The 46,701-nt window shown below is 74.2% G+C and carries 40 protein-coding genes and 1 tRNA gene; 26 read left to right on the top strand and 15 right to left on the bottom strand.

The window, feature by feature from the left end; all coding sequences use genetic code 11:
• The 4 genes from CCN42_RS06160 to CCN42_RS06145 form a co-directional block, all read left to right on the top strand.
• Positions 1-497: SDR family oxidoreductase (locus CCN42_RS06160; protein ID WP_143661858.1), on the top strand; the 497-nt coding region annotated here is incomplete at its 5' end.
• A gap of 25 nt (positions 498-522) precedes the next feature.
• Entirely contained in the window at positions 523-1,371 is an 849-nt protein-coding gene (locus CCN42_RS06155) for a tryptophan 2,3-dioxygenase (RefSeq protein ID WP_086733555.1), read from the top strand.
• Complete coding sequence (locus CCN42_RS06150; protein ID WP_086733553.1) at positions 1,361-2,209, top strand: alpha/beta hydrolase family protein; 849 nt, start codon at positions 1,361-1,363, stop codon at positions 2,207-2,209. The genes CCN42_RS06155 and CCN42_RS06150 overlap by 11 nt, the downstream gene beginning before the upstream one ends.
• A complete protein-coding gene (locus CCN42_RS06145) occupies positions 2,206-3,483 on the top strand; it encodes a kynureninase (protein ID WP_086733551.1) in 1,278 nt (425 codons plus the stop codon). Before CCN42_RS06150 ends, CCN42_RS06145 begins: the two co-directional genes overlap by 4 nt.
• Positions 3,484-3,508: 25 nt before the next feature.
• On the opposite strand, the gene CCN42_RS06140 is transcribed toward CCN42_RS06145, so the two are convergent.
• Positions 3,509-4,888 (bottom strand): MFS transporter, encoded by a 1,380-nt coding sequence (locus CCN42_RS06140; protein ID WP_211294640.1) that lies wholly within the window; start codon positions 4,886-4,888, stop codon positions 3,509-3,511.
• A 219-nt stretch (positions 4,889-5,107) separates the two neighbouring features.
• On the opposite strand from CCN42_RS06140, the gene CCN42_RS06135 reads away from it, so the two are divergent.
• Positions 5,108-5,749: a TetR/AcrR family transcriptional regulator gene (locus CCN42_RS06135; RefSeq protein ID WP_086733547.1), complete on the top strand. Its 642-nt coding sequence runs from the start codon at positions 5,108-5,110 to the stop codon at positions 5,747-5,749.
• A gap of 135 nt (positions 5,750-5,884) precedes the next feature.
• Positions 5,885-6,871, top strand: coding sequence for an aldo/keto reductase (locus CCN42_RS06130; RefSeq protein ID WP_086733545.1), 987 nt, complete (start codon positions 5,885-5,887; stop codon positions 6,869-6,871).
• 37 nt (positions 6,872-6,908) lie between these two features.
• Here the strand turns inward: CCN42_RS06130 and CCN42_RS06125 are convergent, their stop codons facing one another.
• Positions 6,909-7,670 carry a GntR family transcriptional regulator gene (locus CCN42_RS06125; RefSeq protein ID WP_211294639.1) on the bottom strand — a complete coding sequence of 254 codons (762 nt, stop codon included), beginning with the start codon at positions 7,668-7,670 and terminating at the stop codon, positions 6,909-6,911.
• 242 nt (positions 7,671-7,912) lie between these two features.
• Between CCN42_RS06125 and CCN42_RS06120 the strand changes: the two genes are divergently transcribed.
• Genes CCN42_RS06120 through CCN42_RS06105 form a run of 4 tightly spaced genes read left to right on the top strand, consistent with a single transcriptional unit; the run spans position 7,913 to position 11,840 of the window.
• The gene (locus tag CCN42_RS06120; protein WP_086733543.1) at positions 7,913-8,941 is read left to right on the top strand and encodes a substrate-binding domain-containing protein; all 1,029 of its coding nucleotides are present in this window, start codon (positions 7,913-7,915) and stop codon (positions 8,939-8,941) included.
• The gene (locus CCN42_RS06115) at positions 8,941-10,017 is read left to right on the top strand and encodes an ABC transporter permease (protein ID WP_086733541.1); all 1,077 of its coding nucleotides are present in this window, start codon (positions 8,941-8,943) and stop codon (positions 10,015-10,017) included. Before CCN42_RS06120 ends, CCN42_RS06115 begins: the two co-directional genes overlap by 1 nt.
• A 7-nt stretch (positions 10,018-10,024) precedes the next feature.
• Complete coding sequence (locus tag CCN42_RS06110; protein WP_086733539.1) at positions 10,025-10,936, top strand: ATP-binding cassette domain-containing protein; 912 nt, start codon at positions 10,025-10,027, stop codon at positions 10,934-10,936.
• Between the two features lies 1 nt (position 10,937).
• Positions 10,938-11,840, top strand: coding sequence for a sugar phosphate isomerase/epimerase family protein (locus tag CCN42_RS06105; RefSeq protein WP_086733537.1), 903 nt, complete (start codon positions 10,938-10,940; stop codon positions 11,838-11,840).
• A gap of 482 nt (positions 11,841-12,322) precedes the next feature.
• Here the strand turns inward: CCN42_RS06105 and CCN42_RS06100 are convergent, their stop codons facing one another.
• Entirely contained in the window at positions 12,323-12,895 is a 573-nt protein-coding gene (locus CCN42_RS06100) for a CGNR zinc finger domain-containing protein (protein ID WP_086733535.1), read from the bottom strand.
• Positions 12,896-12,955: 60 nt separating this feature from the next.
• Here CCN42_RS06100 and CCN42_RS06095 point away from each other — a divergent pair, with 60 nt between their 5' ends.
• Together CCN42_RS06095 and CCN42_RS06090 are read left to right on the top strand one after the other, a co-directional pair.
• Positions 12,956-13,873, top strand: a complete 918-nt coding sequence (locus CCN42_RS06095; RefSeq protein WP_086733533.1) for an alpha/beta fold hydrolase — start codon at positions 12,956-12,958, stop codon at positions 13,871-13,873.
• Complete coding sequence (locus tag CCN42_RS06090) at positions 13,870-14,826, top strand: GNAT family N-acetyltransferase (RefSeq protein ID WP_086733531.1); 957 nt, start codon at positions 13,870-13,872, stop codon at positions 14,824-14,826. The genes CCN42_RS06095 and CCN42_RS06090 overlap by 4 nt, the downstream gene beginning before the upstream one ends.
• A gap of 238 nt (positions 14,827-15,064) precedes the next feature.
• On the opposite strand, the gene CCN42_RS06085 is transcribed toward CCN42_RS06090, so the two are convergent.
• Positions 15,065-16,069, bottom strand: a complete 1,005-nt coding sequence (locus CCN42_RS06085; protein ID WP_086733529.1) for a Gfo/Idh/MocA family protein — start codon at positions 16,067-16,069, stop codon at positions 15,065-15,067.
• Between the two features lie 123 nt (positions 16,070-16,192).
• Between CCN42_RS06085 and CCN42_RS06080 the strand changes: the two genes are divergently transcribed.
• Both CCN42_RS06080 and CCN42_RS06075 read left to right on the top strand, forming a co-directional pair.
• A complete protein-coding gene (locus tag CCN42_RS06080; protein ID WP_086733527.1) occupies positions 16,193-17,221 on the top strand; it encodes a LacI family DNA-binding transcriptional regulator in 1,029 nt (342 codons plus the stop codon).
• Between the two features lie 66 nt (positions 17,222-17,287).
• Positions 17,288-17,899, top strand: coding sequence for a TMEM175 family protein (locus CCN42_RS06075; RefSeq protein WP_211294638.1), 612 nt, complete (start codon positions 17,288-17,290; stop codon positions 17,897-17,899).
• 3 nt (positions 17,900-17,902) lie between these two features.
• On the opposite strand, the gene CCN42_RS06070 is transcribed toward CCN42_RS06075, so the two are convergent.
• Complete coding sequence (locus tag CCN42_RS06070) at positions 17,903-19,066, bottom strand: Gfo/Idh/MocA family protein (RefSeq protein ID WP_086733525.1); 1,164 nt, start codon at positions 19,064-19,066, stop codon at positions 17,903-17,905.
• Between the two features lie 133 nt (positions 19,067-19,199).
• Here CCN42_RS06070 and CCN42_RS06065 point away from each other — a divergent pair, with 133 nt between their 5' ends.
• Positions 19,200-20,204 carry a LacI family DNA-binding transcriptional regulator gene (locus tag CCN42_RS06065; RefSeq protein ID WP_086733523.1) on the top strand — a complete coding sequence of 335 codons (1,005 nt, stop codon included), beginning with the start codon at positions 19,200-19,202 and terminating at the stop codon, positions 20,202-20,204.
• Here CCN42_RS06065 and CCN42_RS06060 read toward each other — a convergent pair.
• Both CCN42_RS06060 and CCN42_RS06055 read right to left on the bottom strand, forming a co-directional pair.
• The gene (locus CCN42_RS06060; protein ID WP_086733521.1) at positions 20,194-20,538 is read right to left on the bottom strand and encodes a cupin domain-containing protein; all 345 of its coding nucleotides are present in this window, start codon (positions 20,536-20,538) and stop codon (positions 20,194-20,196) included. The genes CCN42_RS06065 and CCN42_RS06060 overlap by 11 nt on opposite strands.
• Positions 20,539-20,548: 10 nt before the next feature.
• Positions 20,549-21,010 (bottom strand): DMT family transporter, encoded by a 462-nt coding sequence (locus CCN42_RS06055; protein WP_143661857.1) that lies wholly within the window; start codon positions 21,008-21,010, stop codon positions 20,549-20,551.
• A gap of 103 nt (positions 21,011-21,113) precedes the next feature.
• On the opposite strand from CCN42_RS06055, the gene CCN42_RS06050 reads away from it, so the two are divergent.
• Positions 21,114-21,187: transfer RNA gene (locus CCN42_RS06050), tRNA-Pro, on the top strand.
• Between the two features lie 199 nt (positions 21,188-21,386).
• Here CCN42_RS06050 and absR1 read toward each other — a convergent pair.
• Positions 21,387-22,472 (bottom strand): beta-glucuronidase AbsR1, encoded by a 1,086-nt coding sequence (gene absR1, locus CCN42_RS06045; RefSeq protein WP_086733517.1) that lies wholly within the window; start codon positions 22,470-22,472, stop codon positions 21,387-21,389.
• 98 nt (positions 22,473-22,570) lie between these two features.
• On the opposite strand from absR1, the gene CCN42_RS06040 reads away from it, so the two are divergent.
• Positions 22,571-24,406 (top strand): LuxR family transcriptional regulator AbsR2, encoded by a 1,836-nt coding sequence (locus CCN42_RS06040; RefSeq protein ID WP_086733515.1) that lies wholly within the window; start codon positions 22,571-22,573, stop codon positions 24,404-24,406.
• Between the two features lie 325 nt (positions 24,407-24,731).
• Here the strand turns inward: CCN42_RS06040 and CCN42_RS06035 are convergent, their stop codons facing one another.
• Positions 24,732-27,296, bottom strand: a complete 2,565-nt coding sequence (locus tag CCN42_RS06035) for a CHAT domain-containing protein (protein WP_245877168.1) — start codon at positions 27,294-27,296, stop codon at positions 24,732-24,734.
• A 158-nt stretch (positions 27,297-27,454) separates the two neighbouring features.
• Between CCN42_RS06035 and CCN42_RS06030 the strand changes: the two genes are divergently transcribed.
• The 3 genes from CCN42_RS06030 to CCN42_RS06020 are packed head-to-tail and all read left to right on the top strand — an operon-like array spanning position 27,455 to position 30,056.
• Positions 27,455-28,885 (top strand): S8/S53 family peptidase, encoded by a 1,431-nt coding sequence (locus CCN42_RS06030; RefSeq protein ID WP_086733511.1) that lies wholly within the window; start codon positions 27,455-27,457, stop codon positions 28,883-28,885.
• Positions 28,882-29,520, top strand: coding sequence for an RNA polymerase sigma factor (locus tag CCN42_RS06025; RefSeq protein WP_086171790.1), 639 nt, complete (start codon positions 28,882-28,884; stop codon positions 29,518-29,520). Before CCN42_RS06030 ends, CCN42_RS06025 begins: the two co-directional genes overlap by 4 nt.
• Entirely contained in the window at positions 29,517-30,056 is a 540-nt protein-coding gene (locus CCN42_RS06020; protein WP_245877167.1) for a hypothetical protein, read from the top strand. The genes CCN42_RS06025 and CCN42_RS06020 overlap by 4 nt, the downstream gene beginning before the upstream one ends.
• A 21-nt stretch (positions 30,057-30,077) precedes the next feature.
• Here CCN42_RS06020 and CCN42_RS06015 read toward each other — a convergent pair whose 3' ends face one another.
• Both CCN42_RS06015 and CCN42_RS06010 read right to left on the bottom strand, forming a co-directional pair.
• Positions 30,078-30,863, bottom strand: coding sequence for an N-formylglutamate amidohydrolase (locus CCN42_RS06015; protein ID WP_086733509.1), 786 nt, complete (start codon positions 30,861-30,863; stop codon positions 30,078-30,080).
• Between the two features lie 106 nt (positions 30,864-30,969).
• Positions 30,970-33,189, bottom strand: a complete 2,220-nt coding sequence (locus tag CCN42_RS06010) for an NADP-dependent isocitrate dehydrogenase (RefSeq protein WP_086733507.1) — start codon at positions 33,187-33,189, stop codon at positions 30,970-30,972.
• Between the two features lie 229 nt (positions 33,190-33,418).
• Here CCN42_RS06010 and CCN42_RS06005 point away from each other — a divergent pair, with 229 nt between their 5' ends.
• Positions 33,419-34,480, top strand: coding sequence for a YncE family protein (locus tag CCN42_RS06005; protein ID WP_143661856.1), 1,062 nt, complete (start codon positions 33,419-33,421; stop codon positions 34,478-34,480).
• A 36-nt stretch (positions 34,481-34,516) separates the two neighbouring features.
• Here the strand turns inward: CCN42_RS06005 and CCN42_RS06000 are convergent, their stop codons facing one another.
• From CCN42_RS06000 to CCN42_RS05990, 3 genes are all read right to left on the bottom strand, one after another.
• Positions 34,517-35,617 carry a mechanosensitive ion channel family protein gene (locus CCN42_RS06000; RefSeq protein WP_086733503.1) on the bottom strand — a complete coding sequence of 367 codons (1,101 nt, stop codon included), beginning with the start codon at positions 35,615-35,617 and terminating at the stop codon, positions 34,517-34,519.
• A gap of 162 nt (positions 35,618-35,779) precedes the next feature.
• Positions 35,780-37,297, bottom strand: a complete 1,518-nt coding sequence (locus CCN42_RS05995; protein WP_086733501.1) for an amino acid permease — start codon at positions 37,295-37,297, stop codon at positions 35,780-35,782.
• 35 nt (positions 37,298-37,332) lie between these two features.
• A complete protein-coding gene (locus CCN42_RS05990; RefSeq protein WP_086733499.1) occupies positions 37,333-38,322 on the bottom strand; it encodes a hypothetical protein in 990 nt (329 codons plus the stop codon).
• Between the two features lie 261 nt (positions 38,323-38,583).
• Here CCN42_RS05990 and CCN42_RS05985 point away from each other — a divergent pair, with 261 nt between their 5' ends.
• The 4 genes from CCN42_RS05985 (at position 38,584) to CCN42_RS05970 (ending at position 43,954) form a co-directional block, all read left to right on the top strand.
• On the top strand, positions 38,584-40,023 hold the full coding sequence (locus tag CCN42_RS05985) for an FGGY family carbohydrate kinase (protein ID WP_086733497.1): 1,440 nt from the start codon (positions 38,584-38,586) through the stop codon (positions 40,021-40,023).
• A complete protein-coding gene (locus CCN42_RS05980) occupies positions 40,020-41,471 on the top strand; it encodes an FAD-dependent oxidoreductase (RefSeq protein WP_086733495.1) in 1,452 nt (483 codons plus the stop codon). Before CCN42_RS05985 ends, CCN42_RS05980 begins: the two co-directional genes overlap by 4 nt.
• Positions 41,468-42,715, top strand: a complete 1,248-nt coding sequence (locus tag CCN42_RS05975; RefSeq protein ID WP_086733493.1) for an NAD(P)/FAD-dependent oxidoreductase — start codon at positions 41,468-41,470, stop codon at positions 42,713-42,715. Before CCN42_RS05980 ends, CCN42_RS05975 begins: the two co-directional genes overlap by 4 nt.
• Before the next feature lie 516 nt (positions 42,716-43,231).
• Complete coding sequence (locus CCN42_RS05970; protein WP_086733490.1) at positions 43,232-43,954, top strand: SDR family oxidoreductase; 723 nt, start codon at positions 43,232-43,234, stop codon at positions 43,952-43,954.
• A gap of 468 nt (positions 43,955-44,422) precedes the next feature.
• Here CCN42_RS05970 and CCN42_RS05965 read toward each other — a convergent pair whose 3' ends face one another.
• The gene (locus CCN42_RS05965) at positions 44,423-45,373 is read right to left on the bottom strand and encodes a lysylphosphatidylglycerol synthase transmembrane domain-containing protein (RefSeq protein ID WP_169731413.1); all 951 of its coding nucleotides are present in this window, start codon (positions 45,371-45,373) and stop codon (positions 44,423-44,425) included.
• A 135-nt stretch (positions 45,374-45,508) separates the two neighbouring features.
• Here CCN42_RS05965 and CCN42_RS05960 point away from each other — a divergent pair.
• Positions 45,509-46,701, top strand: a 1,193-nt coding sequence (locus CCN42_RS05960) for an ABC transporter ATP-binding protein (protein ID WP_245877166.1), incomplete at its 3' end; no start/stop codon positions are given.

The following is a 46,701-nucleotide window of genomic DNA, read 5'->3' as shown; positions in this document are numbered from 1 at the left end:
TCGACATCCTCGTCAACAACGCGGGCATCACCGTGCCCCGCCCCCTCGCCCAGGTGACCGAGGCCGACTACGACCGCGTCTTCGCGATCAACACCAAGGCGCCGTTCTTCATCGTCCAGCGCGGCCTGGACCGCCTGCGCGACGGCGGCCGGATCGTCAACATCTCCTCCGTCGCGACCCGCGTCGCCTTCCCGGCGATCGTCTCGTACACCATGACCAAAGCCGCCCTCGACTACCTGACCCTCTGCCTGGCCCAGGAACTGGGCCCCCGGGGCATCACCGTCAACGCCGTCGCACCCGGCTACACCGAGACGGAGATCAACCCCACCCTCGCCGTCCCGGAGATCCGCCGCCGGTACTCCGAGGCCTCCACGTCCGGCCGGCTCGGCGACCCGGTGGACATCGCCGACGTCGTCTCCTTCGTCGCGAGCGACGACGCCCGCTGGGTGACCGGCCAGTGGATCGATGCCTCCGGCGGCGCCCACCTCGGTGTGTGACCCGTCCGCACCCCTAGGAGATGCGATGAACGACCGCACGTCCGCCCTCGACGAGCCGGTGACGGACGACGCCCTGACCCGGCCCTTCGCGGGCGCCAGCCCCTACGACACGTACGTCCACGCGTCCGTCCTCAACAGCCTCCAGCACCCCCTCACCGAGGCCCCGGACGAGATGGGTTTCCTCGTCACCACCCAGGTGATGGAACTGTGGTTCACCCTGATCGTGCACGAGTGGCGCACGGCACGGGTGGCCTTCGCCAAGGACGAGCTGCACGCGGCCATGGACGCGCTGACGCGCAGCCGCCGCGCGTTGCACGCCCTCAACGGCGCCTGGGTGCCCATCGCCGCGCTGACACCCGCCCAGTTCAACGGCTTCCGCGCCGCGTTCGGCCAGGCGTCGGGCTTCCAGTCGGCGATGTACCGGCACATGGAGTTCCTCCTCGGCGACAAGGCCGCCGGGCTGCTGCGCGCCCACCGCGGCGACCCGGCCGTCCACGAGGCGCTCGCCGAGACCTACCGGGAACCGTCCCTGTACGACGAGGTGCTGGCCTACCTCCACCGGCAGGGCCTCCCCGTCCCGCGCCACGTCCGCGAACGGGACGTGACCAGCCCCTACACCAGCGACCCCGGGGTGGTCGAGGCCTGGCGGCAGGTCTACGCGGGACCGCAGCACCACCCCCACCTGGCGCTGGGCGAACTGCTCACCGACATCGCCGAACTCGTCACCCGCTGGCGCTTCGACCACGTCCTGGTGGTCCGCCGCGCCATGGGTGCCAAACCGGGCAGCGCCGGCTCCGCCGGGCTCGCCTGGCTGGAGCAGCGGGCGGCCCGCCCGGTCTTCCCCGAACTGTGGGAGGTGCGCGGTGACGTCTAGGGTCATCTCCGCCTTCGCGGCCGAGGAGGAGCGGCGGGTCCTGAGCCTGAAGCCGGTCCTGGCACCGGTGCACGGCCGCTACGGCGACCACCCCCACCAGTCCTACGACGCCTGGCCGTCCGACGACCCCGACGCCCCGCTGGTCGTCCTGCTGCACGGCGGCTACTGGCGCTACGACCGGATGCACCTGACCCCGTTCGCGGCCTACCTCTCCGCGCAGGGGTTCAGCGTTCTGCTCCCCGGCTTCCGCCGGTCCGGCGGCGCGGGCGGCCATCCCGAGACCTTCGACGACGTGGCCCGGATCGTGGACACCCTGCCCCAGGGGCGGCCCTACGTCCTGGCGGGCCACTGCTCCGGCGGTCACCTGGCGCTGTGGTGCGCCGCCCGGGGACTGCTGCCGCCCGGCTCTCGCTGGCACACCCGGACCCTGCCGACGAGCGTGCTCGCCCTCGCGCCGATCACCGACCTCACCGCCACCCGCCGGGACCGCCTCAGCAACGACGCCGCCCTCCAACTGCTTGGCGGCGAGGAACACTTCGCCGAGCGGCTGCCCGAGGTCGACCCCTTGACCCTGCTGCGCGACGCCGGCACCACCGGCGTCCCCACCGTGCTGCTGCACGGCGCCGCCGACGAGGAGGTACCGCTCACCCAGTTCAGCGACTACGCGGCCGTGCACCGGGACCTCAGGACGGTCGTCCTGCCCGGCACCGGCCACTACACCCTCATCGAACCGGGAGCACCCGGTGCCCGCGCGGTCGCCGACACCCTCCGGGAGCTGGCGGCCGCCTTCACCCCGGAGCGCTCCGGCCGCGCGGGCGAGGAGGCCGCACACCGATGACCACCGCACCGACCGCACGGACGGCACCGACCGCACCAGCCACCCTGCGCGAGCGGGCCGCACAGCTCGACGCCGACGACCCCCTGGCCCCCCTCCGCGCCCGCTTCCTGCTCCCGCCGGACGTCGTCCATCTCGACGGCAACTCCCTCGGCCCGCTGCCCGCCGCCGTGCCGGCGGCCCTGGACGACGTGGTGCGGCGCCAGTGGGCCACCGGCCTCATCGGCTCCTGGAACGCGAACGGCTGGTGGCAGGCGCCCCTGCGGGTGGGGGACGCCATCGGCGCGCTCATCGGGGCCGCGCCCGGCCAGACGGTCGCGGGCGACTCCACCAGCGTGCAGCTGTTCACCGCGCTCGACGCCGCCGCCGCGCTCCGCCCGGACCGCCCGCTGCTGGTCACCGATCCCGGACACTTCCCGACCGACCGCTACCTGGCCGACGCGGTCGCCCGCCGCCGGGACCTCGAGGTACGGCGGGTGCCCCCGGCCGACCTCCCGCGCTTCCTCGCCGCCGAGGGCCACCGGGCCGCCGTCGTGAGCTACTCGCCCGTCGACTTCCGCACCGGGGAGCTGTACGACATGCGGGCGCTGACCCGGGCCGCCCACGCCGCCGGCGCCCTCGCGCTGTGGGACCTGTGCCACGCGGCCGGCGCCCTGCCCCTCGACGTCGACGCCCTCGGCGTGGACCTGGCCGTCGGCTGCGGCTACAAGTTCCTCTCCGGCGGCCCCGGCGCCCCCGCCTTCCTGTACGTGGCGCGGCGCCACCACGCCGTGCTGGAGACGCCGTTGCCCGGCTGGACCGGCCACGCCGACCCGTTCGGCCTGGCCCAGGACTACACGCCCGCTCCCGGCATCGCCCGCGCCCGCATCGGCACCCCGCCGATCCTGTCCCTGCTCGCCCTCGAAGCGGCCCTCACCGCCTTCGACGGCGTCGACCTGGCCGAGGTCCGCGCCAAGAGCCTGTCCCTGACGGGCTTCTTCCTGGACTGCGCGGACGCACTCCTCACCCCCCTCGGCTTCACCTCCGTCACCCCGGCCGACCCGGCCCGCCGCGGCAGCCAGGTCACCCTGCGCCATCCGCACGCCCGCGGCCTCGCCGTCGCCCTGGCCGAGCACGGCGTCATCGCCGACATGCGCGCGCCCGACCTGCTGCGCTTCGGCGTCAACGCCCTCTTCACCAGCCACCGCGACCTGCTCACCGCCGCGCTGCGCCTGCGCGACCTCACCCGGGAGGAGGCCTACGACGTCACGCCACCGTCCGTGGGGCCGGTGACCTGAGGGACCGGGCGGTCGGGCACGCCGGTCAGCTCGGCTGTTCCTTCGGCACCCACCGCACCGCCAGCACGCCCAGCGCCAGGCAGAGCGCGCTCGCCACCCCGATCGCCACGTGCAGGCCGGTGAGGAAGGCGTGCTCGGCCTCGGCGAGGGCGGTGGCGGACAGACCCGGGGTGTCCAGGGTCTCGTCGAGCGTGCCCGCGACGCCGGGGCCGGTCAGCCGGAAGCAGAGGGCCGCGAGGGAGCCGAGCAGGGAGATGCCGAGGGCGTTGCCGAGTTCGTTGCTCGTCTCGGCGATGGAGGCGGCCGAGCCGGCGCGCTCGGCGGGGACCGCCGCGACCGCCGTGTCCGCCACCAGGCTGAAGGAGAGGCCGTAGCCGACACCGGTGACGACGGAGGAGGCGATGAAGACCGGCACGCCCTGACCGGTGGTCGTCAGGAGAAGGAGCAGCAGGCCGACGCCCATGAAGAAGTGCGAGGCGATGAGTGCCGAGCGCTTGCCGATCCGGTCCACCACGCCGCTCGCCCCGACGCAGGCGGCGGTGAGGACGGCCGCGCCGGGCAGCGCCAGCAGGGCCGCCGCCAGGACGCCGTGGCCGAGGACCGACTGGAGGTACGTGCCGGTGAGGTAGCCCGTGGCCGCCCAGGCGACCAGGGACAGCACGCCGGTGAGGATCGCGACGGTGAAGACCCGGTCCTTGAAGAGCCGCAGGTCGAGCAGCGGGTGGTCCAGGGTGAGCTGCCGGCGGGTGAACCAGAGCAGGAGGGCGGCGCCGGTGACCCCGCTGACGGCCTGGGTCGCGGTGAGGCCCTCCGCCGCGGCCGTCTTCACCGCGTACACGGCCAGCAGGATGCCGACGGCGGACAGGGCGACGCTGAGGGCGTCGACCCGCGCGGGGCCGGCCGTGCGCACCTCACGCAGCAGGAACGGGGCGAGGGCGACGAAGAGGACGACGACCGGGATGTTGATGAGGAAGACCGAGCCCCAGGCGTAACGGCTGAGCAGCAGACCGCCGATCACCGGTCCGGCCGCGAAGCCGGCGGCGAAGGTCGCGGCGAAGACGCCGATGGCGCGGGAGCGTTGCCTCGGGTCGGGGAAGAGGCCGCCGATGATCGCGAGGCCGGAGGGCAGCAGCGTCGCGCCGCCGAGGCCCATCAGGGCCCGGCTGGCGATGAGCAGTTCGGGGCTGGGGGAGAAGGCGGCGCCGACGGATCCGGCGCCGAAGACGACGGCGCCGGTCAGCAGGAACCTCAGCCTGCCGTGGCGGTCGCCGAGGCTGCCGAAGGCGATGAGCAGGGACGAGACCACGAACCCGTAGATGTCAAGGATCCACAGGGCCTGGCCGGTGGTGGGAGTCAGCGCGGAGGTGATGCCCGGCATGGCGAGGTAGAGGACGGAGCCGTCCATCGCGACGAGTGCGACGGGGCCCAGCACGATGAGGAGGCCCAGCCAGGCCCGTCGGCCGGCTCGCTCTGCGGCTAAGTCGAGGGATGTCACGGTGCGGCCTCTCTGGAAAAGGGCGTGCGGGGACGCGGCAGACGGTGCGTACGTCGTACGCAGGCCGCGCGTACGGCGTACGCTAGAGGTCTGCGTGCGGTGTACGCAAGCCGCTGGTTAGACTTCGCCATGGCCATCGACAAACAGCGCGGGCGGGCGAGTTCACCGGGACTGTCGCGGGGCGCCATCGTGGCGGCCGCCATGCGGATCGCGGACGCCGAGGGCGTGGCCGCGCTGTCCATGCGCCGTATCGCCACCGAGCTGGACTCCGGTGTCATGTCGCTCTACCGGCATGTGGCGAACAAGGACGCCCTGCTCACCGCGATCACCCGGGCGGCCTGCGACGAGCGTCCCTATCCCGAACCCGCTCCGGCGGACTGGCGGGAGGCGATGCGGCTCGCCGCGCGGCTCGACTGGGAGGTGTACTGCGCACACCCCTGGGCGCTGGTGACCTCCAGCTCCGCACGGCACTTCTCCGACACCACCTGCCTCGACTGGATGGTGGGCGCGCTGGCCGGTCTGACCGAGGACGCCGAGCTCGCACGGTCGTTCTCGATCGCCGTCTGGTCGTACGTGCAGGGGGTGTGCATCCAGCACGTGGCGCAGCAGTTGCTGTCCGGCGGAGACAAGCCGGAACAGTCCCCGCTGCGGGCCACGGAAGAGGACTTCGAGGCGGGGCTGGAGACCCTTCTCGACGGGATGGAGCAGCGTGCTTCGCGCACCGCGTCCCGGCCGGCGCCGCGCACCTTCGCCGCCGGCGGCCGGCGCTGAACGCGGCCCCTCCCGGCGGCACGCTCCCTCCCGGCCGTACGGGACGCGATCACGCGCTTGACTTCGAGTGCGCGCGAAGCTGAAGACTCCCGTGCCAGAGCCCGGCCGGCGGGCTCACGGGAAGGAACGGCCACCATGAAGTACCGCACGCTCGGCACGGACCCGGCGCACCGCCGCGAGGTGAGCGTCCTCGCGCTCGGCGCCATGCTCTTCGGCTCCGTGACCGACGAGAAGACCTCCTTCGCCGTCCTCGACCGCTATGTCGAGGCCGGCGGGAACTTCATCGACACCTCCGACAACTATGCCTTCTGGGTCGACGGCAGTCAGGGCGGACAGAGCGAGGAGCTGCTCGGCCGGTGGCGGCGCAGCCGGGGCGTCGGCGACGAGATCGTCATCGCCACCAAGCTCGGCGCCCGCCCCCTGGCGCCCGGCACCGGCTACATCGACAACGCCGAGGGCCTGTCGGCGAAGGTGATCCGCGAGGCCGCCGAACGCAGCCGGGAACGGCTCGGTGTCGAGAAGATCGATCTGCTCTACGCGCACATCGAGGACCCCACGGTGCCGTTGCGGGAGACCGTCGAGGGCTTCGCCGGACTCGTCGCCGAGGGCACCGTCGGCCTGCTCGGGGTCAGCAACCACGCGATCTGGAAGGTGGAACGCGCCCGCGCCCTCGCGGCGGCGGCCGGACTGCCCGGTTACGAGGTGCTCCAGTACCAGCACAGCCATCTGCGCCCGCGCTTCGACGTGCCGGGCGGCCTCTTCCCCGACGGCAGCCTCGGGCACGCGGGCCCCGAACTCCTCGGCTACCTGCGGGCCGAGCCCGCCCTCACCCTGGTCGCCTACTCGCCGCTGCTGGCGGGCGCCTACGTCCGCGAGGACAAGCCGCTGCCCCCGGATTACGACCACCCGGGCACCCCGCGCCGGCTCGCGGTGCTGCGCGAGGTGGCCCGGGAGGCCGGCGCGACCGTCAACCAGGTGGTGCTGGCCTGGCAGATCGGCGGAGCGCTGCCGGTCGTGCCGCTCGCCGGGGCCTCCTCGGTGGCCCAGCTGGAGGAGAACCTCGCCGCCGTCGACCTGGAGCTGACGCCGGATCAGCGGGCCCGGCTGGACGCGGCGCACTGAGGCCGGACCGGGCGGCCGTGACGGTCCGGCCGGCCCGTCACGGCCGCACCAGCAACTGGAAGTCGAAGGCGTAGCGCGAGGCGCGGTAGAGGTGGCTGCCGTGCTCGACGGCGCGACCGGTGTCGGCGTAGGCGGTGCGCTCCATGGTGAGCAGGGCCGCCCCCTCGTGCTCGTCCAGGCGGGCGGCCTCCTCGGCGGTGGCGGCGCGGGCGCCGACGGTCTGGCGGGCGCTGTGCAGGGTGAGGCCGGCGGCGCGCAGCATCCGGTACAGGCCGGTCGCCTCCAGCCGGCCGGTGTCCGGGGCGAGCAGGTCGGGCGGGAGGTGGTTGCGGAGGAACGCGACCGGTGTGCCGTGGGTGAGGCGCAGGCGTTCCAGGGCGACGACCTCGGCGCCCTCCGGCACCCCGAGCGCGGCGGCCACGTCGGCGGGCGCGGGAACGCGTTCGTTGCGCAGGACCCGGGTGGCCGGCCGCTGCCCGGCGGCCTCCAGGTCGTCGTAGAGGCTGCTCAGTTCCAGCGGGCGCCTGACCTGGCTGTGCACGACCTGGGTGCCGACCCCGCGGCGGCGCACCAGCAGCCCCTTGTCGACCAGGGACTGGATGGCCTGACGGACCGTCGGCCGGGACAGGCGGAGCCGGGCGGCGAGGCCGACCTCGTTGCCCAGCAGGTTTCCCGGGGCGAGGGCTCCCTGCTCGATCGCCTCCTCCAGTTGTCGTGCGAGCTGGTGGTAGAGCGGGACCGGGCTGGTGCGGTCGAGGGTGAAGCGCACGGCGTCGAGTGCGGAGCCGGTCGTCGCCACGGGACACCTCCTGGGAGCGGTGGTCACCAGGTGTAGGCCGGGGGCGGACACCTTGTCAATGCTTTGTACTTACATTCGGACCTGCTTGTGAAATGATGTCTTGACAAAGTATTGACAGCGGGCGCCCCAAGGGATGGAATCCGGTCTCAACGCAAGAGCCGCAGGCGAAAGCAGCCGCAAGGCGAAAGCAGCCGCAAGGCAAGAGCCGTGCTTCCCTCGTCGCACAGTGAGGTGCAGGAAAGATGGACCGCACTCCTCGGGACCGCTCGTCCCGCTCCCGCAGCACCACCTCAGCCCTGGCCGTGGCAGCGGCAGCGGCACTGGTCCTCGCCGGCTGCTCCAGCGGCTCCGGCGGCAAGAAGGCCGAGGAGCCGGCGGAGGGCGCCGCCGCGGGCAAGGCCTCCACCCCCCGGATGACGGTCGCCCTGATCACCCACCAGTCGCCCGGCGACACCTTCTGGGACATCGTCCGCAAGGGCGCCGAGGCCGCCGCCGCCAAGGGCAACATCAAGCTCGTCTACTCGGCCGACCCGGGCGCGGGCAACCAGGCCAACCTGGTGCAGAACGCGATCGACCAGAAGGTCGACGGCATCGCCGTCACGCTCGCCAAGCCGGACGCCCTCAAGGACGTGGTGAGCAAGGCGAACGCGGCCGGGATACCCGTGGTCGGCCTCAACTCCGGCGTCAGCGAATGGCGCAGGCTCGGCCTCCTGGAGTTCTTCGGGCAGGACGAGACCGTGGCCGGCGAAGCGCTCGGCAAGCGGCTGAACGAGTCCGGCGCGAGAAGGGCCGTCTGCGTCATCCAGGAACAGGGCAACATCGGCCTCACCCAGCGCTGCGACGGCGTGCGGAAGACCTTCTCCGGCGACACCGAGACCCTGTACGTCAACGGCACCGACATGCCCTCGGTGAAGTCCACCATCACCGCCAAGCTCAAGGAGGACGACGCCATCGACTACGTCGTCACCCTCGGCGCGCCCTTCGCGCTGACGGCGGTGCAGTCGGTGTCGGAGGCCGGGAGCAAGGCGAAGATCGCCACCTTCGACCTCAACAAGCAGCTCACCGCCGCCATCGGCGACGGCACCATCGAGTTCGCCGTCGACCAGCAGCCCTACCTCCAGGGCTACCTCGCCGTCGACTCCCTGTGGCTCTACGAGAACAACGGCAACTACAGCGGCGGCGGCGAGCAGCCCGTGCTGACCGGCCCGGCGTTCGTCGACAAGTCCAACGTCGACCGGGTCGCCGGGTTCGCCGCGAAGGGCACCCGGTGATGAGCATGTCCCAGCAGGCCGCGCCGGCGGTGCCCGCACCACCGGCCCCCGGCCCGAAGGAGAGCGACGGGCGCACCGCCCGGCGCCCGCTCGCGCTGCGGCTGCTCGCCCGGCCGGAGGTGGGCGTCCTCCTCGGGGCCGTCGCCGTGTTCGTGTTCTTCCTGGTCGCCGCACCCGCGGTGCGCGACGGCAGCTCGATGGCGAACATCCTCTACCAGTCGTCGACGATCGGGATCATGGCGCTGCCGGTGGCCCTGCTGATGATCGGCGGCGAGTTCGACCTGTCGTCCGGCGTCGCGGTGATCACCTCCGCGCTCACCGCGAGCATGATCAGCTACCAGCTGACGATGAACGTCTGGGTCGGCGTGATCGTCGCCCTCGCCGTCTCGCTCGGGGTCGGCCTGCTCAACGGCTGGATGCTGGTGCGGACCGGGCTGCCGAGCTTCCTGGTCACCCTCGGCACCTTCCTGATCCTCCAGGGCGTCAACCTCGCCGTCACCAAGCTGATCACCGGCAATGTGGCCACCGACGACATCAGCGACATGGACGGCTTCGGCCAGGCCAGGGCGATCTTCGCCTCGTCGTTCGACGTCGGCGGCGTCCAGGTGAAGATCACCGTCGTGTGGTGGCTGGTCTTCGCGGGCCTCGCCACCTGGGTGCTGCTGCGCACCCGCTACGGCAACTGGGTCTTCGCGGCCGGCGGCGACCAGGAGAGCGCGCGGGCCGTCGGCGTGCCCGTCACGTTCACCAAGATCTCCCTGTTCATGCTGGTCGGCCTCGGTGCCTGGTTCGTCGGCATGCACCAGCTGTTCTCCTTCAACACGGTGCAGTCCGGCGAGGGCGTCGGCCAGGAGCTGATCTACATCGCCGCGGCGGTGATCGGCGGCTGTCTGCTCACCGGCGGCTACGGCTCCGCGATCGGCCCGGTCTTCGGTGCTTTCATGTTCGGCATGGTGCAGCAGGGCATCGTCTACGCGGGCTGGAACCCGGACTGGTTCAAGGCCTTCCTCGGCGTGATGCTGCTCGGCGCCACCCTGATCAATCTGTGGGTCCGCAGGACCGCGACCCGGAGGTGAGCCACCCATGACCACCGTGACCGAGACACCCCTCGTGGAACTGCGCGGGGCCGGCAAGTCGTACGGCAACATCCGTGCCCTGCACGGCGTCGACCTCACCGTCCGCCCGTCCGAGGTGACCTGCGTGCTCGGCGACAACGGCGCCGGCAAGTCCACCCTCATCAAGATCGTCTCCGGGCTGCACCAGCACACCGAGGGCGAGTTCCTGGTCGACGGGGAGCCGGTCCGCTTCTCCTCCCCGCGCGAGGCCCTCGACCGGGGCATCGCCACCGTCTACCAGGACCTGGCGACCGTGCCGCTGATGCCGGTGTGGCGGAACTTCTTCCTCGGCTCGGAGCTGACCAAGGGCGCGTGGCCCCTGCGCCGCCTCGACATCGAGCGGATGAAGAAGACCGCCGACGAGGAACTGCGCAACATGGGCATCGTCCTCGACGACCTCGAACAGCCCATCGGCACCCTCTCCGGCGGCCAGCGCCAGTGCGTCGCCATCGCCCGGGCGGTCCACTTCGGCGCCCGGGTGCTGATCCTCGACGAGCCGACGGCCGCCCTCGGCGTCAAGCAGTCCGGCGTCGTCCTCAAGTACATCGCCGCCGCCCGAGACCGCGGCCTCGGCGTCATCTTCATCACCCACAACCCCCACCACGCCTACCTGGTCGGCGACCACTTCAGCGTGCTGCGCCTGGGCACCCTGGAACTCTCCGCCGACCGCAGCGAGGTCAGTCTCGAAGAGCTGACCAACCACATGGCCGGAGGCGCCGAACTCGCCGCCCTCAAGCACGAACTCGCCCAGGTCCGCGGCGTCGACGTCGAGGAACTCCCCGACGAGCGGGACCTCCGGGCCACCGCAGCGCCGATCCCGTCGCGCCCGTCGGCTCCGTCGCATCCGTCATCCCCGTCGTCTCCGGAAGGAAGCTCCTGACATGGCCCCTGTGCTCGACCGCATCCGGGTCGGCTCCGCCCCCGACTCCTGGGGTGTCTGGTTCCCCGACGACCCGCGGCAGGTGCCCTGGGAACGCTTCCTCGACGAGGTCGCCGAGGCCGGGTACTCCTGGATCGAGCTGGGCCCGTACGGCTACCTGCCGACCGACCCGGCCCGCCTCACCGACGAGGTGGCCAAGCGGAACCTGAAGGTCTCAGCGGGCACGGTCTTCACCGGCCTGCACCGCGGCCCGGCCGTCTGGGAGTCCACCTGGGAGCACGTCGGCCAGGTCGCCGCGCTCACCCGGGCCATGGGCGCGCGGCACCTCGTCGTCATCCCCTCCTTCTGGCGGGACGACAAGACCGCCGAGATCCTGGAGCCGCCGGAGCTGACCGCCGAGCAGTGGGCCCACCTCACCAAGGGCATGGAACGGCTCGGCCACGAGGTGAAGGAGGCCTACGGCCTGGACATCGTCGTCCACCCGCACGCCGACACCCACATCGACACCGAGGCGCACGTCGAGCGCTTCCTCGACTCCACCGACTCCGACCTGGTCAACCTCTGCCTGGACACCGGGCACTACGCCTACTGCGGCGGCGACAGCGTCAAGCTGATCGAGACGTACGGCGAGCGCATCGGCTACCTCCACCTCAAGCAGGTCGACCCGGAGATCCTGGCCGACGTGGTCGCGAACGGGGTGCCGTTCGGGCCCGCCGTGCAGCGCGGCGTGATGTGCGAACCCCCCGCCGGGGTGCCGGAGCTCCAGCCCGTCCTGATGGCGGCGCAGCGCCTCGGCGTCGAGCTGTTCGCCATCGTCGAGCAGGACATGTACCCCTGCGAGCCGGACAGGCCCCTGCCGATCGCGACCCGCACCCGCAGGTTCCTGCGCTCCTGCGGGGCCTGAGCCCCCACCGGGGCGGTGGACACGGCCGTGCAGCCGTTCAGGAGCCGCCGTCCGCCTCGGCGCGCCGCCGTCCGCCGCGGGCCGGCGGCACCGCGCCGCCCGCCTGAGGAACAGTCCCGTCGCCGCCGCCGTGACCGGGGCGGCGAAACCCACCGTGCGCATCCGGGGGGTGACCTCCTCGGCGCGGCTCACCGCGAACTCCTGGGCGGCGCCCGGCCGCCCCACCAGCGCGCCCCGGCACCTGGCGGGTGCCGACCTGTGTCGGCGGGACGGTGCCGGTGAAGACGCAGCCCCGGTGGCCGCGGATCTTCTCGGTGCCCCGGCAGGAGAGACACCGCCGCGCGCGGTCTGACGTACCGGACCAGCATCGGCGCGAGGACCGGACGACGCTCAAGGCCCAGCAGGACCGGGGGGGAGGGGCGAGACGCCACGGCGCATCGGCACTCCGGCACTTCAGGGCTCCGGGGTAGCGGCGGCCACTCTCAGGGACTCCTGTGCCGCCGGTAATGGCGGGCGACCCGGGTGCGGTTGCCGCAGCGGGCGGGGGAGCACCAGCGGCGGCGGGGGTGCGCCGGGAGGAACAGCAGGACGCAGTCGTCGGCCTCGCACTCCTTGACCCGGGCGACCGCCGGGTCGGCGAGCAGGGCGGCGGCGGCCTCCGCGAGCAGCGCGGCCAGCCGGGTGCCGAGCGGGCCGGTGCGGCGCGGCGGGGCGGTGACCGCCGTACCGTCCCAGACCGGGACCCGGACGGCCGGTGCGGCGCGCTGGGCGTCGGCGAGAGCGCGCAGCGCGGACTCGGGCGGCCGTCGCCCGTCCAGCAGCGCGCGCAGCGCCGCCTCGGTGTGGTCCCGTACGGCGTGCACGGGGGCGAGGTCGGCCTCGGTCGGGGCGGGGCCGTCCGCCTCCGCGCCCAGCCGGTCCGTCTGCCGGGCCAGCCAGGCGGCCAGCCGGTCCGGGGTGCCGAGCAGGTCGGCACGGCCCGTGCCGCTCAGCGGGCGGGTGTTGACGAGGTCCAGAGGCAGGGGCTCGCCGGTCGGCGGTGCGCTGGCGTCCATGAAATCTAATGCTACATAAAACAGTTGACGCATTAGAAGACGGCGGCATATGACTGTCACATGACCACCCCGGCGTTCGCCGCGCGCATCAGCCCACCCGCCCGCACCGCCCACCGGCACCTGCACGTCGACGGGGCCGACGTCTTCTACCGCGAGTCCCTGCCCGAGCGGCCGGACGCCCCGGTGCTGCTGCTCCTGCACGGCTTCCCGTCCGCCTCGCACCAGTTCCGGCGGCTCATCGACACCCTCGGCCGGCACTACCGGCTGATCGCCCCCGACTACCCGGGCTTCGGGCACACCCGCGCCCCCGAGGACTTCACCTACTCCTTCGAGCGGCTCACCGACATCGTCGAAGGCTTCACCGAACGGCTCGGACTGACCCGGTACACGCTGTACCTCTTCGACTTCGGCGCCCCGGTCGGCCTGCGCCTCGCACAGCGCCGTCCCGGCCGCGTCGCCGGCCTGGTGGTGCAGAACGGCAACGCCTACCTCGACGGACTGTCCGACGCCGCCCGCGAGTTCACCGCCCTCACCCCGGACACCCCGGGCGCCGAGCAGACCATCCTCGACCTGTTCACCCTCGCCGCCACCCGCGCCCAGTACGAGGGCGGCACGGCCGATCCCGCGCTCGTCGCCCCCGAGAGCTGGCTGCTCGACCAGCACTTCCTCGACCAGCCGGGCCGCAAGAAGGCCCAACTCGCCCTCGCCTACGACTACAAGAGCAATCTCGCCGCCTACCCGGACTGGCAGGCCTGGCTGCGCGCCCACCGCCCGCCCACCCTCATCACCTGGGGCACGGGAGACCCGTTCTTCATCCCCGACGGCGCCCACGCCTACCTGCGCGACCTGCCCGACGCCGAACTGCACCTGTTCCCCACCGGGCACTTCGCCCTGGAGGACCACCTGCCGGAGATCGCCCCGCTGATCGCCGGTTTCCTCGACCGCACCTGGGACCGACCCGCCTCGGAGGCCTCGTGATCATCCGCCCGCTGACCGACTCCGACACCGACCGCGTGCTGCCCCTGCTGCCCGCCGGCGAGGTCGGCGTCTGGGCCGACGCCGACACCTTCCGCGACCGGCTCGGCACCGGTGAGTACCGGCCCGAGCGGAGCTGGCTGGCCGAGGACGGCGGCGAGCCGGTCGCCCTCGCCGTCTGGTGGGCCGGACCGCACGACACCGAGCCGGCCGCGCTCGACGTGCTGAACGTCCGCGACCTCGACGGAACCGACGAGGCGCGCACGGACCTCGCGGCCCGCGTCCTGACGGCGGCGCACACCGCCTTCGCCGCCACCGGCCTGACCACCCCGCCCGAGTACCACGTCGCGCTGCCCGGCGACTGGCGCGAGCGCCCCGACGCGGTCGCCGCCCTGCGCTGGCGCCGGGCGGCCGCCCGGCGCGTCGGGCTCACCGCCTCCCTCGAGCGGCTCCGCTTCGAGTGGACCCCCGAGAACGGCGTGCCCCGGCCCTCCGGCCGGCTGCGGTTCCGGGCCGAGCCGGACGACGAGGTCTTCGTCGACCTCTTCCGCCGGGTGCTGGACGGCACCCTCGACGCGCACTCCGGCACCGGCGCGGCGACCGTGGGCGCCGAGGCGCAGGCCCGGACCGACGTCGCCTTCTACCGGGACGAGATGGCCGGCGACCGCGCCTGGTGGCGGATCGCCGAGACCCCGCAGGGCCGCCCGGTCGGCTTCGCGCTGCCCTCCCGGAACCCCAGCTTCCATGTCGTCGGCTACCTCGGCGTGCTGCCCGAGCACCGCGGCCACGGCCACGTGGACGACCTGCTGGCCGAGATCACCCGCTTCCTGGCCGAGGAGGCCGGAGCGGACACCGTGCGCGCCGACACCGACCTGGCGAACGCCCCGATGGCCGCCGCGTTCACCCGTCTCGGCTACCGCAACTTCGCCCGCCGCCTGGTGCTTTCGGCGCCGTAGGGCGGCCCGCGGGCCGGACCGCCGCCGTCCGGACGCGTTCGGCGCGCGGGCGGACGGCCGGTGTGGCAGATTGCGGACTGAGGGAAGCCGGGTGCGGGCTCGCTGTCCCCCACACAAGTGCTGCTCGGGTGCTCGCGCCCGGCCTCCCTCGAAGCCGTCCCGCGACCGGGAGGGCTTCGTGACCCCGCACCCGACCGGGCGGCCGGCGGCGCGGAGCGGCCGGCGCTTCACCGCTGAGTCAGATGGTGCGGACCTCCGCGATCGTCACCGGCCGGTGCTCGGCCCGCGACAGCGTGCACGCCTCGGCGATCCAGCCCGCCTCCAGCGCGTCCTCGACCGTGCACGGCGAGGGCCTGGCACCGGCCACCACCTCCGTGAACGCGGTGAGTTCGGCGCGGTAGGCGGCGGCGAAGCGGTCCATGAAGAAGTCGTGCGGCGTCCCGGCCGGGAACGTGACGCCCGGCTCCACCGAGCGCAGCGGCAGCTTGTCGTCCAGGCCGACCGCGATCGAGTCCGCGAAGCCGTGCAGCTCCATCCGCACGTCGTAACCCCGCCCGTTGTGGCGGGAGTTGGAGACGACCGCGATCGTCCCGTCGTCCAGGGTGAGCAGCGCGCCGGTGGTGTCCGCGTCGCCCGCGGCGGCGATGGGGGCGGCGCCCCGGTTGCCGCCGACGGCGTACACCTCGGTCACCTCGCGGCCGGTCACCCAGCGGATGATGTCGAAGTCGTGCACCGAGCAGTCCCGGAAGATGCCCCCGGAGGCCGCGATGTACGCGGCGGGCGGCGGCGCCGGGTCCAGGGTGGTCGACCGGACGGTGTGCAGCGGGCCCAGCTCGCCGCTGTGCACGGCGGCGCGCGCGACGGCGAAGCCGGCGTCGAAGCGGCGGTTGTAGCCGATCTGGACCGGCACGTCCGATCCCCGGACGGCGTCCAGCACCGCGACGCCCTCGCTCATGGTCCGGGCGACGGGCTTCTCGCAGAAGACGGGCACTCCGGCCCGCACGGTGGCGAGGATCAGGCCCGGGTGGGCGTCGGTCGCGGCGGCGATCACCACCCCGTCGACCCCGGCGGACAGCACCGCCTCCGGTGAGTCCACGACCTCTCCGCCGAACCGCTCCGCGGCGGTCTTGGCGGCGTCCGCGAACGGATCGGTGAGCACGAGCGACTCGACCGCGTCGAGCCCGGAGAGGGTCTCGGCGTGGAAGGCGCCGATACGGCCGAGGCCGAGGATTCCGATGCGCATGGAACGGCTGCCGTCCTTTCGCTGACAGGGGCGACGGAGTGATGTCATTGTTGTCAGGACAAACCACTCGGGCAACCATCAGCGAGCCGTCAAAAAACCCTCAACAGGCGCGAGGAGCCGTGTGTGGGCCACCCCTTCCCCCTCCGTGAGATCGCACGTCAGGCCGGGCTGAGCGAGGCCACCGTCGACCGCGTCCTGAACGGGCGCGGCGGGGTGCGCCCGAGCACCGCGCAGGAGGTGCACCGGGCCATCGCCGACCTGGACCGGCAGCGTACCCAGGTTCGCCTCGTCGGCCGCACCTTCATGATCGACATAGTGATGCAGGCGCCGGAGCGGTTCTCCACCGCCGTCCGCACCGCCCTGGAGGCCGAACTGCCCGGACTGCACCCGGCCGTGCTGCGCTCCCGCTTCCACTTCCGCGAGACCGGCCCGGTCGACGAGCAGCTCGCCACCCTCGACCGGATCGCCCGGCGGGGCTCCCAGGGCGTCATCCTCAAGGCGCCGGACGTGCCCGAGGTCACCGCCGCCGTCGGCCGGCTGGCCGCCGCGGGCATCCCGGTGGTCACCCTCGTCACCGACCTGCCCGCCAGTGCCCGGATCGGCTACGTCGGCATCGACAACCGGGCGGCGGGCGCCACCGCCGCGTACCTCATGGGCCAGTGGCTGGGCGACCGGCCCGCCCATGTGCTCACCAGTCTCAGCAGCGGCTTCTTCCGCAACGAGGAGGAGCGCGAGATGGGCTTCCGGGCCACCCTGCGCGCCCGGCACCCGGGCCGCACCCTGGTCGAGATCGCCGAGGGCCAGGGCCTGGACGCCACCCAGTACGACCTGGTGCGCGCCGCCCTGGACCGCGACCCGGAGATCCGCGCGGTCTACTCGATCGGCGGCGGCAACCTCGCCACACTGCGCGCCTTCGAGGACGCGGGCCGGGAGTGCGCCGTCCTCGTCGCGCACGACCTCGACCACGACAACACCCGGCTGCTGCGTGAGCACCGCCTGTCCGCCGTCCTCCACCACGATCTGCGGCACGACCTGCGCGAGGCCTGCCGTCTGGTCATGCGGGCGCACGGCGCGCTGCCTCCCGCCGGACCCACCCTGCCGTCCCCGATCCAGGTGGTGACGCCGTACAACGTGCCCCCGGCCGTCCGGTGACGACGGGGCGCACGCCTCGGGCGTGTATCCCCGCAGGACGGGTCCCGGCTCCCTACCGTCGTGCGCATGTGGAAATCGAACCCGGACGGCAGCCCCGAGCGGCTGATCGCGCTCGCCGACGGGGTGTTCGCCATCGCCATCACCCTGCTCGTCCTGGACCTCACGGTGCCCCGGGATCTGAACCCCGAGCAGTACCGCGAGGCCCTGCGCGAGCTGCTGCCCGACCTGGGAGCCTACGCGCTGAGCGTGCTGGTGCTGGGCGGTTTCTGGCACGGCCACCGGACGATCTTCCGCTGGGTGCGCCAGGTGGACGGACAGGTCGTCGCGCTGTCCGTGCTCGGGCTGGGCGCAGCCGCACTGGTGCCCTTTCCCACCCGGCTGATGTCCGACTACGGCGGCGAACCCGTCTCCGTCGCGATCTACGCGGGGGCGGTCGCCGCGCTGGGCGCCACCCATGTCGGCTTGGTCGCGCTCCTGACCCGACGCCCCTGGCTGTGCGGCCGGGTGGCACCCGACGAGGAGTTCGCGCACCACATCCGCGACCTCTCGGCCACCGTCGTCGTGTTCCTCGTCAGCATTCCGCTCACCCTGGTGCTCGGGGCGGCGGCCGCCTGGTGCTGGCTCCTGCTCGTCCCACTCAAGGTGTTCATGGGGCGGCGCGCCCGGAGAGCCCGCTGACCCTCACCCCACCGCGTCCGGCGAGACCCAGGCCCCGCTCTCGGCGGAACGCGCCATCGCGTCCAGGACGGCGGCGCTGCGCACGGCGTCCGTGAGGGTCGCGCCGTGCGGCACGCCCTCGGCGATCGACCGCAGGAACCGGTACGCCTCGATCACCTTCAGGTCGTCGTAGCCCATGGCGTTGGCGGCCCCCGGCTGGAACGCGCCGAACTCGCCGTCGCCCGGGCCGACGTACACCGTGCTCACGGGCTGGTCCTGGTAGCCCTCGCCGCGGCAGACGCCCAGCTCGTTCAGCCGGCGGAAGTCCCAGAACACGGCGCCCTTCGTGCCGTGCACCGCGAAGCCGTAGGCGTTCTGCTCGCCGACCGAGACGCGGCAGGCCTCCAGCACCCCGCGCGCGCCGGAGGCGAAACGCAGCAGGCAGCTGACGTAGTCCTCGTTCTCCACCCGGCCCGGCTCCCCGCCGGCCGCGCGGCCGTGTCCGGCCGTGGCACCGGCCGGGCGGGCCCGCTCCGGCACGAACACGGCCGTGTCGGCGGTCACCGAGGCGATCTCGCCGAGCAGGTACCGGGCCAGGTCCACGCCGTGCGACGCGAGGTCGCCGAGCACCCCGCTGCCACCGCGCTCCCGCTCGTAGCGCCAGGTCAGCGCGGCCTCGGGGTGGGCCGCGTAGTCGCTGAGGAGACGGACGCGGACATGGGTGGGCGTGCCGATCGCGCCCTCGGCGATCAGCGAGCGGGCCGTCTCCACGGCGGGCGCGTTGCGGTAGTTGAAGCCGACCGCGCCGCGCACCCCGGCCGCCGCCACCGCGTCCGCCACCGCCCTGGCGTCCTCGGCGGTCAGGCCCACCGGCTTCTCGATCCAGAGGTGCTTGCCCGCCTCGGCCATCGCCACGCCGATCTCGCGGTGCAGGAAGTTCGGAGCGGTGACGCTGACCGCGCGCACGCGTGGATCGGCGGCCACCTCCCGCCAGTCGCGGGCCGTCCCGGCGAACCCGAACTGCTCGGCGGCCCGCTCGGCCCGGCCCGGCACCTCCTCGGCGACCGTCACCAGCTCGGGCCGCAGCGGCAGCTGCGGATAGTGATGCCGGACCCGGGCGTAGGCCTGGGTGTGCACCCGGCCCATCCAGCCGAACCCGACGACCGCGACGCCCAGCGTCTCCGCCATGACAGCCCCTCTCCGCCCGTCTTTGGACCGGTCCATCGCCTGTCCGGGGTCACCTTGGGTGCCGCCACTGACCGGTGTCAACCCTCCGCGCCGCCTTTGACAAGGCGGCGCGGAGCATGGAACGGTCCACGCCATGAGACCGCCGACGATCCGCGATGTGGCCGAACGGGCCGGGGTGTCCAAGTCGCTGGTCTCGCTCGTGCTGCGCGGCTCGACGCAGGTGCGGCCCGAGAAGCGCGACGCCGTGCTGCGGGCCGTCCGGGAGCTGGGCTACCGGCCCAACGCCGCCGCGCGCAGCCTCAGCGAACAGCGCACCCGCACCATCGGCGTCCTGCTGCACGACCTGCGCAACCCCTGGTACGTCGACCTGCTCGACGGCCTCAACTCCCTGCTGCACACCGCGGGACTGCGCACCGTCCTCGCCGACGCCCGGCTCAACCGCCGCACCGGCCAGGACCCGGCCGGCCCCTTCCTCGACCTCGGCGTCGACGGTCTGGTCGTCGTCGGCACCCTGCCCGACCCCGCCGCGCTCGCCCCGGCCGCCGCGCGCATACCCGTGGTGGTCGCCGGGGCCCGCGAGGAGGTGCCGCCCGGCGTCGACCTGGTCGCCGGCGACGACACCCGGGGCGCGCGGCTCGTCACCGAGCACCTCATCGGGCTCGGCCACCGCCGGATCGCGCACATCGCGGGCTACGGCGCCGTCGGCGGGCTGCGCCGGCGCAGCTTCGAGGCGACCGTGCGGGCGCACGGCCTGGCCGAGGGCGCGCTGGTCGAGCCCAGCGACATGACGGAGGAGGGCGGCTACCGGGCGACCGTACGGCTCCTCGGGCGCGCCGACCGGCCCACCGCCGTGCTAGCCGTCAACGACATCGCCGCCGTGGGCGCCCTGTCCGCGGCGGCCGAACTCGGCCTGCGCGTCCCGCACGACCTCTCCGTGACCGGGTACGACAACACGGCCGTCGCCCGGCTGCGCCATCTGTGGCTCACCACCGTCGACCACGCCGGGCACGAGGTCGGCCGCCGCGCCGCCCGCTGCCTGCTGGACCGCTTCGACCGGCCGGGCGGCGAGGGCCGCACCCATCTCGCCGCGCCGACCCTGGAGATCCGCGGGACGACCGCCCCGCCGCTCACAGACTGATCGCGTACGCCTTGCGCAGCGTGTCGTGCACCGTCCAGGTCGTACGGTCACCCTCGCGCAGCACCGCCATGTCCCCGGGCCCGACCCTCAGCGTCGGCCCGCCCTCCACCTCGATCGTCGCCGACCCGCTGAGCACGACGAACAGCTCGTCCGCCTCGGTGTCGGTCACCACGCCCGGCGTGATCTGCCAGATCCCGCGCACCTGACGGCCGTCCGCCGACTCCCACACCACCTTCCCGGTGACCTCGGGCGTCCCGGAGAGGATCTGCCCGGGCTCCAGCGGCTCCGGTTCGAGCTCGGCGTCGGGGACGTGGACAACGAAACTGTGGGTCATACGGCCGACCCTAGCCAGCCGCACCCCCGCCCCGGTGCCGACAGAGTGTGCGGGATCGGCCCCGCCGGCCGGACACTTCGTCGCGCACCCGGCCGGAACGCTCGGCCGGCCCAGCCGGGCGGGCCGTTCCGTTGCCGACTGCCCGGACCGGCCGGCCGACGAACGACCGGTCCTGCCGGTCCGGCCGGTCCGGACGGCCGGCGCGCACTCGGCGCGGCGTTCGGCGCGGACCCGGGCGGGCTCGGGTGCGCCGGGCCGCCATGCTCACCGCGTTCGCCGTGCCGACCGCCGCGATCCCGGCCCACTCCCACGCCCCCAGCCCCTCGCCGAGGACGAGCCGGCCGGCCACGGCGGCCGGCACCGGGTTGACGCTCATGAACAGCCCGGAGGTGTTCGCCGGGACCCGGCGCAGGGTGAGCAGACCGGCGAGGCAGGGCACGGCGGAGGTCAGCACGCCGGCTGTGCGGGGCACCTGCGGTGCGGGCCCGCCGAACATGGAAGCGCTGGGGAAGTGGGTCCCGCACATGAGGTAGGGTTGACCTGCACGATCACGCGGGAAACCGCGTGTTCGCCGCCGGGACGTGGCGCAGCTTGGTAGCGCACTTGACTGGGGGTCAAGGGGTCGCAGGTTCAAATCCTGTCGTCCCGACACGGCGAAGGGCCCTCACAGGGAGAACCTGTGAGGGCCTTTTTCGCTGCCCGGACGTGTGCGAACGGCGCTGAGCCGGTCCTCCTCGACGACGCGGCAACGGCGTGGCCGAGCGCGTCATCTCCCCCGTGGATGACGCGCTCGGCCGCTCCCCCGGTGCCGGACTGTGGTCTTCGGGTCCGCGCGGTGGATCCGACCGTCACCAGCACATGACGGCCGTCTCTCCCGAACCCCATGCGGAGTACAGGCGCACGCGGACGACATAGCGGCGGCCCTTGACGAGCCGGGCCCGGACGGTGGCGTTGCCGGCGGTGCCGCCGTCGTCCTGGGCGGTGAGGTAGCGCGGTTCGCCGTCGCGTTCCTCGAAGACCACGACGACGGTGTCGGCGGCGCCGAAGACGCCCACCGTGTACTCCCGGGTCTCCGGCGGCTCCACGGTGAAGTCCGCCTGCCCGCCGGGCGCCAGCCGCAGCGGTGCCGACCGGAACGGCACCAGCGCGCAGGGCCGCGGCGCGCCCGCCGGCGGGTACCAGCGCAGCGCGAACTCCTTGTCCGCCGCCGACAGCGTGCCCGGCGGAAGCAGCCCCCCGCGGTACTGCTCCGGCTCCAGGATCAGCCCCGGCGGGAACGGATACCCCATGATCGACTGCGGGTCCCACACCGCGCCGTTCACCTCGTCCCGCTCCAGCTTGCGCAGGATGTTGCCGTACGTCCGGTCCCGGCTCCAGAAGTTGGGCGGGCCCGCCAGCTCCTCGTAGACGGCCTCGTCGTCCCAGTGGATACCGGCGTACGGGCTCTGGTGCTCGTGCGTCATGCCCAGCGCGTGCCCGATCTCGTGCAGGGCCGTCGCGCGCTCCCCGGGCGCGGTCAGGTCCCAGCCGAAGTTCATGGTGCGCTCGTGCAGTCCCACCCGCAGGGCGTCCCGGCCCACGATCGACCAGGACCCGTCGCCGGGCTGGAACCCGATGCGCAGCTCCGCCTCCGACCGGTCGCCGACCTCGGTGAAGGTCAGCCCGATGCCGAGGCGCTGCCACTCGTCGAAGCACTCCCGGACGACGTCCTGCTGTTCCTTCGTGCCCGCCCACGGCATCCGCCGGGTCTCCCCGGTCCCCGGCACGGGGATGACGGAGCCGTCGGTGTCGCCGTCGAAGAAGTAGTAGTGCAGCACGGTGCCGTTGACCCACATCCGGTGGCCCCGGACGAGCGCACCGATCCGCTCGGCGGCCAGCCCCGGCGCGAAGGCGGGGGCGGGCTGCTGCGCGAGGGAGCAGTAGCGTGCGGTCATGGGCCCAGACTGCCGTCCGGCGGCCCCCGGGCGCCTGAGTCGGGGTCTACTCAACCGCCCCTGTATCAGGACTGAGTAGCGCGACTCCTGCTGATGTGATGACTTACGAACAGGACGCGAAGACCCTTCACCTGCCCTGGCCGTTCACCGGCCGGGAGGACGAACTGGAGCTGGTCCGCCGCTCGATCGCGGCCGGCCGCCCCGGCATCGTGGTCACCGGCCCGGCCGGCGTGGGCAAGACCCGGCTGGTCACGGAGGCCGTCCGCGGCACCGACTGTGTCCGGACGGCCGGCAGCCCCGAGTCCCGGGACATCCCCTTCGCCGCGTTCGCGCACCTGCTGCCCGAGTCCGTCACCCTGCACCGCGCGCTCAAGGTGCTGTCCGGCGTACGGCTGCTGCTGGTCGACGACGCCCACTGGCTGGACGGCTCCTCGGCCGCCCTCGTCCACCAGCTCGCCGTGCACGGCCGCACCCGCCTGGTGGTCGTCGCCACCGACGGCGCGCCCGCGCCCGGCGCGGTGTCCCGGCTGTGGACGGGTGAACTGCTGCCCCGGCTCGCCCTGCGGCCGCTGCCCCCGCAGGAGACCGCGCAACTCGCCGCGGCGGGCGCGGGCCGACCCCTGGAACCGCTCACCGTACGGCGCCTGCACCGGCTCTGCCAGGGCGATCTGCGGCTGCTGCGGGACCTGCTGGGCGCGGTGCGCGAGGACGGGCTGCTGACCCGGGTGCCCGGCACCGACGAGTGGGCCTGGCGGGGCCCCGTCCCGGTCACCCCGGCCGTCCGCGTGCGCACCGCGCCGGTCCTCGACCGCACCGACCCCGTCGAGCGGGAGACCCTCGACCGGCTGGCCTTCGCCGAGCCGCTGGCGGCCGACGCCGACGCCTTCGACCTGGACGTGCTCGAACACCTGGAGGCGGCCGGGCTGATCGACCTCGACGAGCGGCACGGCCTCCGCCTCGCCCACCCGCTGTACGGCCCGGCCCTGCGCGCCACGGCCGGGCGGCTGCGGGCCCGGCGGCTGGCCGGCACGCCCGGCCGGTACGGCTCCGCCCTCGCCGCCGAGACGGCCGCGCTCACCCGGTCGATCACCGAGGCCGACGTCCGGGACCGGTCCGCGCCCGTGGGGGAGTGGCTGACGGCGGAGGGCCATCCGGTGCCGTGCGGGCACGCCGCCGTGCGCGCCCGCCACGCCCGGCTGCGCGGACAGCTGCCCGAGGCCGCGGCCTGGGCCCGGGAAGGGCTGCGGCACGACCCGGACGACCTCTCCTGCCGTACCGAACTGTCCCTGGCCGCCGCGCAGTCGGGGGACGCCACGGCGGCGTACGACGCCCTCGGCGGGTGTACGGCGCGGGGGACCGCGGCGACCTGGCTGGCCGCGGCCCGAGGCGAACCGGAGGAGGCGGACGCCGGCCGGGAGATCCCCGGCGAGGACGTCCTCACGCTCTACGACGCGGTGCGTCTCGGCGCCCCCGAGACGGTCCTCGGCCGGCTGCCCGCGGGCAGCGTCTTCGCCGAGCACGCCGCCGCCCTCGTCCGCCGGGACGGACCCGCCCTGGACCGGGCGGCCGCCCGCCTGGCGGAGCGCGGCCTGCTGCTGTTCGCCGCCGAGGCGTACGCCCAGGCCGTCCCCGTGCACCGCGATCCGAGCGCCGCCCGCACCGCCCGCACCCGCGCCGTCGCCCTGGCCCGCCGCTGCCCCGGCGCGCGCACCCCGGCCCTGTCCGGCCTGGTCCTGGGCGAACTCACCGCCCGGCAGCGGCAGATCGTCACACTGGCCGCAGCCGGCCTCAGCAACCGGCAGATCGCCGAACGCCTCACCCTGTCCGTCCGCACCGTCGGCAACCACCTCTACAGCGCCTACGCCCGCCTCGGCGCCGGCGACCGGGGCTCGCTGCCGTGGCTGGTGGAGCTGCCCGAGGTACGGTCCGCCTGACCGGCCGGGAGCCGGGTCCCGAGCGTGGCGTCGTCTCGGGGCCCGGCCACCCGGGTCGCACCGGTGGACGGGCAGCCGCTCGATGAACCGGCCCGCCCCACCAGGCACGCACCTGCCGTTCGCGGCATGCCGCGCCTGGACCTGGCCGTTCCCGTGAAGCACCTTGACGGTCCCGGGGAGAACCTGACCGCGCACGTGCCGTCACGCATCGCGATCGACGGCTGACACAGCGGTGGATCCGGACCGTTCAATCTCGGACGAAGTCAGGCGGGAGTGCGGGCGCCCGCGCCGCCCGTCGGCCCGGCACCCGCGCTCCACCTGACGTTCACGCGGCTCCGAACGCGGTGAACGCCCACCCCGTCGCCTGGTGCAGGGCGTCACCCGGCAGGGCCGCGCGGGCGTCGCGCAGGGCCTCGGCCAGGGACAGCCCGGCGCCGATCCCCTTGTGCAGGGCGAGCATCAGCGGGACCACCGCGGCGTCGTTGACCGGCGCGCTGCTCGCGACGACACCTGCCGTACCCAGCGGCAGCAGCGCGGTGACCAGGCCCAGCAGCTCGTCCGCGCCGACCGAGGCGAGCCGGGCGGTGTCGCAGCTGGACAGGATGATCCGGTACGGGCTGCGGTCCAGGCGCTCGAAGTCGTGGACGATGAGCGGGCCGTCCGCCATGCGCAGGGACGAGAACATCGGGCTGTCCGCACGGAACGTGCCGTGCGCGGCGATATGGGCGAGCGCCGCGCCGTCCAGCTCCCGCAGCACCCGCGGCACCCGCGCGTCCTCCTCCTCCAGCACCCGCGCCTGCGGGTACCGGTCGGCCACCTCGGGCACCTCCGCGCCACCGGTCGCCAGGCCCGGCCCGCGGACCAGCACCTGCCCGCCGCCCGGCGGCGGCTCGGTCTCCCGGGCCCGCAGCCAGCTGCTCGCCGACGGCGACACGCTGACCACCCGCTCCCGCAGCGACGGCAGCAGCGCCCACGGCACCCGGTGCAGCCGCGCGGGCGGCACGATCACCACCGGCCCCGGGCCCAGATGCGCGGCGGCCGGCCCGAGCAGCAGCTCCTCCAGACGGCGGCCCGCCGCCTCCACCACCGGCAGCCGGCCCTCGGCCCCCGGATGGGCGAGCCGCCGCAGACCGGCCTGCACGTGCTCGGCCTCCACCTCCGCCTCCGCCAGCAGCCCCGCCTCGAACCGCCGCACCCGGCCCCGCCCGCACAGCAGGACGTGCACCCGCCCGTCCAGGACCGCCAGTTCCACCAGCCGGGTCTCGCCCAGCCGGTCCAGCAGGCGGGCCACGTCGAAGCGGTGCCCGTCGCCGGGCGCGTCCCCGCGGATGTGCAGCGTCCGGGACCGCACCTCCCGCTCCAGCCGCCGCTGTTCGCGCTCCAGCGCCGTTATGGGGCGGCCCTCCCAGCGGGCCGCCTCCGCGCGGGCCGCGATCTCCCGGAACGCGGTCAGTCCGCTCAGCAGCGCCGGATCGGCCGGGGGCCGCGTCGGCGGCGCGGACAGCACGGTGGCCCGCCAGCGCTCGCTCCACACCAGCAGCCGGCGCGGCCCGCCCCCGGCGAGGCTCGCCCGCTGGGCCAGCGCGGCCAGCTCGGCGCCCTGCTCGGTGGCCCGCGCCCGCAGCTCCGACGCGCCGAGCGTCATGCGGTGGTCGTCGAGGACGTCGAGACCGCGCCGGCACGCCTCCAGCACGCCCCGCGCAGACCCGGCCGCCCGGGCCCGCAGCGCCTGCGCCGCCCACCCCGTCATCCGGGCCAGCGGCGGCCCGCTGTGCCGGCTGCGCGCGGCCACCGCCAGATGGCGTTCCGCGTCCGCCGTCCAGCCCAGGGCCAGCGCGATCCGGCCCGCCAGCAGCGACGCCTCCGGCGCGGCGGGCGCCCCGAACGACGCCAGCCGCTCGGCCACCGCGGCGGCGTCCGCGACCAGCCGGCCCGAGCAGCGCCCCGCGGCGACCCGCGCCTCGATGAGCACCAGCCGGGCATGCGTCTCCCACCAGGTGCGCCGCTGCCCGGCGAACAGCCGCACCGCCACCGCCGCGCGGGCTATCGCGGTGTGCGGGTCGCCCGCCAGCCGGGCCGCGCGCGCCGCGGCGAGCAGCAGCTCGGCCTTGCGGGTGGACTGCCCGCCCATGCCGTCCAGGACGGCGATCGCCGCGTCCGCCTCGGCCAGCGCCTCCGGGGCCAGACCGGCCGCCATCAGCACCTCGCAGCGCCGGATGTTCAGCATGAACGTCGGCGTGCCCAGCTTGGCGTACCGCTCCTCCGCCTCGTCCAGCAGCCGCAGCGCGGCCGGGATGTCCCCGGACCGGAACGCGGCCAGCCCCCGGCTCTCCACCGCGTCGGCCTTGTCGTGCTCCTGGCCGGTGGTCTCCCACAGCGCCTCCGCGGCCGTGAAGTCGGCGTCCGCCCGCTCCACCGCGCCCAGCGCCAGGTGCACGGTCGCCCGCAGCGTCAGCGCCCGCGCGGTCCAGATCACGTCGTCCGCCTGCCGCAGCACGGGAATCGCCCGGCGTACGTCCTCCAGCGCCTCGCGGTGATGGCCGAGCACCCACCACACGTACGCCCGGCGATACCGCACCCGCGCCCGGGTGTGCCCCGTGCCCCGCGCCACGCCCCGGTCGAACGCCGCGAGGCCCTGCCGGGTGCGGCCCGCGTGCACCAGGGCCACGCCGAGCGTGCCGAGGACGTCCGCCTCCCGCTCCGCTGAGTCCGCGCGCGCCGCCAGGTCGCGGGCACGCCGCAGATGGTGCAGGGCGATCCGCAGATCGCCGAAGTCCCGCTGCCAGATGCCGATCACCTGGTGCGCCACGGAGGCGTGCAGCGGTGAGGGACCGGTGGCGAGCACCTCCTGGGCCCGGTCCAGCGCCTCGTTGGGGGCGGCGAACACCATCGGCAGCAGTTCGAGAACCGAGTCGCTTCCCGCTCTCACCCCACGGATGGTAGTGGCCGCCGCCGCGCGGAACCACGGGCCACCGATTCGTCTCTGTATCAGTCGGCGACATCACGGCTCTAGTTGACGAACGTCGCGACAACGGGGAGGAAAACGCCATGGCACCACAGCGATTCCGGGAGCAGTTCGACCAGATCCAGCGCGCGATGCGAGACGTCCCGCTCGCCATGGGACCGGACGACTCCGCGGAGTTCCTCTACGAGAAGGGCGTCGTCCTCGCCCGCGACGGCGAGGAGGCCGAGATCGTCGAGGACGCCGTGCGCACCTTCTTCACCCAGGCGCCCGACCTCACCCCCGACACGGTGCGCCGGGCGAGCCCGCGACGGAACCGCTCCGGCATCACCCGGATCCAGGTCGGCGACCCCGGGGAGGGCGCCCCGGGCGCGGACCGGGCGGTGGCGGGCGCGCTGCGGGCGCTGCGGCAGGCGGAGGGCCGCGCGGGCCGCCGGCTGGTCAGCCGCAACCACGTGGTGTCGATCGCGGTCAACGCCTGCCCCGGCGACGAACCCGCCCCCGCACCGCCGCACGAGCCGCCGAACCCGGCCGCCGCGGAGGGCCTGCACGACCCGGACACCGCCGTCGGCGTCCTCGTCGTCGACACCGGCCTGATGAGCGACTACCGCTCCTACCCGCTGCTCGCGCACACCGACGGCGACCTCCAGCTCCAGGAGACCGACGAGCAGGGCGTCCTCCAGCAGTACGTCGGACACGGCACGTTCATCGCCGGGCTGGTCGCCGCCGTCGCGCCCAACACCGACGTCACCGTGCGGAACTCGCTGAACGACGCCGGGGCGATCCTGGAGTCGGAGTTCGGCGAGAGACTCTTCGACGCGGTCGACGCGAGCGGCTGGCCCGACATCCTCAGCCTCTCCGCGGGCACCTCCAACGGCCGTACCGACGGACTCCTCGGCGTCCAGGCGTTCATGGAGGAACTGCGCGAGCAGCACACCCTGCTCGTCGCCTGCGCCGGCAACAACGCCAGCGCCACCCCCTTCTGGCCCGCCGCCTACGCCGACCTGCCCGAGTGGCAGGACAGCGTGCTGTCGGTCGGCGCGCTGCGCGGCGACGGCGAGTTCGGCGCCTGCTTCAGCAACCACGGGGCCTGGGTGAAAGTCTACGCCCCCGGCGAGCGCCTGACCGGCCCCCTGACCGGCTGGGCCGCCCCGGTGCCGTACGTGTACCAGCACTCCACGTACGACGCCTGCCGCTACGGGTTCGGCTACGGCTGCACCTGCCAGTTCCCCCGGCACACCGGTGTGCTCAGCGACGAGAACGCGCTCGCCAAGCCGGACCAGGTGATGTTCCAGGGGCTCGCGCAGTGGAGCGGCACCTCGTTCGCGACCCCCGTGGTCGCCGGGCTGATCGCCGCCCACATGACGGCGCACAAGGAGACCGACCCGCGCGCCGCCCGCAGGCAACTGCTCGCGGCGAACACCGAGTTCGCGGAGGTGCGCGGGGCGCATGTGCCGGCGCTGCTGCCGCCCACCTGGCGGGCCGTGCCGGCCGAGCCGCCGGTGGCCGTCGCATGAACACCGGAGCAGTCCCCGCCACGGCGTACGATGACTTGCCGTACACGAGGGGTGGGGCCGTGGACCGTGCAGATGTCGGCGCGCTCGTCCAGTCCGCCGTCGACGGCGACGCGGCGGCCTGGAAGGCGCTCGTGGAAGGGCTGAGCCCGCTGGTGTGGTCGGTCGTGCGCGCCCACCGGCTCTCCGACGCCGACGCGCACGAGGTATATCAGACGGTCTGGTTCCGCTTCGCCCAGCACCTCGGCCGCATCCGCGAACCGCACAAGGCGGGATCCTGGCTGGCCACCACGGCGCGCAACGAGTCGCTCAAGGTGATCCGGGGCTGGCAGCGGCTGACGCCGACCGATGATCCGCACCTGCTGGACCGGGTCAGCGAGGACCGTACGCCGGAGCAGTCGCTGCTCGACTCCGAGGAGGCGGCCGCGCAGAGCGAGCGGGTCCGGCGGCTGTGGCAGGAGTTCGAGGAGCTGGGGGAGCGGTGCCGGCAGCTGCTGCGGGTGCTGATGGCGTCGCCGCCGCCCAGCTATCAGGAGGTGTCCGCCGCCCTGGGCATCGCCGTCGGCAGCATCGGGCCGCTGCGCCAGCGCTGTCTGCGCCGGCTGCGCGCCCGACTCGACGCACGGGGAGCATCGTGAACCACATCGACAACGGCGACAACGGCAGCAACGGAGACAACCGCGCGGCCGGCGCCGACGACGGCTTCGGCGGGGAAAGCGTCCTCGACGAGGCGGAGTTCGGGGCCGGGCTGCTGGAGGAGGAGCTGCGCCAGGCCGCGGCCATCCTCGACCCGGTCCCGCCAGAGCTGCGCCGCCTGGCCGTGGACGCCTACGCCCTGCACGACCTCGACGCCCGGCTCGCCGAGCTGACCTTCGACTCCCTGGTGGACGCCATCCCGGTGCGTGGCGCGACCGACGTGCCGCGGATGCTGACGTTCCGCACCGGCGAGCTGAGCGTCGACGTCGAGGTGACCGCGCACGGACTGATCGGCCAGCTGCTGCCGCCGCAACCGGCCCGCATCGAGGTCCTCGGCGGCCCGCACCCCGCCGCGCCGGCCACTCTCACCGCCGACACCATGGGCCGCTTCGCCGGCGAGCTGCCGCGCACCGGTCCGTTCGCCCTGCGGTTGCGGACCGGCGGGGAGGTGGTCGTGACGGAGTGGATGCGGGCGTGACCGCGCCGCGGGCCCGGGACGTCAGCGCGGTACGGCGGTGACGAGCGCCGCGAGCGCGTCCGCCAGCCGCTCCAGCCCGGGCCCGGCCGGGCCGCCCGGCTCCGTCATGTAGGTGTCCCGGCGGATCTCCACCATCAGCGCGCAGACCCGCGGGTCCGTTCCGTAGTACTCCAGCGGTACGTACGTCCCGCTGAACGGGCTGTCCAGGCCGGTGTCCTCCCCGAAGGCGCCGCGCGCGGCGGCGAGCAGTCCGGGCGGCGTGTGGAAGGAGTCGGTGCCCAGGCAGACGGGCGGACGCGGGCCCGCGCCGTGCAGTTCGTAGGGCAGAGCCTCGCTCGGGTACGAGTGCACGTCGATGATCACCGCCCGGCCGGTCGCGGCCAGCCGCCCGGCCACGGCCTGGGCCATGGCCCGCGCGTACGGCCGGAAGTACCGCTCGATCAGCGGCTCGGGGTCGTGTCCGTCCGCCCGCAGCACCTCCTTGTGCGTGGTCCGGGTGTACACGGCCCCCATGCCCACGGCGAGCATCTCCTCCCGCTCGTCGGGGAACCGCTCGGGATCCACGACCAGCCGCGCCAGCCGGTTCACGAACCGCCAGGGCCTGACGGCGGCCAGGTCCGCCGCCCGCGCCGCGATCCGCGCCGTGTGCGCGTCGACGATGTGGTCCAGCTCCCGCTCCAGCGCCGCGTCGTCCAGCACGATCCCCGCCCGCACGTCCGCCGGTATCTCCCGCGCGGAATGCGGCACATGCAGGATCACCGGCGAGTCGTCGGCACCGGGCAGCAGCTCGAACGAAGGACGGGACACGGGGCGGCTCCGAAGATGCGGGGACGGGGGACGGGCAGACGGGTCCGCCCCGGTCGGGCAGTGTGCCGACCGGGGCGGTTACGGAGAGCGTCTTGCGGGGCGAGCGTCAGCTCAGGGACGCCAGGGCCTCGTTCCAGGTGGCCGAGGGGCGCATGACCTCGGCGGCCTTGGCCGGGTCGGGCTGGTAGTAGCCGCCGATCTCGGCCGGCTTGCCCTGGACGGCGTTCAGCTCCTCGACGATCTTCTGCTCGTTCGCCGCGAGCGTCTCGGCGAGCGGGGCGAAGGCCTTCGCCAGCTCCGCGTCGTCGGTCTGCCTGGCCAGCTCCTGCGCCCAGTACAGGGACAGGTAGAAGTGGCTGCCGCGGTTGTCGATGCCGCCGACGCGACGGGTCGGGGACTTGTCCTCGTTGAGGAAGGTCGCCGTGGCCCGGTCGAGGGTGTCGGCGAGCACCTTGGCGCGGGTGTTGCCGGTGAACGTGGCGTACTGCTCCAGGGACGGCACCAGGGCGAAGAACTCGCCGAGGGAGTCCCAGCGCAGGTAGTTTTCCTTGACCAGCTGCTGGACGTGCTTCGGCGCGGAGCCGCCGGCGCCCGTCTCGAACAGGCCGCCGCCCGCCATCAGCGGGACGACCGACAGCATCTTGGCGCTGGTGCCCAGCTCCAGGATCGGGAAGAGGTCGGTCAGGTAGTCACGCAGGACGTTGCCGGTGACCGAGATGGTGTTCTCGCCGCGGCGGATGCGCTCCACCGACAGCTTGGTGGCCTCGACCGGGGGCAGGATGCGGATGTCCAGGCCCTCGGTGTCGTGCTCCGGCAGGTACTGCTCGACCTTGGCGATCAGGTTGGCGTCGTGCGCGCGGGTCTCGTCCAGCCAGAACACGGCCGGGTCGCCGGTGGCGCGGGCGCGGGTGACGGCGAGCTTCACCCAGTCCTTGATCGGCGCGTCCTTGGTCTGGCAGGCACGGAAGATGTCGCCCTGGGAGACCGGCTGCTCGATCACGACGTTGCCGGCCTGGTCGACCAGGCGGACGGTGCCGGCGGCCGGGATCTCGAAGGTCTTGTCGTGGGAGCCGTACTCCTCGGCCTTCTGCGCCATCAGGCCGACGTTCGGCACCGAGCCCATGGTGGACGGGTCGTAGGCGCCGTTGGCCCGGCAGTCCTCGATGACGGCCTGGTAGACGCCCGCGTAGGAGGAGTCCGGGATGACCGCGATGGTGTCGGCCTCCTGGCCGTCCGGGCCCCACATGTGGCCGGAGGTGCGGATCATCGCCGGCATGGAGGCGTCGACGATGACGTCCGACGGGACGTGCAGGTTGGTGATGCCCTTGTCGGAGTCGACCATCGCCAGGGCCGGGCCCTCGGCCAGCTCGGCGTCGAAGGAGGCCTTGATCTCGGCGCCCTCGGGCAGCGACTGAAGGCCCTTGAAGATGCCGCCGAGGCCGTCGTTCGGGGAGAGGCCGGCGGCGGTCAGCGCCGCGCCGTAGCGCTCGAAGGTCTTCGGGAAGAAGGCGCGGACCACGTGGCCGAAGATGATCGGGTCGGAGACCTTCATCATCGTGGCCTTCAGGTGCACGGAGAACAGCACGCCCTCGGCCTTGGCGCGGGCGACCTGGGAGGCGAGGAACTCGCGCAGGTGGGCGACGCGCATCACGGAGGCGTCGACGACCTCACCGGCGAGGACCGGTACGGACTCGCGCAGCACGGTGGTGGTGCCGTCCTCGGCGACCAGCTCGATCTTCAGCGCGCCGTCCTCGGCGATGACGACCGACTTCTCGGTGGAGCGGAAGTCGTTCTCGCCCATGGTGGCCACGTTCGTCTTGGACTCGCCGGTCCAGGCGCCCATGCGGTGCGGGTGGGTCTTGGCGTAGTTCTTGACCGAGGCCGGGGCGCGGCGGTCGGAGTTGCCCTCGCGCAGGACCGGGTTCACGGCGGAGCCCTTGACCTTGTCGTAGCGGGCCTTGATGTCCCGCTCCTCGTCGGTCTTCGGGTCGTCCGGGTAGTCCGGCAGCGCGTAGCCCTGGGCCTGCAGCTCGGCCACGGCGGCCTTCAGCTGCGGGATCGACGCCGAGATGTTCGGCAGCTTGATGATGTTGGCCTCGGGCGTCTTGGCCAGCTCGCCCAGCTCGGCCAGCGCGTCCGGGATGCGCTGGTCCTCGGTGAGGTACTCCGGGAACACGGCGATGATGCGCCCGGCCAGCGAGATGTCCCGCGTCTCCACGGCGACACCCGCCTGCGAGGCGTACGCCTTGACCACCGGCAGGAAGGAATACGTTGCCAGGGCCGGGGCCTCGTCAGTGTGCGTATAGATGATGGTCGAGTCAGTCACCGGGTGCTCCGCTCCACGTCTGCAACATTGCTCGACATCAAGATATCTCGTGATCGGCTCCGGATCGACAGGGGCCGGGTCCGGGTCCGAATCCGCGGGTGCCCGATCGGGGACGGTCCAGGACACGACCTCGCGTGCATGGACATGACCGGAAGGGGCAGGTGTCGCCCTGCTCGGTCCATGCCGATCGCGCCCGTGGGGGGCGCCCGCACGTGAGGACGACGACCCGATGCGACGAACCCGGCTCAGAGCCGTGCTCGGTGCCTTACTCCTGACCCTGCTCACCCCGCTCGGGGCCGCCCCGGGCGCCGCGGCGGCCCCGGCCGCAACGACCACCCCGGCTGTCACGACGACCACCCTGCCGATCCAGTACCACACAGACACGGCCGTGGATCCGCTGCGCCGGCGGCTCTACATCGCCGACCGCGTCAGCGGCTCGGTCGTCGTCACCGACTTCGACGGCCGGATCGTGCGGACGGTCACCGGCCTGCCCGGCGCCGCCGACCTGGTGCTCTCCCCGGACGCGCGCACCCTGTACGTCGCGCTCAGCCTCGGTGGCGCCATCGTCGCCCTCGACACCGCCACGTACCGGACGAAGGCGCGCCACCCCACCGGCACCGGCGCCCCCACCGGCCCGGTACGGCTCGCGCTGGTGGACGGCACCCTCTGGTTCAGCTACGGCGAGCAGTGGGAGAGCAACCTCGGTTCCCTCACCCTGGGCCGCCGTCCGGCGGTACGCCTGGCCCACCTGGCCCCGGGCACCTGGCCGGGCCCGCCGCTGCTGCTGTCCTCGCCCACCGTGCCCGGCCTGGTGATCGCCGCCGACCAGCACTCCACCGGGGGCACGGTCACCGTCTACGACGTGACCTCCGGGGCGCCCGTCCTGCGGACCACGAAGGACAACCCCGGCGGCATCTCCGACGTCCACGACCTGGCGCTGTCACCCGACGGCCGCACCCTCTTCGCGGTGAGCGGGGCGCCGTACCACCACCTGGCCCTCCGGCCGGGCGACCTGTCGGTGGAGCACGTCTACCCGACCGGCTCCTACCCGACCGCCGTCGCGCTGTCGCCGCAGGGCACGATCGCGGCGGGCATCGACCGGTCCTACGGCGAGGACGTCTTCCTCTTCGAGCCCGGGGCCGACGCCCCGTCGCGGGTCGTCGACCTGGACCCGGGCGCCGCCCCGTCCCTGCGCCCGCACGGGCTGATCTGGTCCCCGGACGGCACCCGGCTGTTCGCCCTCACCGGTGAGTACCTGGCCCCGCTGGCCCTGCACGTGATCCGTCCGTAGGCCACCGGCGCGGTGCGGGACCGGCCCGGGAGCGGCTCAGTCGAGGCGGACGGCGGCGGACACGCCGCCCGCCTCCTCCGCGCCGTCGCGCTGCTGCGGGATGGACACCGTGCCCTGCCGCAGCGTCACCGCGCGGGCCGGGGCCGGGATGCTGATGCCCTCCGTGCGATAGCGCCGGTGCAGGCGCTTGATGAACTCGTGCTTGATCCGGTACTGGTCGCTGAACTCGCCGACCCCGAGGATCACCGTGAACCCGATCCGCGAGTCGCCGAAGGTGTGGAAGCGGACGGCGGGCTCGTGGTCCGGGACGGCGCCGGTGACGTCCCGCATCACCTCGGTGACCACCTCGCAGGTCACCCGCTCCACCTGCTCCAGATCGCTGTCGTAGCCGACGCCGGCCTGGACCATGATGGTCAGCTCCTGCTCCGGCCGGTTGTAGTTGGTCATGTTGGTCCCCGCGAGCTGCCCGTTGGGGATGATGACCAGGTTGTTGGAGAGGTTGCGGATGGTGGTCTGCCGCCAGTTGATGTCGGTGACGTAGCCCTCCTCACCGCTGCTCAGCCGGATGTAGTCGCCCGGCTGCACGGTCTTCGAGGCGAGGATGTGCAGGCCCGCGAAGAGGTTGGCGAGGGTGTCCTGGAGGGCCAGCGCGACCGCCAGACCGCCCACGCCGAGCGCGGTGAGCATCGGCGCTATCGAGATGCCCAGCGTCTGGAGCACGACGAGGAAGCCGAGCGCCAGCACCATCACCCGGGTGATGTTCACGAAGATCGTGGCGGACGCGGCGACGCCGGAGCGGGACTGGGCCACCGACCGCACCAGATTGCCCACGACCCGGGCCGACGCCACCGTCACCACGAAGATCAGCAGCACGGTCAGGCTCTGGTTGGTGTGGTGCTGCACGGTCCGGGTCAGCGGCAGCGCCGCCGCCGCGGCCGCCGCCCCGCCGGCCACCGCCGCCCACGGCAGCACCGTGCGCAGCGCGTCCACGATGACGTCGTCACCGCTCCAGCGGGTGCGGTCGGCCTGCTTGCCCAGCCAGCGCAGCAGCAGCCGCAGCACGAACGCGGCCAGCAGGCCCGCGGCCAGGGCGATGCCGGCGAGGATCAGGTCGTCCAGGGTCAGCGCGCGGGTCATCGGTCACCTCCGGAAGGACGTTCCGCGGCAAACGGGGCCGCCGGCGGCCGGATGTGAAGTCTCGTCACGTTGTCACCTGCTCGATTCCGGGATGTGCGACCGTTCATCCTGCCGTATCCGGCACGCCAGTTCGTACCGGGACCGGGTCCGGCCGCACCCCGCTCAGACGATGCCCTCGGCGAGTTCCGCCTGGTCGCGGTCGGATCCGTACGCCGCGGTCTTCGGCGTTCCGTACGAACGGCGGGCGACGAACCACCACACCGTGGCGAGCACGAGTACGACGGCGAGGGCGACGGACGCGTAGTTCATCGTGTCGACCGTCACCGGCGAGGACTGCGGCAGGCAGAACAGCACCGTCACACACGCCACCCACACCACCGCGGTCCAGCCGATGGGCCTGCTCCACCGGCCCAGGTTCCACGGGCCGGGCGTGAACCGGTCCCCGGCGCGCAGCCGCAGGAGGATGGGGATGGCGTACGCCGGGGTGATGCCGATGACGTTGATGGCGGTCACCGCGCCGTACGCGGTCGCCGAGTACAGCGACGGCAGCGCCAGCACGGCGGCGACCGCCACCGACAGCCACACCGCGGCGACCGGCGTCTGCGTCCTGACGCTGACCTTGCGCCACAGCCGCGAGCCGGGCAGCGCCCCGTCCCGGCTGAACGCGAACACCATCCGGCTGGCCGCGGCGACCTCCGCGTTGCCGCAGAACAGCTGGGCCACGATCACCACCAGCAGCAGCGCGCTCGCCCCGTTCGTGCCGAGCCCGTCGAGCAGGATCTGCGCGGGCGGCACCCCGGTCTCGCTGGCCCGCGTCGCGTCGTAGTCCTGGATGGCGAAGGTCAGCCCGGCGAGCAGGACGAACCCGGCGATCCAGGAGGCCCAGATGGCGCGGACGATGCCGCGGGCCGCCGCCACCGAGGCGCCCGCCGTCTCCTCCGAGAGGTGGGCTGAGGCGTCGTAGCCGGAGAAGGTGTACTGGGCGAGCAGCAGGCCGATCGCGGCGACGTACAGCGGGTTGTCCCAGCCGGTGTCGTTGACGAACTCGGTGAAGACGAACGACGGCGACTGGTGGTGCTCGGGGACGACCGCCAGCGCGCCGACGATCAGCGCGACCCCGGCCAGGTGCCACCACACGCTGATCGAGTTGAGCACGCTGACCAGCCGGACCCCGAACAGGTTCAGCACGGCGTGCAGCAGCAGGATCACGACGAAGATCAGCATGGTCTTCTCGGGGGTCGGCTCGAACCCGAACCGCAGGTTCAGGAACGCCCCGGTGAACAGGGCGGCGCCGTAGTCGATGCCGGCGATCGCACCGAGCAGACCGAGCAGGTTCAGCCAGCCCGTGTACCAGCCCCAGCGCCGGCCGCCGAGCCGGTCGGCCATGTAGTACAGCGCGCCGGAGGTGGGATAGGCGCTGGTGACCTCCGCCAGGGCGAGGCCCACGCACAGCACGAACAGGCCGACGCCCGCCCAGCCCCACAGCATCACCGCGGGGCCGCCCGCGCCCATGCCGAAGCCGTACAGGGTCATGCAGCCGGACAGGATCGAGATCACCGAGAAGCTGATCGCGAAGTTGCCGAAGCCGCCCATCCGGCGGGCGAGCACCGGCCGGTAGCCGAGTTCGCGCAGGCGTTGCTCCTCGTCCTGCTGCTGGGCGCCGAGGGTGGTGCGGGACATGCGGAACCTCCTGGAAGACGAGGAACGAGGGGACGTCAGGGGCGCCGGGCCCCCGACCTGCTGCGGGCGCGGGCCTGCTGGAACACCTCCGCGGCCTGCGTGTGGTCGCCGGGCGCGGCGGTGCGGTGGGTCCAGGGCAGCGGCGTCCAGTACGGGCCGACCGCGTCGAACACCCGGTCCGCCTCGGCGAATCGCAGCGCACCCCACAGGGCGTGGGCGAGATGGTTGAGGTCGAGCGGGCCGCGCTCGGCGGCCGTGGCCGGCTCGAACCACCCGTGGAACGCCCGCAGCGCCTCCCGGGAGGCGTCCTCGGCGACCCAGTGCAGGTCGAGCGCGGCGTCCCGCCCGCCGTCGCGCCGGTAGCGCTCGACCCGGACATACAGCGGCAGCAGATGCAGCGGCGAACCCGGCGGTGCCGCGTCGGCCGCCCAGTGCGCGAAGCCCGCCGCCTCCGCCAGCCGTCCGGACGCCGAACGGCCGTACAGGAACTGGAGCATCCGGTGGTGGGCCTCGCGGTTGTACGGGTCGCGCTTGTCGGCCTCCGCCAGCAGACCCCACGGGCCGGGCGGCAGCATCGGCTCCGGCGGCGCCACGCGGTGCTCCGCCCAGCGCTGCTCCTCGTCGAGCCGGGACAGCGCCAGCAGACACACCCAGGGCACCGGGTCGTGCGGCGCGGCACGCGTCAGCGCGTCGCTCGCCCGCCACGCCTCGTGCCACAACTCCGTGGTGCGGCCGTGCCGTTCGCGATGGGCGCGCAGGGCCCGCTCGACGGCCACCCGGGCGTGCATCAGGGCGGCCGGCAGGCTGTGCGGCTCCTCGGCGAGCCAGGCCCGCACCACATCGGTACCGGCGGCGGCCGCCGCCAGGACCTGGGTACGCTGAGTCCACCGCCCCCAGGACGCGGTCTCCGCGAGCAGGGTGCGCATGGACATCCAGCGCCCGGCGCGCACCTCCTGGAGGGCCGCGCGCAGGGCGGTGTCGGGTCCGGCGGGATCGTAGGCGGGACGTGCTCCGTCTCTGGCCATCACCCTCCCGCCCCGGTCAACGGGCGGGTCAGGGTGACAAGGTGGTGTGACAACAGCCCTCCCCCGAGCGGCGGTTGAGGAGATCGTGTTCGGTCGGCCGTCACTATAGAGGCGTGTGTTCCGAATGAGACGCCGGTTTCGCCATCCGGGAAAACGACCCCACGCCGCCCCGCGTGCTGACCGTGGGTCAGCGACGCTTGACGCGGTGTGGCCGGCGACGGCAGGCTGTCGCCCCGTGATCACCACGGGGCGGGAGGCGCGATGACAGGACCGGTGCTCGCCATCGACCAGGGCACCTCCGGCACCAAGGCGCTGGTGATCTGCCCCGAGCGCGGGATCCTCGGCACCGGCTTCACCGCCGTCCGCCCCCGCTTCCTGCCCGGCGGCCTGGTCGAGGCCGACCCCGCCGAGCTGTACGACTCGGTGGTCGACGCCGGGCGCCGGGCGCTCGCCGAGGCCGGCGAACCGGTGACCGCGCTCGGCCTCGCCAACCAGGGCGAGACCGTCCTCGCCTGGGACCCCGCCACCGGCCGCCCGCTGACCGACGCCCTCGTCTGGCAGGACCGGCGCGCCGAGTCGGTGTGCGCCGAACTCGCCGAGCACGCCGAGGAGTTGCGCGACCTCACCGGTCTGCCCCTGGACCCGTACTTCGCCGCGCCGAAAATGGCCTGGATACGACGTCACCTGACCAGCGAGGGCGTGGTCACCACCAGCGACACCTGGCTGGTCCACCGGCTCACCGGCGCCTATGTCACCGACGCCGCCACCGCCGGCCGCACCCAGCTGCTCGACCTCGACCGCGCGGCCTGGTCCCCCAGGGCCCTGGAGGTGTACGGCCTCTCCGGCGAACGCCTCCCCGAGGTCGTCGACGCCGCCCAGCACGTGGGCACCACCACCGCGTTCGGCGATCCCATCCCCCTCACCGGCCTCGCCGTCGACCAGCAGGCGGCCCTGCTCGCCCAGCGCATCACCACACCCGGCGGCGCCAAATGCACCTACGGCACCGGCGCGTTCCTCCTCGCCCACACCGGCGACCGGCCCCGCCGCGGCACCTCCGGCCTGGTGAGCTGCGTCGCCTGGCGGCTCGCCGGACACACCAGCTACTGCCTCGACGGGCAGGTCTACACCGCCGCCTCCGCCGTCCGCTGGCTCACCGACCTCGGCGTCATCCAGGGCGCCGCCGACCTCGACACCGTCGGCGGGAGCGTGCCCGACAGCGGCGGCGTCACCTTCGTGCCCGCCCTCGCCGGACTCGCCGCCCCCTGGTGGCGCGGCGACCTGCGCGGCTCGCTCACCGGACTCGGCCTCGACACCGGCCCGGGCCACCTGGTGCGCGCCCTGTGCGAGGGCCTGGCCGCCCAGGTCGCCGAACTCGCCGACGCCGCCGCCGACGACCTCGGCGCCCCGCTGGACACACTGCGCGTCGACGGCGGCCTCACCCGCTCCGCGCTCCTCCTGCAGACCCAGGCCGACCTGCTGCAACGCCCCGTCGAGGTGTCCGCCCTGCCCGACGCCACCGCACTCGGCGCGGGCGCCCTCGCCCGGCTCGGCGCCACCCCCGGGCTCGACCTCGCGGACGCCCTGCCCGACTGGAAACCGTCCGCCGTCCACGAGCCCCGCATCAGCCCCGACCAGGCCGCCGAACGCCGCGCCCGCTTCCGCGCCGCCGTGACCGCCCTCCTCGACGGGGCGCCCGCATGACCGTCGTCACCACCGAGGGGCCACTGCCTCCGCAGCCGTACGACGTCGCCGTCGTCGGCGCGGGCGTGGTCGGCAGCGCGATCGCCCGTGCCCTCGCCCGGCACCCCCGTCTGCGGGTGGCGCTGGTCGAGGCGCAGGACGACGTGGGCCAGGGCACCTCCAAGGCCAACACCGCCATCCTGCACACCGGCTTCGACGCCGTCCCCGGCTCCCTGGAGGCCCGCCTGGTCCGCGAGGGCGCCCGGCTCCTCACCGCCTACGCCGCCGAATCGGGCATCCCCGTCGAACGGGTCGGCGCCCTCCTCGTCGCCTGGGACGAGGAACAGCTCGCCGCCCTGCCCCGGCTCGCCCGGAAGGCCGTACGCAACGACTGCCACGACACCCGCCTGCTCGGCCCGGCCGAACTGTACGCGCGCGAACCGCACCTCGGACCGGGCGCGCTCGGCGCCCTGCACGTCCCCGGCGAGTCCGTCGTCTGCCCCTGGACCACCACCCTCGCCTACGCCACCCAGGCCGTCCGCAACGGCGTCCACCTGCACCTCGAGTGCCGCGTCGAGCAGGCCACCCGGCGGGACGGCGTCCACGAGCTGACCACCACCCGGGGCACCCTGCGCGCCCACCGGCTCGTCAACGCGGCCGGACTGCACGCCGACACCCTCGACCGGCAGCTCGGTCACGACGACTTCACCGTCACCCCGCGCCGCGGCCAGCTCCTCGTCTACGACAAGTTCGCCCGCCCCCTGGTCCGGCACATCCTGCTGCCCGTCCCCACCGCCCTCGGCAAGGGCGTCCTGGTCGCCCCCACCGTCCACGGCAACGTCCTGCTCGGCCCCACCGCCGAGGACCTGGACGACAAGCGGGCCACCGGCTCCACCGCCGACGGTCTCGCCGCCCTGCGCGAGCAGGGCCGCCGGGTCCTGCCCGCCCTGCTCGACGAGGAGGTCACCGCCGTCTACGCCGGGCTGCGCGCCGCCACCGGGCACGAGGACTACCGGGTCCGCGCCCACCCCGGCCAGGGATACGTCACCGTCGGCGGCATCCGCTCCACCGGCCTCACCGCCTCCCCGGCCCTCGCCGAACACGTCCTCGCCCTCCTGCGGGAGACCGGCCTCGACCCCGGCCCCGCCCGCGACCTGGAGCCGGTGCGCATGCCCAACCTCGGCGAGGCCTTCCCGCGCCCCTACCAGCGCGCCGACCTGATCGCCGCCGACCCGTCCTACGGCACCCTCGTCTGCCACTGCGAACGGGTCTCCCTGGGTGAGATCCGCGACGCCCTCGCCGGCCCCGTCCCGCCGCGCTCCCTCGACGGACTGCGCCGCCGCACCCGCGCCCGTGCGGGCCGCTGCCAGGGCTTCCACTGCGGGGCCGCCGTGCGCGCGCTGTTCGAGGAGGGCCGCCGTGACGGTTCGGCGGGGTCCGGCGCGACGGTGGAGGGAGGCCGCGCATGACCGCCGTACGCCAGGTCGACGTGCTCGTCGTCGGCGCGGGACCCGCCGGGCTCACCGCCGCCGCGACGCTCGCCGCGCGCGGCGCGGGCCGGGTCGAGGTGCTGGAGCGGGAACGGACGCCCGGCGGAGTGCCCCGGACCTGCGCGCACGGCGGGTTCGGCTCGTGGCGGCGTCCGCTGACCGGGCCCCGCCTCGCGCGGGAACTGGCGGACGCCGCGGTCCGCGCGGGGGCGGCCGTCCGCACCGGAGTGACCGCCCTCGACTGGGCCGGCCCACTGGACCTCGCCACGGTCGGTCCCCAGGGCCCCGAGATCCTCCGCGCGCGGGCCGTCGTCCTCGCCACCGGCGCCCGCGAACGCCCCCGCGCGGCCCGTCTGGTCCCCGGCACCCGCCCGGCCGGTGTCTACACCACCGGCGAACTCCAGCAGGCCGTGCACCTCTACCGGCAGCCGATCGGCACCCGCGCGGTGATCGTCGGCGCGGAGGACGTCTCCTACGCCGCCGCCGACACCGTGCGCCGCGCCGGAGCGGAAGTCGTCGCCCTCGTCACCGACCTGCCCGCCCACCGGACCGCACCCGCGCGCGCCCTCGACACCCGGCTGCGCCGGGGCGTCCCGCTGCTCACCGGCACCGTCGTCGCCGAACTCCTCGGCCACGGCCGCCTGTCCGGCGTCCGGATCCGCCACCACGACGGGCGTGCGGCCGTACTGCCCTGTGACACCGTCGTGTTCACCGGCGACTTCGTGCCCGAGCAGGAACTCGCCCGCCTCGGCGGCCTGACCCTCGACCCCCGCACGCGCGGCCCCGCCGTCGACGGCGCCCTGCGCACCTCGCGGCCCGGCGTGTTCGCCGCGGGCAACCTGCTGCACGCCGTCGAGCGGGCGGCCACGGCCGCCCGGGAGGGCACGCTGGCCGCCGCCGCGGTCACCGCCGCGCTCGCCGCAGCCGGGGCCGGCGCCGCAGCCGGGTCGGGGGCCGCCTGGCCGGAAGGGGTGCCGCTCATCCTCGATCCGCCACTGCGCTGGATCACCCCCAGCCGCGTCACCCCCGCCGACACCCTGCCGTACACCCTGCGCACGGCGTCCCGGCTCACCCGCCCGCTCCTCGAAATCACCCAGGACGACCGCGTCCTGCACCGGGAACGCGTGCGCGGCGCAGCCGCCGGCCGGTCCCTGACGCTGACGGCCCGCTGGGCCCACCGGGTCGACGCGAAGGGCGGTCCGGTGCGGGTGACGGCCCGCTGACACCGGCCCGCTGACACCGGCCCGTGACGCCGGCCTCGCGGTCACCGCTCCGAGAACGATCCGTGCCGCCCCGCCCGAGCCATGGCGCAGCTCGCCGCGCAGCGCCGCCTCGTCGTCCAGGCCCTCCTGGTCCAGCACCGAGGCGCGGTCGGCGCGCGGGCGGCCCTGGGGGAAACGGGCGATCGCGGCGGCCGGTTCCTCAGCCTCGGCGCGGGCCCGGCCCGGCGCGACCCGGTTGCCCCGCCCGGTGCCCAGCGCCTTGGACCGGCACCCGCGCGGAACGTGCCGCCCGCACCCCACAGCACCACCACCCGCGCCTCCTCGAACTCCCCTGACAAAAACGAGAGTTCGGCCGCCCTCGGGGCCGTCCACCGCGCTGCGGACCTCGGGGCGGTCGAGAATCACCGTGGTGACAGGGCCATTTCGAACAGTGCGGACCGGCATGGCGGCAACCCTTCCCGGACGTCCGCGGTGGCACGCTACGGTGCGCACTGTCCCACACGGAGGAGGAACCCAGTGGCAGCGCGACGCACCGGCACCCCGCAGGGCCCGCCCGTCGCCGTGGTGACCGGCGCCAACCGCGGCATCGGCTACGAAGTGGCACGGCAACTCGCGGACCGGGACCACCGTGTCGTCCTCGGCTCCCGCGACCTCGCCAAGGGCCGGGCCGCCGCCGGCCGCCTCGACCCGGGCGGCACCCGGGTCGTCCCCGTCCAGCTCGACGTCGCCGACGCGGCGAGCGTCGCCGCCATGGCCGAGACGGTCACCCGGGAACTCGGCCGGGTGGACGTCCTCGTCAACAACGCCGCGATCCTCTACGACAGCTGGGCCCGGGCCCGCACCGCCGATCTCGACGAGGTGCAACGAGCCCTGGACACCAACCTGTTCGGCGCCTGGCGGGTCACCCAGGCGCTGCTGCCGCTGCTGGAACGCAGCCCGCACCCCCGGATCGTCAACGTCAGCAGCGAGACCGGCTCCCTCCAGGGCATGACCGGCGGCACCCCCGCCTACGCCGTCTCCAAGGCCGCACTCAACGCCCTCACCCGGCTGCTCGCCGGAGAGCTGCGCGGGCGTGGGGTGCTGGTCAACGCCGTCTGCCCGGGCTGGACCGCCACCGACATGGGCGGCGGCGGGCGGCCGGTTCCCGAGGGCGCCGCCGGAGTCGTCTGGGCGGCCACCCTCCCCGACAGTGGCCCGACCGGCGGCTTCTTCCGCGACGGCCGCGCTGTGCCGTGGTGAGGCGGCGCTCCGCTGGGTTCGCGGGGTAGGGGTGCGGTGCGTCGCCGGGTGCGGGTTGTGGGTGGCTGGTCGAGCAGTTCCCCGCGCCCCTGGGGTGGTGGTGGGGTGTGGTGTGTCGCCGGGTGCGGGCGGTGGGTGGTTGGTCGCGCAGTTCCCCGCGCCCCTGGGGTGGTGGTGGGGTGTGGTGTGTCGCCGGGTGCGGGTCGGCGGTGGTTGGTCGCGCAGTTCCCCGCGCCCCTGCGGTGGTGGTGGGGTGCGGTGTGTAGTCGGGTGCGGGTTGTGGGGGTTGGTCGCGCGGTTCTCCGTGCCCAGGGGAGTTTCCGTAGCCTGTTCGTCATGGCGCCGCCCGCATCACGTCCAGGCGGGTTCGACCCACCCGGGGGCGCGGGGAACTGCGCGATCCGCCCCCACCGGTCCGCGCCCGGCGGGGGCGCAGGCACTCGCCTGCCTCCCCACCAGGGCGGAGTCCTAGATGGCCCTCAGCCGCACCAGCGCCCCCAGCGTCAGTGCCCCCGGCAGCAGCGGCAGCCAGACCGTGATGATGCGGTACGCGAGGACCACCGCCGTCGCCACCGCCGCGGGCCCACCCGCCGCCACCAGGGCCACGATCAGTGCCGCCTCCACCGAGCCGATCCCGCCCGGGGTGGGGATCAGCGCGACGGCGACGGTCGCCGCCAGGTACGCCACGGCGATGTGCCCGAGCGGCACGGGCAGTCCCAGCGCCCGCCCCACCGCGACCAGCCCGGCGGCCTGCAGCGCGGGAAAGGCCAGTGAGCCGCCCCACAGGGCGAGGGCCCGGGAGGGGCGGCTGTGGACGGCGCGGGCCTCGCCCAGCGCGGTGCGCAGGAAGGAGCCGGCGGCCGCGCGCAGCCGCCGTACGCACAGCGGGGCGGCCACTGCCAGCCCGGCCGCCGCGCCGAGCGTGAGCAGCAGCGGGCCGACCGCGCCCGCCGGGAGGAGCGGGCCGAGCCGCAGCGCGTCCGGGAAGGCGATGAGCAGGCCGGCCAGGAGTCCCACCCGCCCGATGCTCTCGGCGAGCAGGTAGAGCGCCAGCGCCGCCGAGGAGCGGGCGAGCGGCAGCCCGCACACCGTCATGAACCGCAGATTGACCGCGCTCGCGCCGAGCCCGGTGGGCAGCAGGTGGTTGGCCGCGCCCGCCGCGAACTGGGTGGCGAGCAGCCGGCACCGGGGGAGCCGTTCGACGACCGCGCCCTGCCGGGTGAAGGCGGCAGCCACCCAGGTCAGGCAGGTCGCCACGGCGGCGGCCAGCAGCCAGGACGGGCGGGCCGTGGCGAGATGGCCGAATCCGTCGGCGAGCACGGCCCGGTGCCGCACCGCCAGGACGGCGACCAGGACGAGCGGCAGCAGGCACAGCAGGGTGCGGAGCGGGACGCGCCGGGGGAGCCGTATCGCTGTCACACCGGGAGAGGTTCGCCGTACCGCCTCAACCGCGGGTTGCGGACGCGGGGACGGCGGCTTACGGACGCCCGTCCGGTCGGCGGCCGCCCGCCCGGTCTTGACCTGAAGCTCGGTCGAGGTCCTAGCGTCGGCGTCATGAGCATGGAGACCACGGCCTGGACGCAGCTGCACAGCGTCCTCAACGCCCAAGAGGAACGCCGCCCCTTCGCCCGCGCCACCCTGCGCCGCATCGGCGCCTTCGCCCGCCCGCACCGCCACCGCATCGCCCTGTTCGTGCTGCTCGGGGTGGCCACCGCGTTGCTCGCCGTCGCCACCCCCGTGCTCGCCGGGCAGGTCGTCGACGCGCTCGTGTCGGACGGCGACCAGGACACCGTCGTACGGCTCGCCCTGCTCATCGCGCTCATCGCGGTCGTGGAGGCGGCCCTCGGCATCCTCGGCCGGAGGCTGTCGGCGACGCTCGGCGAGGGACTGATCCTCGATCTGCGGACGGCTGTGTTCGATCATGTGCAGCGCATGCCGGTCGCGTTCTTCACACGCACTCGTACGGGCGCGCTCGTCAGTCGTCTCAACAACGACGTCATCGGGGCCCAGCGGGCGTTCAGCAACACCCTGTCCGGCGTGGTCAGCAACGTGGTCACCCTGGTGCTCACGCTCGCCGTGATGCTCACCCTGTCGTGGCAGGTCACCCTGCTCGCCCTGGTGCTGCTGCCGGTGTTCGTGGTGCCCGCCCGGCGGATGGGCCGCCGGATGGCCCGCATGCAGCGCGAGGCCGCCGCGCTCAACGCCGCGATGGGCACCCGGATGACGGAGCGGTTCTCCGCGCCCGGCGCCACCCTCGTCAAGCTGTTCGGCCGCCCCGAGGAGGAGTCCCGCGAGTTCGCCGAGCGGGCCCGCCGGGTCGCGGACATCGGCATCCGCACCGCGACCGCCCAGTCCGCCTTCATCACCGCCCTCACCCTGGTCTCCGCCCTGGCGCTCGCCCTGGTCTACGGCCTCGGCGGCGCCCTCGCCCTGCGCGGCACCCTGGAGCCGGGCGCCGTCGTCGCCCTCGCCCTGCTGCTCACCCGGCTGTACGCCCCGCTCACCGCGCTCGCCGGGGCCCGCGTGGAGGTGATGAGCGCCCTCGTCAGCTTCGAGCGGGTCTTCGAGGTGCTGGACCTGAAGCCGCTCATCGAGGACCGGCCGGACGCCCGCCCGGTGCCGGACGGCCCGGTCGCGGTCGAGTTCGACGACGTCCGCTTCGGCTACCCGTCCGCCGACAAGGTCTCCCTCGCCTCCCTGGAGGAGGTGGCCGCCCTGGACACCCGGGGCGGCCACCTCCTCCAGGG

Source organism: Streptomyces glaucescens (assembly GCF_002154375.1).
GTDB classification, from domain to species: Bacteria; Actinomycetota; Actinomycetes; order Streptomycetales; family Streptomycetaceae; genus Streptomyces; species Streptomyces glaucescens.
Note: the sequence above shows the minus strand (reverse complement) of the source record. Positions and strands in the feature narration are given on the sequence as shown.

Bases quoted from the DNA above. Each gene is read 5' to 3' on its own strand.
- CCN42_RS06070 (WP_086733525.1), bottom strand. From the start codon at position 19,066: ATGGCGGAGACGCTGGGCGTCGCGGTCGTCGGGTTCGGCTGGATGGGC.
- CCN42_RS06035 (WP_245877168.1), bottom strand. From the start codon at position 27,296: ATGGTGTTCGCCGCCCCCAACGAGGCGCTGGACCGGGCCCAGGAGGTG.
- CCN42_RS06065 (WP_086733523.1), top strand. From the start codon at position 19,200: ATGAGACCGCCGACGATCCGCGATGTGGCCGAACGGGCCGGGGTGTCC.
- CCN42_RS06130 (WP_086733545.1), top strand. From the start codon at position 5,885: ATGAAGTACCGCACGCTCGGCACGGACCCGGCGCACCGCCGCGAGGTG.
- CCN42_RS06025 (WP_086171790.1), top strand. From the start codon at position 28,882: ATGAACACCGGAGCAGTCCCCGCCACGGCGTACGATGACTTGCCGTAC.
- CCN42_RS06120 (WP_086733543.1), top strand. From the start codon at position 7,913: ATGGACCGCACTCCTCGGGACCGCTCGTCCCGCTCCCGCAGCACCACC.
- CCN42_RS06155 (WP_086733555.1), top strand. From the start codon at position 523: ATGAACGACCGCACGTCCGCCCTCGACGAGCCGGTGACGGACGACGCC.
- CCN42_RS06005 (WP_143661856.1), top strand. From the start codon at position 33,419: ATGCGACGAACCCGGCTCAGAGCCGTGCTCGGTGCCTTACTCCTGACC.
- CCN42_RS06110 (WP_086733539.1), top strand. From the start codon at position 10,025: ATGACCACCGTGACCGAGACACCCCTCGTGGAACTGCGCGGGGCCGGC.
- absR1 (WP_086733517.1), bottom strand. From the start codon at position 22,472: ATGACCGCACGCTACTGCTCCCTCGCGCAGCAGCCCGCCCCCGCCTTC.
- CCN42_RS05975 (WP_086733493.1), top strand. From the start codon at position 41,468: ATGACCGCCGTACGCCAGGTCGACGTGCTCGTCGTCGGCGCGGGACCC.
- CCN42_RS05980 (WP_086733495.1), top strand. From the start codon at position 40,020: ATGACCGTCGTCACCACCGAGGGGCCACTGCCTCCGCAGCCGTACGAC.
- CCN42_RS05985 (WP_086733497.1), top strand. From the start codon at position 38,584: ATGACAGGACCGGTGCTCGCCATCGACCAGGGCACCTCCGGCACCAAG.
- CCN42_RS06115 (WP_086733541.1), top strand. From the start codon at position 8,941: ATGAGCATGTCCCAGCAGGCCGCGCCGGCGGTGCCCGCACCACCGGCC.
- CCN42_RS05995 (WP_086733501.1), bottom strand. From the start codon at position 37,297: ATGTCCCGCACCACCCTCGGCGCCCAGCAGCAGGACGAGGAGCAACGC.
- CCN42_RS06095 (WP_086733533.1), top strand. From the start codon at position 12,956: ATGACCACCCCGGCGTTCGCCGCGCGCATCAGCCCACCCGCCCGCACC.
- CCN42_RS06105 (WP_086733537.1), top strand. From the start codon at position 10,938: ATGGCCCCTGTGCTCGACCGCATCCGGGTCGGCTCCGCCCCCGACTCC.
- CCN42_RS06060 (WP_086733521.1), bottom strand. From the start codon at position 20,538: ATGACCCACAGTTTCGTTGTCCACGTCCCCGACGCCGAGCTCGAACCG.
- CCN42_RS05990 (WP_086733499.1), bottom strand. From the start codon at position 38,322: ATGGCCAGAGACGGAGCACGTCCCGCCTACGATCCCGCCGGACCCGAC.
- CCN42_RS06100 (WP_086733535.1), bottom strand. From the start codon at position 12,895: ATGGACGCCAGCGCACCGCCGACCGGCGAGCCCCTGCCTCTGGACCTC.
- CCN42_RS06030 (WP_086733511.1), top strand. From the start codon at position 27,455: ATGGCACCACAGCGATTCCGGGAGCAGTTCGACCAGATCCAGCGCGCG.
- CCN42_RS06075 (WP_211294638.1), top strand. From the start codon at position 17,288: ATGTGGAAATCGAACCCGGACGGCAGCCCCGAGCGGCTGATCGCGCTC.
- CCN42_RS06000 (WP_086733503.1), bottom strand. From the start codon at position 35,617: ATGACCCGCGCGCTGACCCTGGACGACCTGATCCTCGCCGGCATCGCC.
- CCN42_RS06140 (WP_211294640.1), bottom strand. From the start codon at position 4,888: ATGGACGGCTCCGTCCTCTACCTCGCCATGCCGGGCATCACCTCCGCG.
- CCN42_RS06135 (WP_086733547.1), top strand. From the start codon at position 5,108: ATGGCCATCGACAAACAGCGCGGGCGGGCGAGTTCACCGGGACTGTCG.
- CCN42_RS06040 (WP_086733515.1), top strand. From the start codon at position 22,571: ATGACTTACGAACAGGACGCGAAGACCCTTCACCTGCCCTGGCCGTTC.
- CCN42_RS06145 (WP_086733551.1), top strand. From the start codon at position 2,206: ATGACCACCGCACCGACCGCACGGACGGCACCGACCGCACCAGCCACC.
- CCN42_RS06085 (WP_086733529.1), bottom strand. From the start codon at position 16,069: ATGCGCATCGGAATCCTCGGCCTCGGCCGTATCGGCGCCTTCCACGCC.